This window comes from Nitrosospira multiformis, from assembly GCF_900111585.1.
GTDB classification, from domain to species: Bacteria; Pseudomonadota; Gammaproteobacteria; order Burkholderiales; family Nitrosomonadaceae; genus Nitrosospira; species Nitrosospira multiformis_B.
The window spans coordinates 57,672-107,578 of the sequence record NZ_FOHI01000008.1 but is presented as its reverse complement, the minus strand read 5'-3'; the positions used below and the strand labels follow the sequence as shown (position 1 = coordinate 107,578).

General features: G+C 52.8%; 54 protein-coding genes and 2 tRNA genes (1 of these 56 only partly in view). 40 read left to right on the top strand and 16 right to left on the bottom strand.

The annotated features are described in order from the left end of the window. Window positions 1–218: 218 nt before the first annotated feature. Window positions 219–770, top strand: a complete 552-nt coding sequence (locus tag BMW46_RS12400; RefSeq protein ID WP_074708976.1) for a hypothetical protein — start codon at window positions 219–221, stop codon at window positions 768–770. Window positions 771–932: 162 nt separating this feature from the next. Here the strand turns inward: BMW46_RS12400 and BMW46_RS12395 are convergent, their stop codons facing one another. From BMW46_RS12395 to BMW46_RS15410, 3 genes are all read right to left on the bottom strand, one after another. Next, a complete protein-coding gene (locus BMW46_RS12395; RefSeq protein ID WP_074708975.1) occupies window positions 933–2,198 on the bottom strand; it encodes an MFS transporter in 1,266 nt (421 codons plus the stop codon). A 242-nt stretch (window positions 2,199–2,440) separates the two neighbouring features. Beyond that, window positions 2,441–2,719 (bottom strand): hypothetical protein, encoded by a 279-nt coding sequence (locus tag BMW46_RS12390; RefSeq protein WP_074708974.1) that lies wholly within the window; start codon window positions 2,717–2,719, stop codon window positions 2,441–2,443. A 583-nt stretch (window positions 2,720–3,302) separates the two neighbouring features. Then, the gene (locus BMW46_RS15410; protein ID WP_074708973.1) at window positions 3,303–3,527 is read right to left on the bottom strand and encodes a phage antirepressor KilAC domain-containing protein; all 225 of its coding nucleotides are present in this window, start codon (window positions 3,525–3,527) and stop codon (window positions 3,303–3,305) included. Between the two features lie 582 nt (window positions 3,528–4,109). On the opposite strand from BMW46_RS15410, the gene BMW46_RS12375 reads away from it, so the two are divergent. The 3 genes from BMW46_RS12375 to BMW46_RS12365 all read left to right on the top strand — a co-directional run bounded on the left by BMW46_RS12375 (window position 4,110) and on the right by BMW46_RS12365 (window position 7,052). Further along, window positions 4,110–4,892 carry a serine/threonine-protein kinase gene (locus BMW46_RS12375; RefSeq protein ID WP_074708971.1) on the top strand — a complete coding sequence of 261 codons (783 nt, stop codon included), beginning with the start codon at window positions 4,110–4,112 and terminating at the stop codon, window positions 4,890–4,892. Window positions 4,893–4,912: 20 nt separating this feature from the next. Then, window positions 4,913–5,356 (top strand): hypothetical protein, encoded by a 444-nt coding sequence (locus BMW46_RS12370; protein WP_074708970.1) that lies wholly within the window; start codon window positions 4,913–4,915, stop codon window positions 5,354–5,356. A gap of 625 nt (window positions 5,357–5,981) precedes the next feature. Beyond that, entirely contained in the window at window positions 5,982–7,052 is a 1,071-nt protein-coding gene (locus tag BMW46_RS12365; protein WP_074708969.1) for a DUF4062 domain-containing protein, read from the top strand. A 587-nt stretch (window positions 7,053–7,639) separates the two neighbouring features. Here the strand turns inward: BMW46_RS12365 and BMW46_RS12360 are convergent. After that, window positions 7,640–7,715: transfer RNA gene (locus BMW46_RS12360), tRNA-Thr, on the bottom strand. A gap of 373 nt (window positions 7,716–8,088) precedes the next feature. Here BMW46_RS12360 and aroQ point away from each other — a divergent pair. From aroQ to BMW46_RS12295, 13 genes are all read left to right on the top strand, one after another. Beyond that, entirely contained in the window at window positions 8,089–8,544 is a 456-nt protein-coding gene (aroQ, locus tag BMW46_RS12355) for a type II 3-dehydroquinate dehydratase (RefSeq protein WP_074708968.1), read from the top strand. Between the two features lie 222 nt (window positions 8,545–8,766). Continuing rightward, window positions 8,767–9,228 carry an acetyl-CoA carboxylase biotin carboxyl carrier protein gene (gene accB / locus BMW46_RS12350; protein ID WP_074708967.1) on the top strand — a complete coding sequence of 154 codons (462 nt, stop codon included), beginning with the start codon at window positions 8,767–8,769 and terminating at the stop codon, window positions 9,226–9,228. Window positions 9,229–9,325: 97 nt separating this feature from the next. After that, window positions 9,326–10,684 (top strand): acetyl-CoA carboxylase biotin carboxylase subunit, encoded by a 1,359-nt coding sequence (accC, locus tag BMW46_RS12345; protein ID WP_074708966.1) that lies wholly within the window; start codon window positions 9,326–9,328, stop codon window positions 10,682–10,684. A 130-nt stretch (window positions 10,685–10,814) separates the two neighbouring features. Next, window positions 10,815–11,729, top strand: coding sequence for a 50S ribosomal protein L11 methyltransferase (gene prmA, locus BMW46_RS12340; RefSeq protein WP_074708965.1), 915 nt, complete (start codon window positions 10,815–10,817; stop codon window positions 11,727–11,729). 27 nt (window positions 11,730–11,756) lie between these two features. Beyond that, window positions 11,757–12,626: a DUF3426 domain-containing protein gene (locus BMW46_RS12335; protein WP_074708964.1), complete on the top strand. Its 870-nt coding sequence runs from the start codon at window positions 11,757–11,759 to the stop codon at window positions 12,624–12,626. Window positions 12,627–12,731: 105 nt separating this feature from the next. Next, a complete protein-coding gene (locus tag BMW46_RS12330; RefSeq protein WP_074708963.1) occupies window positions 12,732–13,544 on the top strand; it encodes an ABC transporter ATP-binding protein in 813 nt (270 codons plus the stop codon). Next, complete coding sequence (gene mlaE / locus BMW46_RS12325) at window positions 13,537–14,334, top strand: lipid asymmetry maintenance ABC transporter permease subunit MlaE (protein ID WP_074708962.1); 798 nt, start codon at window positions 13,537–13,539, stop codon at window positions 14,332–14,334. The genes BMW46_RS12330 and mlaE overlap by 8 nt, the downstream gene beginning before the upstream one ends. Further along, the gene (gene mlaD / locus BMW46_RS12320; protein WP_074708961.1) at window positions 14,334–14,819 is read left to right on the top strand and encodes an outer membrane lipid asymmetry maintenance protein MlaD; all 486 of its coding nucleotides are present in this window, start codon (window positions 14,334–14,336) and stop codon (window positions 14,817–14,819) included. The genes mlaE and mlaD overlap by 1 nt, the downstream gene beginning before the upstream one ends. 147 nt (window positions 14,820–14,966) lie before the next feature. After that, window positions 14,967–15,620, top strand: a complete 654-nt coding sequence (locus tag BMW46_RS12315; protein WP_074708960.1) for an MlaC/ttg2D family ABC transporter substrate-binding protein — start codon at window positions 14,967–14,969, stop codon at window positions 15,618–15,620. Window positions 15,621–15,623: 3 nt separating this feature from the next. Then, window positions 15,624–15,917 carry an STAS domain-containing protein gene (locus BMW46_RS12310; RefSeq protein WP_074708959.1) on the top strand — a complete coding sequence of 98 codons (294 nt, stop codon included), beginning with the start codon at window positions 15,624–15,626 and terminating at the stop codon, window positions 15,915–15,917. Between the two features lie 139 nt (window positions 15,918–16,056). Next, on the top strand, window positions 16,057–16,986 hold the full coding sequence (locus BMW46_RS12305) for an ABC transporter ATP-binding protein (protein ID WP_074708958.1): 930 nt from the start codon (window positions 16,057–16,059) through the stop codon (window positions 16,984–16,986). Further along, the gene (locus BMW46_RS12300) at window positions 16,983–17,738 is read left to right on the top strand and encodes an ABC transporter permease (protein ID WP_074708957.1); all 756 of its coding nucleotides are present in this window, start codon (window positions 16,983–16,985) and stop codon (window positions 17,736–17,738) included. The genes BMW46_RS12305 and BMW46_RS12300 overlap by 4 nt, the downstream gene beginning before the upstream one ends. 93 nt (window positions 17,739–17,831) lie before the next feature. After that, window positions 17,832–18,080: a BolA family protein gene (locus BMW46_RS12295; protein WP_074708956.1), complete on the top strand. Its 249-nt coding sequence runs from the start codon at window positions 17,832–17,834 to the stop codon at window positions 18,078–18,080. A gap of 53 nt (window positions 18,081–18,133) precedes the next feature. Here BMW46_RS12295 and rpoH read toward each other — a convergent pair whose 3' ends face one another. From rpoH to ftsY, 4 genes are all read right to left on the bottom strand, one after another. Then, window positions 18,134–18,979 carry an RNA polymerase sigma factor RpoH gene (rpoH, locus tag BMW46_RS12290; RefSeq protein ID WP_074708955.1) on the bottom strand — a complete coding sequence of 282 codons (846 nt, stop codon included), beginning with the start codon at window positions 18,977–18,979 and terminating at the stop codon, window positions 18,134–18,136. 114 nt (window positions 18,980–19,093) lie between these two features. Next, on the bottom strand, window positions 19,094–20,002 hold the full coding sequence (gene ftsX, locus BMW46_RS12285; RefSeq protein ID WP_074708954.1) for a permease-like cell division protein FtsX: 909 nt from the start codon (window positions 20,000–20,002) through the stop codon (window positions 19,094–19,096). Continuing rightward, complete coding sequence (gene ftsE, locus BMW46_RS12280) at window positions 19,999–20,652, bottom strand: cell division ATP-binding protein FtsE (protein WP_074708953.1); 654 nt, start codon at window positions 20,650–20,652, stop codon at window positions 19,999–20,001. Before ftsE ends, ftsX begins: the two co-directional genes overlap by 4 nt. Window positions 20,653–20,715: 63 nt before the next feature. Further along, window positions 20,716–21,702, bottom strand: a complete 987-nt coding sequence (gene ftsY, locus BMW46_RS12275; protein WP_074708952.1) for a signal recognition particle-docking protein FtsY — start codon at window positions 21,700–21,702, stop codon at window positions 20,716–20,718. Between the two features lie 104 nt (window positions 21,703–21,806). On the opposite strand from ftsY, the gene BMW46_RS12270 reads away from it, so the two are divergent. The 5 genes from BMW46_RS12270 to BMW46_RS12250 all read left to right on the top strand — a co-directional run bounded on the left by BMW46_RS12270 (window position 21,807) and on the right by BMW46_RS12250 (window position 25,894). Beyond that, on the top strand, window positions 21,807–23,204 hold the full coding sequence (locus tag BMW46_RS12270) for a M16 family metallopeptidase (protein WP_074708951.1): 1,398 nt from the start codon (window positions 21,807–21,809) through the stop codon (window positions 23,202–23,204). 16 nt (window positions 23,205–23,220) lie between these two features. Then, window positions 23,221–24,531: a M16 family metallopeptidase gene (locus tag BMW46_RS12265; protein ID WP_074708950.1), complete on the top strand. Its 1,311-nt coding sequence runs from the start codon at window positions 23,221–23,223 to the stop codon at window positions 24,529–24,531. 62 nt (window positions 24,532–24,593) lie between these two features. Then, window positions 24,594–25,133, top strand: a complete 540-nt coding sequence (gene rsmD, locus BMW46_RS12260) for a 16S rRNA (guanine(966)-N(2))-methyltransferase RsmD (RefSeq protein WP_074708949.1) — start codon at window positions 24,594–24,596, stop codon at window positions 25,131–25,133. After that, window positions 25,134–25,631, top strand: a complete 498-nt coding sequence (gene coaD, locus BMW46_RS12255; protein ID WP_074708948.1) for a pantetheine-phosphate adenylyltransferase — start codon at window positions 25,134–25,136, stop codon at window positions 25,629–25,631. It abuts the gene before it with no gap. A gap of 2 nt (window positions 25,632–25,633) precedes the next feature. Further along, complete coding sequence (locus BMW46_RS12250) at window positions 25,634–25,894, top strand: YfhL family 4Fe-4S dicluster ferredoxin (protein WP_074708947.1); 261 nt, start codon at window positions 25,634–25,636, stop codon at window positions 25,892–25,894. Between the two features lie 213 nt (window positions 25,895–26,107). On the opposite strand, the gene BMW46_RS12245 is transcribed toward BMW46_RS12250, so the two are convergent. The 3 genes from BMW46_RS12245 to BMW46_RS12235 all read right to left on the bottom strand — a co-directional run bounded on the left by BMW46_RS12245 (window position 26,108) and on the right by BMW46_RS12235 (window position 31,762). Further along, window positions 26,108–26,842: a YggS family pyridoxal phosphate-dependent enzyme gene (locus BMW46_RS12245; protein ID WP_074708946.1), complete on the bottom strand. Its 735-nt coding sequence runs from the start codon at window positions 26,840–26,842 to the stop codon at window positions 26,108–26,110. A gap of 151 nt (window positions 26,843–26,993) precedes the next feature. Then, entirely contained in the window at window positions 26,994–30,518 is a 3,525-nt protein-coding gene (dnaE, locus tag BMW46_RS12240) for a DNA polymerase III subunit alpha (protein WP_074708945.1), read from the bottom strand. A gap of 245 nt (window positions 30,519–30,763) precedes the next feature. After that, window positions 30,764–31,762, bottom strand: coding sequence for a YheT family hydrolase (locus BMW46_RS12235; RefSeq protein WP_177171088.1), 999 nt, complete (start codon window positions 31,760–31,762; stop codon window positions 30,764–30,766). 420 nt (window positions 31,763–32,182) lie between these two features. Between BMW46_RS12235 and BMW46_RS12230 the strand changes: the two genes are divergently transcribed. Beyond that, window positions 32,183–32,512 (top strand): hypothetical protein, encoded by a 330-nt coding sequence (locus BMW46_RS12230; protein WP_011382008.1) that lies wholly within the window; start codon window positions 32,183–32,185, stop codon window positions 32,510–32,512. Window positions 32,513–33,127: 615 nt separating this feature from the next. On the opposite strand, the gene BMW46_RS12225 is transcribed toward BMW46_RS12230, so the two are convergent. The 3 genes from BMW46_RS12225 to BMW46_RS12210 form a co-directional block, all read right to left on the bottom strand. Continuing rightward, complete coding sequence (locus BMW46_RS12225) at window positions 33,128–33,730, bottom strand: SRPBCC family protein (protein WP_256377057.1); 603 nt, start codon at window positions 33,728–33,730, stop codon at window positions 33,128–33,130. A gap of 632 nt (window positions 33,731–34,362) precedes the next feature. Continuing rightward, window positions 34,363–34,533: a recombinase family protein gene (locus BMW46_RS15970; RefSeq protein WP_143121463.1), complete on the bottom strand. Its 171-nt coding sequence runs from the start codon at window positions 34,531–34,533 to the stop codon at window positions 34,363–34,365. 156 nt (window positions 34,534–34,689) lie between these two features. Further along, window positions 34,690–35,313: a PEP-CTERM sorting domain-containing protein gene (locus BMW46_RS12210; RefSeq protein WP_074708943.1), complete on the bottom strand. Its 624-nt coding sequence runs from the start codon at window positions 35,311–35,313 to the stop codon at window positions 34,690–34,692. 213 nt (window positions 35,314–35,526) lie between these two features. On the opposite strand from BMW46_RS12210, the gene BMW46_RS15405 reads away from it, so the two are divergent. Then, a complete protein-coding gene (locus tag BMW46_RS15405) occupies window positions 35,527–35,958 on the top strand; it encodes a hypothetical protein (protein WP_177171086.1) in 432 nt (143 codons plus the stop codon). Window positions 35,959–36,473: 515 nt separating this feature from the next. Here the strand turns inward: BMW46_RS15405 and BMW46_RS12195 are convergent. Beyond that, window positions 36,474–36,549, bottom strand: a tRNA-Lys gene (locus tag BMW46_RS12195). 162 nt (window positions 36,550–36,711) lie between these two features. Between BMW46_RS12195 and thiO the strand changes: the two genes are divergently transcribed. From thiO to BMW46_RS12115, 16 genes are all read left to right on the top strand, one after another. Then, on the top strand, window positions 36,712–37,839 hold the full coding sequence (thiO, locus tag BMW46_RS12190) for a glycine oxidase ThiO (protein WP_081355791.1): 1,128 nt from the start codon (window positions 36,712–36,714) through the stop codon (window positions 37,837–37,839). A gap of 149 nt (window positions 37,840–37,988) precedes the next feature. Then, window positions 37,989–38,711, top strand: a complete 723-nt coding sequence (locus BMW46_RS12185) for a YebC/PmpR family DNA-binding transcriptional regulator (protein WP_074708941.1) — start codon at window positions 37,989–37,991, stop codon at window positions 38,709–38,711. Window positions 38,712–38,750: 39 nt separating this feature from the next. Then, window positions 38,751–39,269, top strand: coding sequence for a crossover junction endodeoxyribonuclease RuvC (gene ruvC, locus BMW46_RS12180; protein ID WP_074708940.1), 519 nt, complete (start codon window positions 38,751–38,753; stop codon window positions 39,267–39,269). Next, entirely contained in the window at window positions 39,266–39,859 is a 594-nt protein-coding gene (gene ruvA / locus BMW46_RS12175; RefSeq protein ID WP_074708939.1) for a Holliday junction branch migration protein RuvA, read from the top strand. The genes ruvC and ruvA overlap by 4 nt, the downstream gene beginning before the upstream one ends. A 128-nt stretch (window positions 39,860–39,987) precedes the next feature. Continuing rightward, window positions 39,988–41,031, top strand: a complete 1,044-nt coding sequence (gene ruvB, locus BMW46_RS12170) for a Holliday junction branch migration DNA helicase RuvB (RefSeq protein ID WP_074708938.1) — start codon at window positions 39,988–39,990, stop codon at window positions 41,029–41,031. An 80-nt stretch (window positions 41,032–41,111) separates the two neighbouring features. Further along, a complete protein-coding gene (ybgC, locus tag BMW46_RS12165; protein ID WP_074708937.1) occupies window positions 41,112–41,534 on the top strand; it encodes a tol-pal system-associated acyl-CoA thioesterase in 423 nt (140 codons plus the stop codon). Further along, window positions 41,531–42,217 (top strand): protein TolQ, encoded by a 687-nt coding sequence (tolQ, locus tag BMW46_RS12160; protein WP_011381996.1) that lies wholly within the window; start codon window positions 41,531–41,533, stop codon window positions 42,215–42,217. Before ybgC ends, tolQ begins: the two co-directional genes overlap by 4 nt. A 65-nt stretch (window positions 42,218–42,282) precedes the next feature. Further along, window positions 42,283–42,669, top strand: a complete 387-nt coding sequence (gene tolR, locus BMW46_RS12155; protein WP_074708936.1) for a protein TolR — start codon at window positions 42,283–42,285, stop codon at window positions 42,667–42,669. A gap of 199 nt (window positions 42,670–42,868) precedes the next feature. Further along, window positions 42,869–43,921, top strand: coding sequence for a cell envelope integrity protein TolA (gene tolA / locus BMW46_RS12150; RefSeq protein ID WP_074708935.1), 1,053 nt, complete (start codon window positions 42,869–42,871; stop codon window positions 43,919–43,921). A gap of 31 nt (window positions 43,922–43,952) precedes the next feature. Further along, entirely contained in the window at window positions 43,953–45,278 is a 1,326-nt protein-coding gene (gene tolB, locus BMW46_RS12145; protein ID WP_081355790.1) for a Tol-Pal system beta propeller repeat protein TolB, read from the top strand. A 38-nt stretch (window positions 45,279–45,316) separates the two neighbouring features. Beyond that, window positions 45,317–45,844, top strand: a complete 528-nt coding sequence (gene pal, locus BMW46_RS12140; protein WP_074708934.1) for a peptidoglycan-associated lipoprotein Pal — start codon at window positions 45,317–45,319, stop codon at window positions 45,842–45,844. A gap of 2 nt (window positions 45,845–45,846) precedes the next feature. Then, window positions 45,847–46,749: a tol-pal system protein YbgF gene (ybgF, locus tag BMW46_RS12135; protein ID WP_074708933.1), complete on the top strand. Its 903-nt coding sequence runs from the start codon at window positions 45,847–45,849 to the stop codon at window positions 46,747–46,749. A gap of 48 nt (window positions 46,750–46,797) precedes the next feature. Beyond that, window positions 46,798–47,502, top strand: coding sequence for a 7-carboxy-7-deazaguanine synthase QueE (queE, locus tag BMW46_RS12130; RefSeq protein ID WP_256377056.1), 705 nt, complete (start codon window positions 46,798–46,800; stop codon window positions 47,500–47,502). Between the two features lie 54 nt (window positions 47,503–47,556). Then, entirely contained in the window at window positions 47,557–48,255 is a 699-nt protein-coding gene (gene queC, locus BMW46_RS12125; protein WP_074708932.1) for a 7-cyano-7-deazaguanine synthase QueC, read from the top strand. A 37-nt stretch (window positions 48,256–48,292) separates the two neighbouring features. Next, complete coding sequence (aat, locus tag BMW46_RS12120) at window positions 48,293–48,991, top strand: leucyl/phenylalanyl-tRNA--protein transferase (RefSeq protein WP_074708931.1); 699 nt, start codon at window positions 48,293–48,295, stop codon at window positions 48,989–48,991. Beyond that, on the top strand, window positions 48,975–49,730 hold the full coding sequence (locus BMW46_RS12115) for an arginyltransferase (protein ID WP_074708930.1): 756 nt from the start codon (window positions 48,975–48,977) through the stop codon (window positions 49,728–49,730). The genes aat and BMW46_RS12115 overlap by 17 nt, the downstream gene beginning before the upstream one ends. Before the next feature lie 25 nt (window positions 49,731–49,755). On the opposite strand, the gene BMW46_RS12110 is transcribed toward BMW46_RS12115, so the two are convergent. Further along, window positions 49,756–49,907, bottom strand: the 3' portion of a protein-coding gene (locus BMW46_RS12110) for a tetratricopeptide repeat protein (RefSeq protein WP_074708929.1). 784 nt of this gene lie beyond the right edge of the window; the window shows 152 of its 936 coding nt (coding positions 785–936); its start codon lies off the right edge, out of view — the gene reads right to left on this strand; its stop codon occupies window positions 49,756–49,758.

Here is a 49,907-nt window from a genome sequence, read left to right as displayed (position 1 = left end):
ACTTCCCTTCGACAGGCATGTACCAGCCCTTCAGGCTCAGGCGCATGGAAAACCGGGGCAATACACCCGGAAAGCAAAAATACGCCGAGGGGGATTCCGGAAAACTTTGAGGAAGAGAAGTAAGAGCAATTCAAGTAAGAGAAGCAAGCAGCAATACGGTTCCCGAGATGGGGCACGCATTACAATTCTTCAATTCGTACCTACAAGGAGTAGAGCAAATGATTAAATCGATGGTCATGGTCTTGACGAGTGCTGTTCTGGCCGTGTCATTGCCCGCCTCGGCGCATACCGACGAATATTTCGAGACTCATGCCGCGCCCCACGGCGGGCAGATGCGTATGGCGGGACCCTATCATCTGGAGCTTGTAACCAAAGATAAAGAATTGACGGTTTATGTAACAGATCATGCAGATGCTCAGATCAACACAGAAGGAGGCGTGGGCAAGGCGGCATTTCAGGTCGGTAAAGCCAAGCCGAAAATTTCCATAAAGCTCGAACCGGCGGGAAATAACATGATGAAAGGAACGGGAGATTTCGTCCTGACCCCGGACACGGTAGTCGTCGTATTTGTCAAATTGCCGGAACAAGAGGCGCAATCCGCCCGGTTCACTCCATTGAAGGCTGCGGCAAAGGATTCGCAGAAAAAGAGCGATAAAAAATCAGAAGAGGGTCATGGCGACCACGCCGGCCACGGAAATCACAGCGGCCATGGGTCGCACGGCCAAAGCGGGAACCAGGGCGGCGATCATAATCACCACATGCATCACTGATTATCCAGCCGCGAGGTCAGCAAGGGATGGAACGACGGATATCTGCGTTTATATAGAATAAACGCAGATAAACCGGCGACAATGGCGCCAGACTCAAAAAAGAGATAACAGGCAGCTGAAATGGAAAGTCTGGCTGCGTGGAGCCTGCAGGGTGATTGCTTATCAGTGATTCCCTGTAAGGCTCTCCCCTGGAGGACTGATGCTCAGTGCGGCTTGCCGTCCCCGCTGTATATCGATGCTCATCAATATCATCAAGCCAATAATAAAATAGCTGCCGGTAATCAACATGGCCAGCCGGTGGTCGCCCCCGGAAATCCAGCTCACGATCCCATACGTGATCGGACCGAGTATCGAGGATAAATTGACTGCAAGTCCCCACAGTCCGAAAAATTCGGCGCGTCTCGCATCCGGACTGAGATAGCCTATCAGTGCGCGCCCTGCCGATTGTGACGCTCCCAGGCAAAGGCCGGCGACATTGGCAGCAAGCCAGAACATGGGGCGTGTCGCAGCCATCCATGCCAGCAACACCATTACAATCCAGCCTCCGAGGGTCAGCGCGATGGTGGGAATATGGCCGATTCTGTCCTGGATATTGCCAAAGGCGAACGCACCGATCGATGCCGTAATGTTGACAACCAGAACCAGAAACATGGTATCGCCGGTATCAAAGCCCATTACCTGCTGCGCATAGATGGCGGCTAAAGTAATCACGGTCTGAATGCCCGCCTGGTAAAACACGATACATGCGAGAAAGCGTACGAGGTCGCGAAAATCGCGCACATGATGGAATGTGACAAGCAAGCGGGCAAATGCTTCGCGGACGACATGGCGTTCCGCTGGATGCGACTGCGGCAGCCCACGTTCCTTGAGAAAGAGAAAAGTCGGTATGCTTGAAATCGCGAAAAGGCCGGCCGTTATAAGCATTGCGCCCGGAACGAACTGCTCTGCAGGCCTGCCCTGGCCTTGTGCCCAAGTCACGTAAGCCAACGACACTCCCAGGCTGATCAGCCCGCCAATATAGCCGAAACTCCAGCCCCACCCGGAAACCTTTCCCAATGCCTCGCCGTGGGCGAGCTCCGGCAGAAAAGCTGAAATCAAATTCGTGCCGCTGCTGAAGAAAAAGTTACTTAGCACGATCAATACCACGGCCAGCATCAGATCGCCCGGACCGACAAAGTAAAGCAATGCGGTAAAAAGCACGCAACCGATTGTGCTCACCAGCAGCAAAGGCTTCTTCATCGCATATGCATCAGCATAAGCGCCTATCACTGGCGCAGTCACCATAATAAGCGCATAAGACACCGCCAACGCTGCTGTCCAGGCAAACGTTCCCCACGCTTCATTATTCGCCACCACCGCCACAAAATAGGCGTTAAAAATGGCGGTAATCACAACGGTGGTGTAGCCTGAATTCGCGAAGTCGAACATTGCCCATGACCAGACTTCACGTCGGCTTACCCCAGGAGCGAGGTATCGGGACTTATCTTGTACCTGCATGAAATCCAATATGGTGTGATACCCTTGCGGGCCTGATTCGCTCTCGTTCAGCCCCCTAATTACCTGGGGATAGATGTGGCTCACATGATACCCGAGTATTCTGGAAATACTCAGCCATAGCAGGGTTCAGCAGCCGCTATTCATGTGAAGTAAGCGCTTACTGAGCACAAACGTCAATGTTTCGCCTGCCCTACCCCACCGCAGACGTTTACCAGCACGCCTATCAGATTCAACATGCCTTCCATTAACACATTCAGGTGTTCCTCGGTACACTCAAATGAGCGCAGCAAGGTTAAGGTATCTATTACTGCTATCTCTCCGTGTTTCACCTGATGGTGAGCAAGGTTTAATGCAAGCAGTCGCGCGCACTCCGCCAATTCCTCTTTGGTCGCCTTCTTGATCAGTATATTCGCGAGATCGTACGCTTGATCGTAAGTTATCAGGTCATTCATCTTCAGCTGCCTATTATTGGTTTATCAAGCAAAGTCTCCTGGGCCAGGGCCTGTTAGTGATAGGAGCAGGTCCAGGTAAAACTCTTCCCTCTTGGCCCGATACAGCCTAATTCCTCACGCCAGCAAGAGTTTCCAGTGCTCCATGATAATCGCATCAGAGCGTTTTACTATTGGACCTTGGTACGGCCTTTCGACACAGATTGCTGAAAGGCAGCAAGAGGAAGCACGATCCCCCGCGCGAAGACTACCGAATAAAATATTGGTGTTGTTGAGAGGCATAAGGCACTCTAACTGTCACTAAAATCCCGCATTGATGCTAGTTCTTGGGGTGGAAGATTAAAGAAAGTACCACACGGGAGCTTCTTTCTCAGAAGTGACTCTCCAGGAATCTCTAGGATAAACGATATTGAGTCTTCCTAGGCAAGGGTATGGGAAAGAGCTGATAATTAACTGTAGGGTATCTAATTGAGTCTCAGGGCATCTTGAAGTTTTTCATCGATCAAAAACCACCCGCCATACCGCTTGGCAAGCCAGATAACTCCCTTAGGTGTCACCCTGATTTGATTGAAGGCGAACCTATGTCTCACCCCGACCCTAACCACGAACCGTCCAGCATCGAGGTGAGCTTGCGTAGGAATCCCCACTCGTCCCGCTTGAAGATGACCCCATCGGAGGCCAGCATCTTGGAGAACGAATGGGGTTTATGGCCGAGTACCTTGGCTACATCCCCAAGGCACTTGGTTGACTCAGCCTCAGCATATTTCTGGACGAACTCCACTGAAGGCTTGGCTGCTTCAAGTTGAACCAATGCGGCTTGTTTTGCTTCTACCTCATCGGCCCACGCTCTAGCTGCTATGACTGGATTGGTGAAGTCCGGGAGGGTATTGTTCTTATTTGGCTTTCCATAGTTTCCTATTAGATCAAAATAAATCCAGAGTAGCTCAAGTCTCTTTAATCAGAGGACTTCCTCCTAGCAGTCAGGCGGGATTTGCGGCATTCTAATCAGGGGGTTGAAAAGGGATTTTTCGCGCGTCTCTTCCTTCGAGACGGAGAGATTCTCCTCGCTATGGCCGCCAAAAATCCAAGCGTTACGCTGGCTGAGCTGAAGGAGGCTGTTGAAGCGATTGAGGCTTACCAGAGAGAGTCAAAACCAAAAGATAACAAGCACAAGTAGTCAAAATCAACAACTTCGGTAAATCGTGCAGGATCACTCAATAGCTTACTAACAACTATCAACATGCCACAGTGTGCGGTAGTCCGAATTTGTCTTTTTCGCATTGGTTTGACGAGCTGATTGCGTTACTAGCAGATGCAGGTCACGTCCAGGCTGCAACCGTCAATGAAAAGAATTTCCAGCAATCGCATTTCTAGATGCGGCAGAGATGAATACATGAAGAAACTAAAACAAGTAAGAACTGCGTTTGCTTCCTATACGGTTAGAGATTGTATCGGTGAAGGAGGCGCGGGCATAGTTTATCGGGCAGAAACAGAGGGAGGGGCGCTAGTAGCAATTAAGGTGCTCGACCCGAGTAAAGCAAACGCAGAAAAACTGAAGCGGTTTAAAAATGAATATACTTTCTGCAGTCGTAATACGCATCCCAACATAATCACCGTAGTGGATCATGGGTTAACTGAGGAAGGTGCACCATTCTTCGTAATGCCGCTTTACAGCGGATCAATTCGCAGGTTAGTAGGAAAATTATCCCCAGCGCGGTCGTTTGAGGTGTTTCAAAAGGTATTGAATGGCCTTGATGCTGCTCACAAACTGGGAATAACACATCGAGACTTAAAACCAGAAAATATACTAACGAATGGGAACGGTGCAGATAACGATGTAGTAATTGCTGACTTTGGAATCGCCGAGTTTGAGGAAGATGAGATTTACACAGCTGTTGAAACAAAAGATGGGACCCGTTTGGCGAATTTTCAATATGCAGCACCTGAGCAAAAAGCTAAAGGGAAAAAAATCGATAAAAGAGCTGATATTTACGCGCTCGGGCTAATACTAAACGAACTATTCACAACCGAGATAGCACACGGTACAGGCTACAAAACGATTAAATCCGTATCGGAAGAATATTCGTACCTCGATCTTATCGTTGAAAAAATGTTGCACCAAGTCCACATTCCCGGTATAGCGATATTGATGAGCTTAAGAAAGAGCTTATTGTAAGGGGAGCTGAGCATGTTTCAATGCAGAAATTAAGCGTGCTAAAAAAGACGGTCATACCTGTAAGTGACATTGATTATCCACTCGCTATTGACCCCATGAAAATTGTAGGTGTCGATTGGGATGGCGGCCATCTTTCTATCCGTTTGAATCACTACCCCAATCCCACGTGGATTTCAGCACTTAGGAATATGGGGAGCTATATATCAGTGGCGGGGAAAGGGCCTGACAGCTTTATATTTTCCGGTGATTTTGGAGGCGGTTATGCAAAGATACCAGCTAATAAAAATGAAGTTCAGCAGGTTATCGATTACTTTAACGTGTGGCTCCCAGTGGCGAACACCTTATATATAAGAAAAATAAAACAAGGTTTGGATGAAGCTGATCGCAAGCAAAGGGAAGAAATACAGCGGAGGATTAAACAAGAGGAAGAAAGAGCTGAAGTTCTTCGAAGTATTAGGTATTAAAGATTCATGTACGAAGGGTCATCAATTACAGCAGCAACGTCTTAAACAATGAAATGTAAGCGTGGGCAAGTTGAAGCTGATCTGCTACCAGGGGAAACCAACTATTTTATGCGTGGGGAATAAAAGTAGAAAGACTTACAACGAGCGATGCTCTAGAACGTTTTGAAAGTGGAATAGAAATACCGAAAGGATACGAAGAAATCCTTACTAAAGATGGGGTGGGTCGTGCCCGACCGTGCGACCGTGCGGAACAATCAATTGGTTGATACAGAACTGCTGGGTATTTTAACTTAAGGCTGCAAACAACCCGGTGGTACTTGAGGGCTAATGTTGATACCTTCACACGGCACGTAAGAGGACTGGAACCTGATTTCTCCAAGGTCAAATAATGGTCAAGCCTAAAGTAAAGCACCGGGACTAACCTGCTGCATGGTTCGCAGAACCTATAAGAAGCTCAGTACTTTTACTACGAGTATCCCCGGGATACTAAAGGTAAACGCAAGCTTCCAAGCCTCGGGTAAGTGCAAGCTTCCGCCTGGGGGGGATTTACTGAAGACGTAGAGGTCGTGGACTCGTGCTGCCGCAGCTTTCGTCGTAGAGTTGGCCTAGTTCAAAGGAAATTGTAGTGGAAAAAAGGTTTCAGGTATTTGTAAGTAGTACATTCAAAGATCTTGAAATCGAGCGCCAAGAGGTTATGCATGCGCTTCTTGAGCTGGATTGCATTCCTGCGGGGATGGAAATTTTTCCTGCTGCGAACGAGAGTCAGTGGAACCTGATAAAAAAGGTAATTGACGATTGTGACTATTACATCTTGATTCTTGCCGGTCGTTACGGGTCAATTAGTCCTGAGGGCATGAGTTACACGGAAATGGAGTATCGCTACGCGTTATCAACAAATAAGCCCATTATCGCCTTCATCCATCGCGACCCTGGAAAAATCATTGCCGATAAGACAGAACCTTCGATGGAAGGTAAAGCCAAACTTGCTAATTTTCAGACGTTGGTTGAAAAGAAATTGTGCAAGTATTGGGATACGCCGCAAGAGCTCGGTTCCGTTGTAAGTCGGAGCTTAGTACAGCTAATAAAAGCAAACCCTGCAGTGGGTTGGGTGCGAGCCACTGAACTTGCCGATCGAGATGCTACGATGGAATTGCTGCGGTTGCGCCGAAAAGTTGATGAGCTCCAATCAGAATTGGCAAAAGCCAGAACATCTGCGCCTAAAGGAGTGGAGAATCTGTCTCAGGGAGATGACCCTCATTCCCTTAGATTCACGTTCGAGACACTCTCTTCCAAGGGATATTTCGCTCATAACGGTAGTTTCACCTTAACGTGGGACGAAATATTTGCCGTAGTAGCTCCGATAATGATTAATGAGGCGTCTGAGTTACAAGTAAAATCTACGCTTGATGCGACAGTCGAAGAAAAAAACATAGAATGGCTGCGTAAGAAAAAAAGATTCGAGCAGTGCAATTTCAGAAATTTTTCTCTCCATGAAGAAGATTTTCAAACTATAAAGATACAGCTTAGGGCTCTCGGGTTAATTGCGAAAAGCGAGAAATCGCGCAGTGTTAAGGACTCCAGAACCTATTGGACGCTAACTCCTTATGGAGATGAGGTTATGACGAGACTGCGTGCGATTCGTTGTAGTCAAATAGAAGGGTTATCTGATAAAGACATTCGAGAACACGAGGAATAGTTCATTTAATATAGCTTAAGCCGTGAAAAATCGTCTGTGGGGATTTAGGATAGTAGAGGCTCTTGCATAAGTGGTGTTTTCCTTGGCTCTCATCACTACATCTTCCTCACCGCTACACGTTCATTAAGAGAGGCTGTGAGAACCCCATCTTGGGCGAAGACGTTTTTGCATATGCCTCTGACTCAAGAGTGGGGGAAGGGAACGTACCATTTTGGCGGAATCGTAATAACTTCCGACCAATTCATCTAAATACCTAAATAAAAATTAATTCAGAATTTTGCGTTTGTTAAGTAGCTAACACGTTTTTCTAAAAATGCCTTTTGCTATGAGCGCAATACTTAAGGAGCACTTCCTCCCCACAAGCCTTGGTCCCATCCCCTCTTCTCAACTACCACAATTCTTGTAGCTACCACCGATTGACCGCACTCTCCTTTGTTGCATTCAAGTGGAGCACTAGGTCAAACATCACCAGTCATTAATGGCTGCGTGATAGTACCAAATCAACCGGCAAATTCCATCAACGTGGCCCCGGTGTGCCCCCAGAGCCCAAAGCCATCGGATAATGCGGGATAACTACTTGAACTTAATGGTGCTGTTGAGAGGAGTCGAACCTCCGACCTACTGATTACGAATCAGTTGCTCTACCAACTGAGCTACAACAGCCTGGGAAGGGATCAGAATAAACCATATCAATTATAGTCTTTTGGAAAACGCCGAGCAAACGTTCCTATTTGAGGACACCGCCATAGATGAAAGAAATAAAAGAAAGCAGGGAAGTCGCTGTGCCAGTGCAATAGGCGCGAGCTCACATAACCCACTCCCTCATAAATCTTTCAACTCAACCTTCTACTCCAGCAAAATTCTGCTTCCACAAAACCTCCAACCAATCCCAGATGGGACTCTGTTTTTCTCCAGAAAGAGCTCATCTGGAACCCTTGAATTCCTCATTGAGATAAAAAAACGTAAATTCCAACATATTCGCCGAATGGCCGAGAATCACTAGACAATTTCCTGCGATTGGGTCAAACTTGCCGCCATGATAAATGGCTCAAACCGCTGCCAAAATATCCTGGTCATCCATGGGCCGAACCTGAATTTGCTAGGAATCAGGGAACCTTCGATTTACGGAACTGTCACATTAGAAGAAATTAACGGAAATTTGGCGAAATTAGCCGAAAAAGAGGGCATTAGTCTTAATTGCTTTCAAAGTAACACCGAGGGAGAGCTGATAGACCGAATCCAGCAGGCGGGCGCTGAAAAAATAGACTTCATTATCATCAATCCTGCCGCTTATACGCATACCAGTATTGCCTTGCGTGATGCACTTGCGGCGACCCGGATACCTTTCATTGAAATTCACCTTTCCAATATTTTTGCTCGCGAATCTTTCCGCCAGAAATCTTTTTTTTCCGATATGGCGGTGGGTGTCATAAGCGGTCTGGGAGCAAAGGGATACGAACTCGCCTTCAATTATGTGCTGGGCCGCAACTGATGAGCGTCAAGGATAGCAACGAAGTGATCGGATACCATTGAGGAGCTGAGAATTCCTTTTGATAAGCCAATGCAGTGTTGGCTCATCTCACCCCTTGGGTGTTTTGAAACAGGGGTATTTTTCAAAAAGACAAAAGCACAAAGTCCGCGTCTTCGAGCGCTGGCAGATGGTTAGAGGTTTTGACAGAACATAACGCAAAAGGAACCGATCGGGAGATCCTATATGGACCTGAGAAAGCTTAAAAAACTGATTGACCTGGTGGAGGAATCCGGCATTGCCGAGTTAGAGATAACGGAGGGCGAAGAAAAGGTTCGCATCAGCAGATCCACGCCTTCGATGCAGATGCCCGCAATCGCAATGCCTCCTCCGCAACCCGCGCCAGCAGCAGCCATCATTCCGCAAGCTGCACCAGTCACCCCCGCAACAGCCGCCGCCGAGATACTGCCGCAAGGTCATATGGTCAAATCGCCTATGGTGGGCACGTTCTATCGTAGTTCCGCCCCCGGCAGCAATCCGTTCGCTGAGGTGGGTCAGACAGTCAAGGAGGGTGACACGCTCTGCATCATAGAGGCAATGAAGCTGCTCAATGAAATCGAGTCGGACAAGAGCGGTGTGATCAAGGCGGTGCTGGTGGAGAACGGTCAACCTGTCGAGTATGGTGAACCGCTATTCGTGATTGAATAATTTCGGCTTTTAGCGCGTTACACGCTAACTTGACGGATACCCGCATCAATAGAAGAGGAAATCACCTCCATCATGAAACGAGATACGAGCGGCAGACATGTTTGAAAAAATACTGATAGCAAACCGCGGCGAGATTGCCTTGCGGATACAACGTGCATGCCGTGAGATGGGTATCAAGACAGTAGCGGTGCACTCCCAGGCCGACGCCGAGGCAAAATATGTAAAACTCGCTGATGAGTCCGTATGCATCGGACCTCCTCCTTCGGCACAAAGCTACCTCAATATTCCCGCCATCATCAGTGCCGCCGAGGTCACTGACGCCGAAGCCATTCATCCGGGTTACGGATTTTTGTCGGAAAATGCCGATTTTGCCGAACGTGTAGAAAAAAGCGGCTTCGTCTTTATCGGCCCGCGGCCTGAGACGATTCGGCTGATGGGCGACAAGGTCAGTGCCAAGAACGCCATGAAAAAGGCTGGTGTGCCTTGTGTCCCGGGCTCGGACGGTGGTCTCCCCGAATCCGTGGACGAAATCAGAGCCATCGCTCGCGCCATCGGCTACCCTATCATTATCAAGGCCGCGGCAGGTGGAGGCGGTCGTGGCATGCGCGTGGTGCACACCGAAGCAGCGTTATCGAACGCGGTTATCATTACGCGCAACGAAGCTCAGGCCGCATTCGGCAACCCGACGGTCTACGCGGAAAAATATCTGGAGAACCCGCGCCACATCGAATTTCAGGTATTGGCGGATGAACATCGCAACGCCATCTATCTTGGGGAACGGGATTGCTCCACGCAGCGCCGCCATCAGAAAATTATCGAGGAAGCACCTGCCTTGGGCATTCCGCCGAGATTGCGCGACAGAATGGGAACCCGCTGCGTCGACGCATGCAAGCGCATCGGCTACCGGGGTGTGGGCACATTCGAGTTTCTGTTCGAAAAAAACGAATTCTATTTCATTGAAATGAATACACGCCTGCAAGTCGAGCATACCATTACCGAGGCCATCACCGGGATCGATCTGGTGCAAGCGCAGATCCGCGTGGCAGCCGGCGAAAAGCTCACTCTGAGGCAGCGCGACGTCGTGTTGAAGGGTCATGCCATCGAATGCCGTATCGCTGCCGAAGACCCGTACAAGCTCACCCCGTCGGCGGGGCGTATCACCCAGTATCATGCTCCTGGCGGTCCTGGCATTCGCGTGGATTCCCATATATATCATAACTATTTCGTGCCGCCCTATTACGATTCCATGATAGGCAAAATAATCGCGTATGGAGACAACCGCGATCAGGCGATAGCACGCATGCGTATCGCACTGTCGGAAATGGTTATCGGCGGCATCAAAACCAATACGCCGCTCCACCTTGACCTGTTGTCCGATGCCGCTTTTCTGAATGGCGGCACGAGCATCCATTATCTCGAGCAAAAGCTCGCCAATTACAATAATAAGTCCGGCTGAAGCTCTATCGGCCTCACTACTGAAACTTCAGTAACGGACGGAGAGTTTTTGAGGTAGGAGTTTTTCGGGAAACGGGCCTGGAACGTTCTGCCCGCCTGCTTAGGCAGCCAAGTGCGAGGTACGTACCATCATGCCCTGGATTTCTGTCATCATAAAAATGGACAGCATGCATGTCGAGGCGCTAAGCGATGCAATGCTGGCTTTGGGTGCGCTGTCAACCGACATCCATGATTCCGCAGCCGGGACCGAGCATGAGCAACCCCTGTTTGGCGAACCAGGGGAGCCCATCGCAGACATCTGGCTTGCACCGGAACTTACCGCGCTATTCAAGGGGGACACCGATATTTCCACCGTAATGCGCGCTGCGGCCGAAGCGGTCGGCCTGCCTGCCCCTCCGATCCATCGGATCGAGTATGTGGAAGAGCAGGATTGGGTACGGGTAACCCAGTCGCAGTTCAATCCGATCCGCATATCCTCGCGCTTGTGGGTCGTGCCGAGCTGGCATGAAACACCCGATCCGAATGCCATCAACCTGATCCTCGATCCCGGACTCGCCTTTGGAACAGGAACTCATCCTTCTACGCAGCTATGCCTTGAATGGCTTGACGAAAATCTCGGAGGAGGCGAAGATGTTCTTGATTACGGTTGTGGTTCAGGCATATTGGCAATTGCCGCGCTCAAGATGGGCGCCCGCCATGTTGTCGGAATCGACATAGATCCGCAAGCGGTGGAAGCAAGCCGCCAGAACGCAAGGCTTAACCAGTGCGCAGAAACCGAAATAGCGTTTCATACGCAGATGGTGGGTCAGGCGGGCATAGAACGGGGAGGCTGGGCGGATGTGATTGTCGCCAATATCCTTGCCAATCCGCTTATCATGCTGGCTCCCATATTAACGCATGCTGCCCGATCGGGAGGACGCATTGTGCTATCCGGTATACTCGCGGAACAGGCAGAAGAGGTGATGCAAGCTTATCGGCAATCACATGATATGCATATTGCACGAAATCGTGAGGGATGGGTCTTGCTGGCAGGTACGAGAAAATGAACAGATTAAACAAAAACCAGAACCGGTATGGCACTTGTAACTCGATGTCCTAACTGCTTAACGGTCTTTCGCGTCACACCCCTGCATTTGCAGGCGCACGGGGGCGAAGTGCGCTGCGGGCAGTGCAACCACATATTTAATGGTTTCGCTGCGCTGCTGACCATGGAGGAGCCGGAAATCATAGAACCGGCGAAGACCGGGGAAGCGGCGAAAGCGTCGGAAAATACTTCACAGCTTTCCCCCGATGTAGCGATGCCTCATGCGGAAGCCCTGCAGGAGGGGGAAGTATCGGAGCCACCAGTTCCGAAACCCATCTCATCAGCACAAAATCCGGCGGGATCGCGCCCAGCAGAGCCGGCCAGCTCAGCACCTGTCAAGCCAGAGGCAGCAGAGGCTCGCGCTCCTGAAACGCCTGCAAGGGGGAAACCTGACGCCAGGGCCGCGAAAAAAGCAGACAAAGCACGGGACAGGCGGGTTGCGAGAGAAAAAATTCCGCAAACGGGTGACGCGATGTGTGCCGGATTGGAAGATGACATGCTGGATAATTATTTGCCGGAGCACTACGTTTCCAGGAGAGGGCAACTGCCGGAGATCACGGCTGCGTGGGCCGTTGCCAATCTTTTTATGCTCATCGTGCTCGTGGCGCAGATCATCTATGCATTTCGCAGTGACCTGGCGGTTCACATGCCGAGCACCAGACCCTTTCTGGAGCAATATTGCAAAGTTTTGCAATGTACTGTTTCTTTGCCGCCATCCACCGGTTCGGAAAATACAGCATCATCCGGGATGAGCGCGAGGCCGTCTATTGGTCTTGCTGCCTCCGCTGACAAGCAGTCATCTGTTTTCGGTCATTATCGCCGCGTCCACTCACCTTCCCCGACAGGGCGAGTTGGCTGACTTCGCCATTCCTCACTACCTGTCTCAGGCTCCTGCCCGCCCTCTGGCTACCCGATTTGGGGTAAAATCGATGTCCCGTTAAATTAGGTATTCCTCTTTTGGAAGATGGCGTCTGAAAGCCTGATCGAAATCGAAGGCCTGAATTTCTCTTATGGACAGCGTCCGATTCTCAAGGGAATCGACATGACGATGGGACGAGGGAAAGTCATTGCCATAATGGGGGGTAGCGGCAGCGGGAAAACAACCTTGTTGCGCCTCATCGGAGGCGCGGTGCGCCCGACTTCCGGCTATGTGAAAGTTGCAGGCCAGGTAGTGCATAAACTGAAGCGGGATGAGCTTTTTCGCATGCGTCGAAAAATGAGCATGCTATTTCAGTTCGGCGCATTGTTTACCGATCTCTCGGTATTCGACAACGTGGCTTTCCAGATGCGGGAACATACGGACTTGCCAGAGTCCATGATACGGGACCTTGTGTTAATGAAACTCCAGGCTGTGGGTTTGCGCGGCGCACACGAGTTGATGCCCAACCAGCTTTCCGGCGGCATGGCGCGCCGCGTCGCACTGGCGCGCTCGATTGCGCTTGATCCTCTGCTTATCATGTACGACGAGCCTTTCACCGGACTCGATCCCATTTCACTCACCGTGATCGGAAACCTGATTCGACGCCTGACCGATGCCTTAGGCATGACCTCCATCGTTGTAACTCACGACGTGCAGGAATCCTTGAAAATTGTCGACTACGTTTATTTCATCGCGGACGGAGTGATTGCAGCCCATGGTACGCCGGACGAGGTGCGCCGATCGGTTGCACCGTTTGTACATCAGTTTGTTCATGGGGAAGAAGACGGTCCCGTCTCGTTTCACTATCCCGCCGGACCCTATGCGCAGGATTTGAAACTGGAGGGCAGTTTTGCCTAGGCGTATCGTAACTGGTATCCAGAGCGTCGGTCATCGCGTCATAGACAGTATCTGGCGCCTGGGCTACGCCAGCCGTTTCTTCCTGCTGACCTTGATCAAGTCTGGCACCAGCCTGCACCGCTTCACCCTGGTGATACGGGAGCTTTATTTTACCGGGGTACAGTCGCTCATCATCATCCTCGTGTCAGGACTTTTTGTCGGCATGGTGCTCGGCTTGCAAGGCTTCGAAACTTTGCAGCGGTATGGGGCAGAATCTGCGGTAGGCACCATGGTGGCCTTGTCATTGTTACGCGAATTGGGACCGGTGGTATCGGCGTTGTTGTTCGCCAGCCGCGCCGGTTCGGCAATCACAGCGGAAATCGGCCTGATGAAAGCGACCGAGCAACTGGCGGCAATGGAAATGATGGCTGTAGATCCGATTGCGCGTGTAGTCGCGCCCCGGTTCTGGGCGGGCGTAATTTCAATGCCGTTGCTGGCGGCGCTGTTTTCAGCCATAGGCATCTATGGCGGCTATCTGGTGGCTGTCGTACTTATCGGAGTGGATGAAGGTTCGTTCTGGTCGCAAATGCAAAGTGCTGTCGATTTCCGCTACGACGTGGTCAACGGCATCATAAAAACCTGTGTTTTCGGCGTCGCGGTGACGGCAATCGCGGTGTTTGAGGGGTATGATGCGGCGCCCACGGCCGAAGGGGTATCCGGTGCGACAACCCGCACCGTGGTGACTTCTTCACTCGCAATTCTTGGACTCGATTTTATCTTGACCTCGTTCATGTTCAGGGGAATGGGCTGATGCAGCGCGCAACAATGGATTTGTGGGTAGGACTGTTCGTCATGGCAGGTATCGGCGCATTGCTTGTGCTGGCGTTGAAAGTCGGCAATCTTGGCACTTATAGCGCGAATGACAGCTATCAGGTGACAGGCAACTTCGAAAACATCGGAGGGTTGAAAGTGCGGGCGCCGGTAAAGAGTGCCGGTGTCGTCGTCGGCCGGGTGACGGACATCCAGTTCAGCACAGAGACATATGACGCTCTGGTGATCATGAATATTGACACCCGTTATAAATTTCCCAAGGATACTTTTGCCAGCATTCTTACCTCCGGTTTGATCGGGGAGCAATATATCGGCCTGGCGGCCGGGGGTGATGAAGCGACGCTCAAGGATGGCGACACCATCATGAAAACCAATTCTGCCCTTGTTCTGGAAGAAATGATCGGGAAATTTTTGTTCAATAAAGCTTCAGAAGGAGGCAGCAATGAAAATTCCGGCAAGAACTAGAAAGGGCAGTAATAAGTCCAACGCCTGCGGCAGCGTCCGAATTTCACGGATAAGGGCCTGCAGGCAGGAAGCAGTTGATGCGGGCGCCGGAAGCGTCAACAGCCTAAGCATTTCGTGTGTTGAGCAGTCTAATCAAGCGAGGAAATCATGAAAAAATATCTTGGTATCTCAGGTCTGCTGGCAGCCTGGCTGGTTGCATTTCCTGCTGCCGCAGAAATCAGTCCTGATACGCTGGTGGATAACACCGCCCAGGAAGTATTGTCGATCGTTCGGCAGGATAAGGAACTGCGTGCGGGCAATATGGCCAAGATTCTTGATCTGGTCGAAGCCAAGGTTCTGCCGCATTTCAACTTCACCCGTATGACCCGGCTTGCCATGGGCAAGAACTGGAATAAGGCAACCCCACAGCAACAGGAGGAATTGGTGAAAGAGTTCCGCACCTTGTTGGTGAGGACTTACTCCAACGCCCTCAGTACCTACAGTGACTACAAGATCAAGGTTGAGCCGGTCAGGAGCAAGGCAGGGGACGTGGATACCACCGTCAAAACGAAAGTCATGCAGGATAGCGGGCAACCCGTGGATATCGACTACAGCATGGAAAAAACAGGGGATGGGTGGAAAGTCTACGATGTGACGGTGGCTGGCGTAAGCCTGGTCACAAATTACCGCAGCACGTTCAACAGCCAAGTGCGCGAAGGTGGTGTGGAAAAATTACTGAAAACCCTCGGGGACAAGAACCGCGCGCTGGCCGCTAACGATAAAAAAGCAGCTGGCGAATTAAAGACGGTAGCCACGCAGTAGCCGATGACAGCCACTGTCGTCCGGCGTGAAGGCGGGAAACTCAGCGTCGAAGGATCAATTACGATCGATAACGTCGTTTCGGTGGTTGCGAACGGCGTTGCTTTGTTTGACGGGGAAGAGGTGATAATCGATCTGGGGCGGGTTACCGAAGCCGATTCCGCTGCCGTCAGCTTGATGCTGGAATGGCGGCGCGAGGCAGCACGCCACCATCGCAAGATACGCTTTCTCAATATATCCCAGAATCTGCAGAGTCTCGTGCAACTGTACGGGGTATCCGAATTGATGAGCGGGGCATAATTCGCAGAAATCAGGCTGCCGCTTGCAGATCAGCTGTCGCCCAGGAATCGCGTAACGGCATGTTCCCTGCTCACCTGCACCCCGGCTTCTGGCGAATGCACTACAGTTTCGTTTTGGTTCCTTCCTACTTTACCTCCACATGACACCCGCCTTAGAAGTCGAGCAGATGCACAAACGTTATGGTGCACTGCGAGTTCTGGCGGGCATCGATCTCAAGATAGAGCCAGGCGAGTTTTTTGCCTTGCTGGGCCCCAACGGCGCGGGCAAGACCACGCTTATCAATATCATGGCAGGGCTCACGCGAGCAACCAGCGGCCGGGCGCGGGTAATGGGATACGATGTGGTTTCCCATTACCGCGAAGCGCGACGCATGTTGGGCGTGGTTCCCCAGGAGCTGGTTTTCGATCCATTTTTTACTGTGCGCGAAACACTGGTCATTCAATCGGGGTATTACGGATTGAAGAACAATGGCGCGTGGATAGAGGAAATCATCCATCACCTCGATCTCTCGGATAAAGCCGACACCAACATGCGAGCGCTGTCCGGGGGAATGAAGCGGCGCGTACTGGTAGCCCAGGCACTGGTGCACAAGCCACCGGTCATCGTGCTGGATGAGCCGACCGCGGGGGTGGATGTCGAGCTGCGCCAGGGACTCTGGCGCTTCATCAAGCAGCTGAATCGGGAAGGCCACACCATCGTATTGACCACTCATTATCTCGAGGAAGCGGAGGCGCTGTGCAGCCGCGTGGCAATGATGAAGCAAGGCAATGTCGTTGCCCTGGACAGCGTCAGAAACCTGATCAGCAGCGTATCGGGATGTTCTGTGCGGCTGCGGCTGTCGCCCGACACGCTGCCTCCGGCGCTACAGTCGCTAATGAGCAGCCGCGAAGAGGGTTGCTACATTCTGACCCTGGCGGAGTATTCCCAGATCGAGCAGGTCATGGCCGCGTTGCGCAAAGCAGCACTACAAGTGCTCGAGATGCAGGTGTTGCAGCCTGATCTGGAAGAGGTATTCATACGGATCATGGGCACACACAAAATCAGGCAGCCCGGAACCCTACCCATATGACCGGATTTCTTACACTACTCTACAAGGAGTTGCTGCGATTCTGGAAAGTCGGATTCCAGACGGTATTCGCGCCCATGGTATCCACCCTGCTATATCTCCTGATTTTTTCGCATGTGCTGGAAGAGCATGTACAGGCGTACCCCGGTGTTGCGTATACTGTTTTTCTCGTGCCTGGCCTGGTGATGATGGCGATGCTGCAAAACGCTTTCGCCAACTCCTCATCGAGCCTGATCCAGTCCAAGATCACCGGTAATCTGATTTTTATCCTGTTGTCGCCGCTTTCGTATCGCGAAATATTTTTCGCCTACGTCACTGCGTCGGTCGTGCGAGGTCTGGCAGTGGGCCTCGGGGTCTACCTGGTTACCCTGGTGTTCTTCGATGTGCCCCTGTCCTCGTTCCTCTGGGTGCTGATGTTTGCCTTGATGGGCAGCGCATTGCTGGGAGCTATCGGCGTCATTGCCGGTATCTGGGCGGAAAAATTCGATCAACTCGCCGCGTTTCAGAATTTTGTCATTCTGCCGCTGACGTTTTTATCCGGCGTGTTCTACACAATTCCCTCATTGCCACCCTTTTGGCAAGGCCTGTCTCACCTGAATCCGTTTTTCTACATGATCGATGGTTTCCGCTACGGTTTTTTCCACGCATCCGATATCTCACCCTATTTCAGTCTTGGCATTGTAGCCGCGTGCTTTGTGGCGGTATCATGGCTGACGCTGCAAATGCTCAAAAGAGGCTACAAGATCAGGCACTGATTGCGGTTTTTAGGTGGAACGGGATACATCCGTGCCCATTCTCGTTTTTATGGCAATTGCCAGCAACGTATATGAAAGTAAGGGAAACTACAGATGGTTACAGCGGACAGCATAAAAACTCATATCGAGACTTCCATGTCTTGCGAACTGGTGCATGTGGAAGGGGATGACGGCTACCATTTCAGCGCCCTCATCGTCAGCCCGGAATTCCGTGGAAAAAATATGGTGCAGCAGCACCAGCTGGTTTACCGGGCACTCGGCGACAGAATGAAACAGGAGATTCACGCACTGTCCATGAAAACCATGACGCCGGAGCAGTGGGCGGAAAGCAACCAGAACTGAGCTTCCCTGAGGCTGCGCAATGTGGATTCGAGAACAGAGACTCCCACCGGGTATCAGGCGGCAGGAGCCATGACCGCACGCAGCTTCTGCATGGCCTTGGCTTCGATCTGGCGAACACGCTCGGCGGATACCCCCAACTCATCGGCGAGCTCATGCAGCGTTGCCGTGTCTTTTTCCCGCAGCCAGCGGGCCTCGATGATGTGGCGGCTGCGAGTATCCAGGCTCTTGAGCGCCTGCTCCAGTCCTTCACCCCGCAGACGCATGGTTTGCTCGTCCTCCAGCACGTGCGAGGGTTCGGAACCATCGGTCAGGTAAGCAATGGGGCTGAAGGTTTCCTCATCGTCGTCTTCCGACAGGGGTTCGAGTGAAATATCGCGGCCGCTGAAGCGGGTTTCCATTTCCACCACTTCTTCGGGTTTCACACCCAGTTGTTCTGCAACCTCCGCAACTTCCTCCTGGCTCATGGTATCGAGAGCCTGTTTCATGCTGCGCAAATTGAAAAAGAGCTTGCGCTGAGCCTTTGTCGTGGCAATTTTAACCAGCCGCCAGTTGCGCAGTATGAATTCGTGGATTTCAGCCTTGATCCAGTGTACTGCAAATGAAACCAGCCGGACGCCGCGCTCAGGGTCAAAGCGCTTAACGGCTTTCATCAATCCGATATTTCCTTCCTGTATCAGGTCAGCCTGAGGCAAGCCATAGCCTTTGTAACCCCGCGCGATGGCGACGACTAGGCGCAGATGCGACAGCACGAGTTGGCGCGCAGCATCTATGCTGCCTTCATCACGCAGCGATCGGGCCAGTTGCAGTTCCTCTTCCTGAGTAAGAATGCGGAACTGATTGACGGACTGAATGTAGCTTTCGAGGCTGTCTGCTGAAGGTACAGTTAAAGCGAAAGTCATTTATCCTCCTTGGTTTCCTGTGAACGTTAACCTTTTTCCGTTAACCGTTAAGAGCGTCAACATTTTTGAAAGTTCCCCCCCGCTATCCATTGCAAAATGCCTTAACCTTATGAATTATCGGGGTTCTATTTTCAGAAGATGACTAACGACAGACAACCAGGCGCCGAGCCAGCCAAGGCCAGCCGAAAACAGAAACATGATCAGGCTATCTCCCATGGAAAGATGATAAAGGCGGAAATCCGTTTCATACAATTGCATGAGATGCTTTACTGGCTCGTCAGTGAGGTGGATCCCCAGAGAGATGATGAGCCATGCCACGATGCCGCCTACCAGTCCCTGTATTGTCCCGAAATATAAAAAAGGGCGACAGATAAAGCCGTTGGTTGCGCCAATCAGCTTTGCCACTTCTATTTCGTCCCGCATGGTCAGGATCTGGAGGCGTATGGTGTTGAATACAACAGCGATGACCAGAAGGCTGAGCAGCACGCTGAGCATCCAGGCCGCAAGCCGCCCCAGTTTGAGCAGCGCATCCAGACGCTGCGTCCAGGCAGAGTCCAGTTGCACATGTTCGACCTGCCGGAGTTCCGACAAGGCCCTGCTCAATGTTTTCAGTGTCTCTGTTGAGACATCCTTGGCGGTAACAACGAACGCATCCGGCAGCGGGTTTCCTTCGAGGCCATCCATCACTCCGGCCAGTCCGGGGCTCTCCTTGAACTGCTCGAGGGCGCTGGCCTTGGGAATGAACCTGAAACTCGCTACGTGCGGATTTTCTTTCAGAAAAGATTCAGTTTTGCCTACCTCACTCTGAGTCGCATTCAGTTTTAAAAAAAGACTCAACTGAGGACCGCTCGAAAACTGGCCGGAAAGTGTCTCGACATTCTCGAGAAACACATAAATTCCTGCTGGCAGACTGAAGGCAATACCAATCACTCCCAGGGTCAGCAGTGTGCTGAACGGGATCAAGGCCAGCCGCTTGAAGGCGAGCGCCAAAGCATGCCAGTGATACGAAAGCCAGATGTTCATCCAGTCAACTCGCCGTGACTGAGAGTGAGAATACGTTGCGGGGTGCCACCGAGCAGTTCAACGTCGTGGGTAGATATAAGTACGGTAACGCCTACCTGATGAAAAGATTTGAAAATAGCCATGATATCCTTTGCATACTCCATATCCAGATTGCTCGTTGGCTCATCGGCGATGAGTATCGAAGGCCTGCTGACAATGGCGCGCGCGATGCACAGCCGCTGCTGTTCTCCACCCGAAAGCGTGATGGGACGCGCTTTCTCCTTATCCAGCAGTCCCACCTTATCGAGCGCGGCGCGCACCCGCCTGACAGCCGCTTTCGACTCGAAACCGCTGATCTGCAGGGGAAGCAGAACATTCTCAAAAACGCTGCGGTCGAACAGCAGCTTCTGATCCTGAAACACCAATCCGAAGTTGCGGCGCAGGAAAGGAACAGCGGCGTCATTGAGTCTGCCGACATCCTGGCCATTGACGATAACGCTGCCGGTGGTGGAACGCTCGATCGCGGCAATGAGCCGCAGCAACGTCGTCTTCCCCGCTCCCGAATGGCCGTGGATCAAGGCCATCTCGCCTGTTTCTACTGTGAAACTGACATTCCGGAGTGCCTCGAAACCGTTGGGGTAGCGCTTGGAAACCTCACTGAAGCTGATCATTTATTGGTACGGCGAGCTGGGCGAGTCAACTTCATCTCAACTCCATCCTTTTCGTATATTCCCTCAATCAAACAACGCCCCGACAAATTCGCGTGCGACGAAAGGCCTCAAATCGTCCAGACCCTCGCCTACACCGATAAACCGGACCGGCAACGGGACCTTTTGCTGGCGTTGGCGCGCGATGGCGGCAAGCACGCCTCCTTTTGCAGTTCCATCCAGCTTGGTGACAATAAGACCTGTCAGACCAAGGGCATCGTCGAATGCCTGTACCTGATTGACTGCATTCTGCCCGGTATTCGCATCCAGAACCAGTAACGTTTCGTGAGGCGCGCCGGGCTCGGTTTTGGCAATGACGCGCTTCACCTTTTTTATTTCCTCCATAAGGTGCAGTTGTGTGGCCAGCCTTCCGGCAGTGTCCGCCAGTACGATGTCGATGCCACGCGCTTTCGCCGCGTTGACGGCATCGAATATGACCGCCGCCGGATCACCTCTTTGTTGACCGTTGCTTTCCTGTGCAATCACCGCGACGCGATTGCGTTCCCCCCACGCCATCAGTTGCTCGCGCGCTGCGGCACGAAAGGTATCGCCCGCGGCGAGCAGCACGGACTTGCCCTGCAGTTGATAATAATGCGCGAGTTTTCCGATGGAAGTGGTTTTTCCAGCACCGTTCACCCCGGTCAGCATGATGATGAAAGGCTGGTGAGCGCTGGTATCGAGGGGTTGCGCAAGCGGCTCCAGCAGATCGACCAGCGCGTCCTGCAACGCATCTTTGAGCTGCGATGCATCCGTCAGACCGTTACGTTTGACTTTTCTGCGCAACTCCTCCAGCAGCCAGGTGGTGGCACTGACACCCGCATCCGCCGTGAGCAATATGGTTTCCATCTCCTCGTAGAGGTCTTCATCGATCGCTCCGCCACCGAAGAGACCCGAAAGGCGCTTGCCGAGATTGTCGCGCGTGCGGGATAGACCTTGCCGAACCCTTACTCCCCAATTCGAATTCGGGGGTTCGCTCGTCGTGGAATCATTTTTGGATTTGAAGAAACTTGCCATTCTGGTAGGCTGTCAGTATTTGAGACCTCGAAGTAAATCTCACGCAAATCTTATTCTGGATTTTATTCTGTTTATCCGGATTCAGGTATTAATTAAAAAAGAAGATGACTTATCCGTGTTTTCGCTTTTTGCCGACTTGCCTATGGGCAGCTCTCGTAATCCCCATCTCGCTGTTCTCCTCCACCGCTCTTGCCAGCACGCATGAATTCACTCTGGGTAACGGCTTGAGGCTCATCGTTAAGGAAGATCATCGTTCCCCCGTCGTCATCTCGCAAATCTGGTACAAGGCCGGGAGCATCGACGAGGTAAACGGCAGGACTGGGGTCGCCCACGTGCTTGAACACATGATGTTCAAGGGCACGAAGAAAGTACCAGGCGGCGAGTTTTCCCGCCTTATCGCAGCGGCGGGGGGACGTGAAAACGCTTTCACGGGACAGGATTATACGGCCTATTTTCAGCAATTGCATAAATCCCGGCTGCCGCTGGCGATGGAACTGGAATCGGACAGGATGCGCAATCTGGTGCTGACAGAAGAGGAGTTTTCCAAGGAAATCAAGGTCGTGATGGAAGAACGGCGGTTACGTACGGATGATCAGGCGCGTGCACTGGTACATGAGACACTTATGGCGACCTCCTATCAGTCGCACCCTTATCGGCATCCGGTGATAGGCTGGATGAACGATCTGCAGAATATGACTGTGGAGGACGCTCGGCAATGGTATGAACGCTGGTATGCGCCCAACAATGCTGTGCTTGTGGTGGTCGGGGATGTAGACCCCCGGCAGACCTTCAATCTGGCGCGAAAATACTATGGACAGATAAAGGCGAAGCCCGTGCTGTCCCTGGATCAACGCAAGCCCCAGATCGAGCCGAAGCAGCTCGGCGTCAAGCGGCTGACGGTAAAAGCGCCGGCGCAGCTGCCCTACGTTGCAATGGCTTATCATGCTCTATCGCTGAGCAAGCCGGAAACGGACTGGGAGCCGTACGCACTCGAAATGCTGGCGGGCGTGCTGGATGGGAACGAATCGGCGCGGCTCAATAAAGTCCTGGTGCGCGAGCAGCGCATCGCCAGCACGGCAGGAGCCAGCTATGATTCCACCACGCGGGGTCCCGCAGTGTTTTATCTCGATGGCACACCGAGCGAAGGCAAAACAGTGGTTGATGTGGAAGCGGCGTTGCGTGCCGAGATCGAAAAGCTCGTACGTGACGGTGTGACAGAGGAGGAGCTTGCGCGCGTGAAGGCACAGGTGGTAGCGGGACACGTTTTTCAGCTCGATTCCATGTTTTTCCAGGCAATGCAGATCGGCCAGCTCGAAAGTATAGGTTTGTCCTATCGCGATGTAGACACCATATTGCGTAAATTGCAGGCTGTTACCGCCGAACAGGTGCGCGAGGTGGCAAAAAAATACTTGAAGGACGATAATCTGACGATTGCAGTCCTTGATCCGCAGCCCCTGGAACAGAAAGCACCCGCGGCAGTACCGGCGGGGTTGCGACATTAAGCGGCGAGGTTGAGAGATGCTCCGTCACCTGTTTTTCCTTTTGCTGGGCTTTTATTCCCAATGGGCGTACGCTACTCTGCCAATCCAGTACTGGCAGGCAGACTCGGGTGCCCGCGTTTACTTCATTGAAAGCCGCGACTTGCCTATTCTTGATGTGAGTGTGGATTTCAGTGCGGGTAGCAGCACCGACACACCCGATAAATCAGGCCGCGCGGCGATGGCCCTGCATCTCGTGAATCTGGGAGCGGGAGGATTGACCGAAGATCAGCTCACCAAGGGGTTCGCTGATGTCGGCGCGCAACTGGGCGCCCATTTCGATCAGGATCGGGCGGGGATTACGCTCAGAACATTGAGCAGCGCGCGCGAGCGTAGCCGTGCACTGGAATTGTTCGGCAAGGTCATCCAGCACCCGGATTTTCCTGAATACGTCCTGGGGCGGGAAAAAGCGCGTGTAATTGCAGGGCTCAAGGAAGCGGATACCAAACCCGGCAATATTGCCGACCGATCGCTGATGAAAATGCTCTACGGTACCCATCCTTATGGACTGAGAGGTTCGGGTGAGATCGAGAGCGTGAGTAAACTGGGGCGTCAGGATATGATCGATTTTCACCGGTTTCGCTATACGGCGGGAGATGCGGTTGTGTCCATAATGGGAGATGTAAGCCGTGACGAAGCCGCAGCGATTGCCGAATCCCTGACCAGGGATCTGCCACGTGAGAGACGAGGACAAAGCATTCCGGAAGTGACGCCACCCGCACCGGGCACCCAGCGGATCGCCCATCCGGCTACCCAGAGTCATATCCAGCTCGCCTATCCCGGGATCAAACGCGATGATCCCGATTATTTTCCTCTCATTGTGGGGAATCACATCCTTGGCGGAGGCGGATTCACCTCACGCCTGATGGAGGAAATCCGCCAGAAACATGGGTTGGCCTACAGTGTTCACAGTTCGTTTACCCCCCTGAAAGAAGAAGGGCCCTTCGAGATCGCATTGCAAACCCAGAAAGAACAGTCTGAAGAAGCGCTTTCCATAACCCGGAAAGTCCTGGCTGATTTTATTGCCGGAGGACCAACGGAAAAAGAACTGATCGAAGCCAAAAAAAATATCATCGGCAGCTTCCCGCTGCGCATCGACAGTAACAAGAAGATACTCGGATACCTTGCCATGATCGGTTTTTACGATCTGCCCCTGACCTATCTGAATGATTACGTAAAGGCGGTATCGAAGGTAACCATTCCCCAGGTAACCCAGGCTTTCCAGCGACGCATCAATCCATCCGGCATGGTAACGGTGGTGGTGGGCCTTCCGGACACGAGTGGAAAGTAAAAAACTTTTTGCAAGCCGCTACCTCCTGACAGAAGTTTTTCTCTTTTTTCATTGCGCGCACGATGAAAAATAGAGTTCGAATCATAGGAGGTGAGTGGCGCAGCCGCATCCTGACTTTCCCGAATGATATGGACCTGCGTCCCACCCCTGACCGGGTTCGCGAGACGGTCTTCAATTGGTTAGGGCAGGATATGAGCCACAAGCGCTGCCTCGATCTGTTCGCAGGTAGCGGGGCAATGGGTTTCGAAGCAGCTTCGCGCGGAGCCGCGGAAGTCGTGATGGTGGAATCCAGCCCTGTGGTATTGAAAGCGCTTCAAGCCACAGCACAGAAACTGGGAGCAACGCGCATTGAGCTGGCGGGAGTCGATGCCCTGAATTTTATTGATTCCGATCTACGCCGCTTCGATGTGATATTTCTCGATCCACCCTATCGTCTCGATTTGTTGCCCAGGCTACTGCCCAAATTGCACGCGCATCTTGCCGCCGGAGGACTGGTCTATCTGGAAGACGATTGCCCTGCGGAGTTTGAGGGATGGGCGGTGTGGCGCAGGGGACATGCGGGAAAGGTGTGCTATCACTTGTTAAGCTCCACAATAAATTAAATGGATAAAGCGATATACCCCGGTACTTTCGATCCCATTACCCGGGGCCATGAAGATCTGGTAAGACGTGCCTCCGGTTTGTTCAGGGAGGTGGTGGTAGCGGTCGCTGCAAGCAGCGGAAAAAAACCATTCTTTACGCAGGATGAGCGGGTGGCGATGGTGCGCCAGGTGCTGATGGATTATCCCAACGTTAAAGTCATGCCGTTTTCAGGCTTGCTGATGGAGTTCGCGCAACAACAGCATGCCAGGGTAATCGTGCGCGGTTTGCGTGCTGTCTCGGATTTCGAATATGAATTCCAGATGGCAGGAATGAATCGTACGCTTTATCCGGACGTCGAGACTTTGTTTCTTACGCCCTCCGAGCAATACATGTTTATATCCGCCACTATCGTGCGCGAAATCGCTTTATTCGGCGGCAATATAGAAAAGTTCGTACATCCCCTTATTTCGACGCAACTTAGAATGAAGATCGAGTCGAAGGATAAATCATCGAGGTAGCCATGGCTTTAATGATCACCGATGAATGCATCAATTGCGACGTGTGCCAGCCGGAGTGCCCGAACAGTGCCATTTCGCCCGGCGAGGAGTACTATGAAATAAACCCTGATCTATGCACGGAATGCGTAGGACACCACGAAGAATCGCAATGCGTGGAAGTATGTCCTGTAGACTGCATCGTTCTCAACCCGGACATCGCTGAAACCCGAGAGCAGCTATACAAAAAATACCTTGATCTTACCGGGCAAGCGATTCAGGGGTAGCCGATAGCGAGCGAGAGAAGTAAAAGAGGGCGTGCCGTTCCCCCTTATCCTTCTTCCCTTCGCCCTGGACTTGTCAAAGGGTTGAATGGACGTAGTGCGGTAGGTGGATTGGGGGGAAGAATAGCCAGCAACCGGTTATTTCCGTGATGGAAATCCCTATTTCAAAACTGCTGGATTCCCTCTTTCGAGGGAATGACGAATGAGAAAGGTTGTTCAGGGCTGTGCTTGCCGGACAAGCTCCTCCGGAATAGGATAGCGCCTCGGTCCAAAAATGGCTGTACCGACCCGCACCATCGTTGCTCCTTCCTGAATGGCGAGTTCGAGGTCTTCCGACATCCCCATCGAGATGGTGTCCACATCATATCCGCTCTGCTTGAGCTGGTCGTAGGCTTCTTTCAGCATTTGAAACTGGCTGCGCTGCAAAGCGGTGAATTTGGTAAGCTCCGGGATTGCCATTACTCCCCGCAACCTTAATCGCGGCAATTCGGCAACATGCGCTGCCAGATCGGCTACCTCTTCCGGTGCCACACCGCTTTTGCTGTCTTCCCCGCTTACATTGACTTGCAAGCATATCTGAAGCGGTGGAAGCGCTTCGGGCCTGTCCTTCGACAAACGCTCGGCAATTTTTTTGCGGTCTACACTGTGCACCCACGCAAAGTTTTCTGCGATGCGTCGGGTCTTGTTGCTCTGTATAGGACCGATGAAATGCCACTCGATCGGTAAATCGTTAAGAGCCTCGATTTTAACCAGCGCTTCCTGCAAATAGTTTTCGCCGAAAATGGTTTGTCCTGCGACAAACGCTTCCCGCAAACGCTCTGCGGGATTGGTTTTGCTCGCGGCCAAAAGTGTGATTTCCCCAGCTTGCCGGCCTGCCTTCCCTGCGATCTCTGTGATATGGGCTCTTACTTTTTTCAATCCAGCCGCGACGGTTGATGTATTCGGTTCCAATTTTCTGCCTTTTACCAGCCGCTCCGGACAACTTGGTCCGTACGGGTGGAACGATAGTTGAGGGTGTGCGTGAGCATAGTAGAACTACTCATCCCTGGGGTCAAGAACGCTTCCCATTCGAATCTTCTCCAGGAATAGTCTGGCATGCTCATCAGTATACGATTCTGACATTTTCCATCTTGAAATGCGCGGTCAGAGATTGCAGCGCCGGCTCATGCAGGCGGATACGCCATGCATCGCCCAGTTCGAGCTCACAGGCGGCATTCTGGTTTCGGTAGACGATGCGCACAGGACAAACTTCGGCATTGACGCCGCTCGAATGACCGGCAGATCCTTTTTTTGTGCCGGCGCTACCGGCATCGAGCCGATAGGGCGCAAGCAGTTCTTTCAATCTGGTAGCGCTGGAGGATCCATTGCAATGTACCTCCACTCGCTTGGCGAAACGGGAGCGGGCGCTATCCAGATCATACAGCACATCGGCGGTTATCCGCAGTCCGTTTCCATACTCATCATCGCCCATCCTGTTACTGACTCTTGCTTCCGCGATCACAACCTGATCTTCCTTCAACCAGTTGCGGGCAGACTCGAACAGCTCGCTGTATGCAACCAGTTCCACCTGATGACTTCCGTCATCCAGCACGATCACGCCCATTCTGCCCCTCCGGGTTACCTGCGTGCGTATTGCATATACGATGCCTGCGAGGAGCTGTGGTTCCCGCTGAGGAACCAGCCGATTCAGTCGGGTGCGCACAAAATGATTCAATTCCTCCCTGTAGGCATTGAAGGGATGACCGCTCAAATAGAGCCCGAGGGCCAGTTTTTCATTTTTCAGCGTTTCCTTTTCCGGCCATACGGGCACCTTGACTAGGGCCGGACGCTCGATGACGCCCATTTCCTCCCCAAACAAGCTTACCTGGTTAACCGAGCGTTCCGCCTGCTCCGCCGATTCGAGGGCGATTCCAACCGATGCCAGCAAGGCTGCACGATGGTTGTCGATGGCATCGAATGCGCCCGCGCGTATAAGCGATTCCACCACGCGCCGATTAACAATACGTTTGTCTACCCGATGACAGAAATCGAACAAGTCGCTGAACGGCCCTTCCTGCTCACGAGCCTGAACGATAGCAGCTATTGCCGATTCTCCTGTTCCTTTTATTGCCCCCAGGCCATACCGTATGGTCTTCTCGTCTACCGGGACAAAGCGATAACTGGACAGGTTGATATCGGGAGGCAGGATAACCAGCCCATTGGCAATGCTGTCCTCAAAAAATATGTGTACCTTGTCTGTATCATCCATATCGGCGGACAAGGTAGCCGACATGAATTCAGATGGATAATGCGCTTTCAGGTAGGCGGTCTGGAAGGCTATCAGTGCATAAGCGGCTGCATGGGATTTATTGAATCCATAGCCGGCGAATTTTTCCATCAGGTCGAACAATTCAGCCGCGTCGCCCTCTGTCAGCCCATTCTTCACTGCTCCTGACACAAAGATATCGCGCTGCAAAGCCATTTCCTCGGGCTTTTTCTTGCCCATCGCCCGGCGCAGCAGATCGGCGCTGCCGAGACTGTACCCGCCTATCACCTGTGCGATCTGCATTACCTGTTCCTGATAAACCATGATCCCGTAGGTGGGCTCGAGTATCGGTTTCAGGCGAGGGTCGAGATATTCCACTACCCGCTTGCCATGCTTGCGTTCGATAAACTCCGGGATCAGCGACATCGGTCCGGGACGGTACAGGGCTACCAGGGCGATGATGTCTTCGAACCGGTCCGGCCTAGCTTTCTGCAAAAGGTCCTTCATGCCGCGTGATTCGAACTGGAAGATTCCCACCGCGTTGCCTTGTCGCATCAGTGCGTAGGTATCGGGGTCATCCAGCGGGAGGCTCTCAAGCGAGAACGATTGAGTTTCGGAACCGTTCTCTGTCTTGCCCGACTCGCGCTGCCTGATATACCGTACGCTCCAGTCGAGTATGGTTAAAGTCCTCAATCCTAGAAAATCGAACTTCACCAGGCCAATTTTCTCCACATCATCTTTATCAAGCTGGCTTACGACCGATTCTCCCCCGTCCGCGCAATATACGGGACAAAAATCGGTAATCTTTCCCGCGGCAATCAGCACGCCTCCCGCGTGCATGCCCACATTGCGCGTCAGTCCCTCCAGCCGTTCGGCCAACTCGAGCAGATTGCGAACCTCCTCCTCCGCTTCTGCCCGTTGATTCAATTGCGGCTCTTCCTCCCGCGCTTTTTTCAGGGTCATGCCCAGTTCGAAAGGAACCAGCTTTGCCAGTTGATCGACAAAGTTATAAGGCAGGTCCAGCACCCGACCCACATCCCTTACCACCGCCTTGGCCGCCATGGTGCCGAAAGTGGCGATCTGCGAAACGCTCTCGGCCCCGTATTTCTGTTTCACGTATTCGATGACATGTTCGCGCCCGTCCTGGCAGAAGTCGATATCGAAGTCGGGCATGGAGACGCGTTCGGGATTGAGAAAGCGCTCGAACAACAGATCATAGCGGAGCGGGTCCAGATCGGTAATGCCGAGGGAATAAGCAACCAGCGAACCCGCTCCGGAACCCCGTCCCGGTCCGACCGGCACATCGTTCTGCTTAGCCCAGTTGATAAAATCAGCCACGATCAGAAAATATCCGGCAAAACCCATTTGCACGATAGTATCGGCTTCGAAATCCAGGCGGGCGCGATACTTCGGCATCTCCGCAGCGCGTCGATCGGGATCAGGAAAAAGTGCTCGCATGCGTTTTTCCAGACCTGCGCCGGCCTGATTGCGCAAGTACAAATCCAGGCTTTCGTTATTCGGCGTCGGAAACTGGGGAAGGCGATTGGTTCCCAATTCCAGGGCAAGATTGCATCGCCTGGCAACTTCCACGGTATTGGCAAGTGCCGAAGGTATGTCGGCAAATAAAGCGCCCATTTCCGCCTGGGTTTTGAAATATTGCTCCTCGGTGCAATGCTTTGCCCGGCGGCGATCGCCCAGCACGTAGCCCTGCGAAATGCAGACCCGGGCCTCGTGGGCGCGGTAGTCTTCCGGATTCAGGTATTGCACCGGGTGCGTTGCCACCACGGGGATGCGCAAGGACGCCGCCAAAGCAAGGGAACGTTGCACCAGCGCTTCAGTGTTGGCGTGCCCTGCCCGTTGCACTTCGATATAAAAGCGACCGGAGAAGAGGTCCGCCCACTCTTGTGCAAGGGTACGGGCCTGATCCAGGTCGTTGTGTATAAGCGCCAGACCTATGTCGCCCAGATTGGCGCCTGACAGAGCAATCAGGCCTTCCGTTCCGAGGTCGCTGTCGCTTAACCAGGATTTCCTGATTTCCGCCCGCCCCCGATACTGATTTTCCCGGTAGGCGCGCGATAGCAGGCGGCACAGCGCGAGATAGCCGGGATAGGATTGACACAGCAGCAGTATTCGAGAGGATTTGTCCCGATCGATGTCGTTACTGATCCACACATCGCAGCCGACAATCGGCTTTAGTCCTTTATTGCGCGCCTCCTGGTAAAACTTGATGAGGCCGAACAGGTTCGAGAGATCGGTCAGAGCCAGGGCCGGCATTCCCTCGGCAACGGCTTTGGCCACTGCCTCGTCTATGCGGACGATGCCGTCTACTACGGAATACTCACTGTGCAACCGTAGATGAATAAACGTTGTCGGAGCAGACACTGGAGGACTGATGCGGTGAAAGGTTAGGGACTGTGGCAGTAAGCCGACTGGCGGGAAGCCGGCTAAATTTCATGGAGTATTTTACACCAGTTAACCCGCATTAAGGTCCCCGCCGAGGACAACAGTTTCTGATCGGGTGCCATTTCGGATTCCGAGCCGGGTACCAGCACGGCAGTATTTCTGAAGGGGGAAGTCTGGAAGGTGCGACGAAAAACTGCGACGAAAATCTGCGACGAAAATCGTGGTCAGGAAATCTGGGTTGCCGGCATTGCTTCGCCCGTTTGCAGGACGACCCGACTCCCTTGCTCGCCAAAAAAGCTGACGATTCTTTCCGGCAACCAGGTCAGCCTGCCGGGAAACGGAGAATCGAGGAAGCCTACATGTCCCCCCTCGTCCGGATATTCCAGGACGACCATGGAAGAAACATCTGCACCCGTGGGCAAGGCATGCGGCGGCATGAACGGGTCGTTGATCGCATTTACAATGAGGGTAGGCACCTCAATGTACTTGAGCCATGGTTTGCTGCTCGATTGATTCCAATAGTCCTCCGCATTACGAAAACCATGGAGCGGTGCGGTTACGAGATTATCGAACTCATACAGCGTAGTGCAGGCGCCGACTGCGGCCGGATCGAACAAATCCGGAAAGAGGTCAAGTTTTCCAACCGCCTTGCGCTTGAGCGTATCAAGAAAATGGCGGGTGTAGAGCAGATTGAAGCCGGAAGCGAGAGCATTTCCCGCCGCAGCAAGATCGAGGGGCACGGAAACGGCCACGACTCCATCGATCAACCGGCACGCCTGCCTGCCCTGCTCACCCAGCCATTTCAGCAGCGCGTTGCCTCCCAGCGACACCCCGACCGCATAAACCGAAGAGTGTTGCCTGCCGGACTGCCTTTCTCTGATGTTGATGCGTTCCAATATCCATTGGATCTCTGCCGAATCGCCCGCATGATAGGCACGTGGCAGCCGATTCGGTGAACCGGAGCAGCCCCGAAAATGTACCACTGCCGCGCGCCAGCCTATCTCGCGAAACAGGGTCATGGTGCTTACGACATAGTGGCTGTTCGAGCTTCCTTCGAGACCATGAAACAGCACTATCAGAGGCGCGTCCATCGCGCCCTCCAGCCAGTCGATGTCGATGAAATCCCCATCGTCCAGTTCCCAGCGCTCGCGCCGGTAGGGAATCGAAGGGCGGGCAAGAAAATAGGGATAGATGGTTTGGGCGTGTCCGCCCCGCAGCCACATCGGGGCGACATAAGGTCTTGCTGGTTGAATGGATATGGAGGAAAGGAATGTTTTCACATCAGGTCTTATGATTCTTGCCATCTCGGAATGACGGAACTGCCACGCTCGACACGTTTTAAATATAGCAATAAAAAAAGCCGGTGGTCCAGCTGAAGATTTCCTTGTGCTCCTGATCGTTGCTGCATCCCATTACAGACAAGAGTCCAGCTCCATGATCGACTGAAGGCGGGACGATCTGTATCGCACAGCGGGACAGCAGTACTATAATAGATGTACCTCCGCACTTCCATTTTGCAGTTGCCTATTTTGAAGTTGCCGGGACGCCGGGAAGAGAAACAATATTTCGTCCATCTCGGTTGATCTTCGTCCCTCAAGCCCCGCTGAACGACAAATCACGGATCTGAATCTTTAAGGAGCAGCATGAAAAACCTGTTTTTGTTATTGTTTTTGGCGGTTTTTTCCAGCACCGTTACCGCTAACGAAGAGGATTACAAGCTGTGTACGATAGGGGGTTATTTTTCAGGCACAAACGACAAATTCCTGAGCGGATTAGCCGCACATATTGCCGAAAAGAAGCACGTTTTTGGTGATCCCATTTGCGACGCGGCGTGGGCGAACGGTTACAGAGTCGGCGAAAAGCTAACGAAGACGGGAAAGATCAAGGACCCATCCGAGCGGGAGATTATCCAGCAGGCGACCGCATTCAGTTCAAAGATATACGAGACAATCAGTTCCCGCATAAAATTTTAGTGGCATCCGGTCCAGTTTCCATTTCCGCTATTCCTGTAAAAATCCGGACATAAGTAGGACTGCGCGGACATTCCCGCAACAAATTCAAGCTCAGCGCAAGATTTTTGTTTGCGCAAGGAATTTTTTCAATGACTCGCGCACTAAGACTGTGCGAGCGAAGTTTTTCGCACGCGTTTGCTGTCCCTGATAAAGCAGTACAGAGTCAGCAAGCAGGTTATATTCTTGACATCTAATCCGTACAGGAGGTAATCATGGAAATGGCAATTCTTGTAGCCGGTATAGGTGCGGTCGCTCTTTGGTTTTTTCTCAGCAAAGACGGACGGAAAGAATAAAAACCGGTTTTCCGTTTTCCTAGAATCTGAGCAGAGCTCTGGGAGTATGTATTTCCAACTGCATGGAACTCAGAGCAAGTGACTCAACGGCCGGTGTGCTTGTAACTCGCCCTCTGCGTGGGCATCAGGTGCGCCGGCTTCTTCATTTAGCGATGGCCTAGGTTACTGCCTTACTTGATCCGCCGCTCGCTATTATCCTCATTCCCGCAATTCTTCCACTTCGCCTCCCCATAAGTGCAGACTTACTTCGGCCCCTACACGCAATCACATTCACCAGTTGCGTTCATTGAGCATCGTTCACCGTGTTTCTCTCTGCCCTTTCCTCAAGGACCGTCCTCTTCCTCCTGATTATTTCATTTCTCATTTCATTGAATTGCTCGCGCATTTCATGCTCGATGAAAATCTTTCCCACTGCCGCAGGAATCCAGACTTTCGGAATGGCCTCAGTATGATGGATTACGCGAGTCTGCCCGCCGTCGTGAATCAGATAAGTAGTACCTTCCAATTTGCGCATGTTGCCACTGATGAGGTGCGTCAGTATTTTATGGTAAGGAAGCAATCTTACTTCCCGTGTTGACTCGAACGGATAGCGGATGGGGCCGTAAGTGGCAGTGCCGCTTTGGAAAATAGTAAATTTGTCTTCAAAAACACTGACAACCTTGCTTTCCTTCAAATTGGAGACAAAATCAGCCATACCGTCGAAGTCGGTGAGCACGTCCCAGACTTCCTGCTGGGTTGCTGACACAGCAAAACTAAGATCAATAATAATGCTTTCCCCGGCCATATTAACCTGAACTTCAATGTCCCTACCCGTGAGCGAATCTGCTGATGATCCTGCCATAAATGGCATTGACCACAGAAATAGCAAGAAGGAAGCGTTTCTCATGGGGTATTACAAGAGAAGAGACCGTTACCGTTTTGGGACGTGTTCGCCTGGATCGGAAAGTGGTTTAGCAAGTTTATTCTAGGCGGGTAAGTAAATGTTGCCGTATCGCGCTTATTGTCTGGCATCCTTAAAATTCGGAAAAATATCGGCAATAGAAACTCATTCCAGAGCACAAGGGAGTTGGCCGAGGTGATCAATATGCCCAGCTTAAAGAGTCCTGGCTGCTAGCGATGAACTGATATTGAAATACTGCCAAGGTTGGAAAGGGGTGCTGCCAACAACAAAAGCGCAAAGGCCGAATTGGCTTGAGGACTCAGCCGCGTCCAATTCGCGGCAGCCTCAAGTCAAAGCGGCCCTTGACTGGGCAATTGTAGATACCACGGCTCATCTTCGCAATCCCGAACCTTCGGGCGAGCTGGATGCCGGATGCAGGAGGTTGGAATAACCCTAGCGTCAATATAGAGAAGAGACAGGGAGTTATGTAAGGCCTTTACCTTATTGCAAGGCGTAACTATGAGAGCAGGTGAAATCATCAACCCTTAACCCTTGATACGTAAAGTCGAGAGCAGCTACATTCAGCCGACGAGCGACGGCGGCAACTGTGATATTTGAATCTTTCAGCATCGCTCTGGCTACTTGAAGGTCCTTGGCTGAAAGCCTGGCGGTCTCCCGCCCACACGTCCGCGTTTCCAGGCGGCTCTTAACCCTGCCATGATTCGCTCCTGGATAACGCCGCATTCGAATTCGGCCAAGGCTGCGAAAATATGAAAGACAAGTTTACCGCTGGGTGAACTGGTACCAATCGGGTCCTAGAGGGACTTAAATCCTATGTCTTGTTCCTGAAACGATTCGATGGTTTCAATAAGCTGCTTCATGGAACGGGCGGGGCGGCCAATCTTTCAAACCACCACGTGTCCCCCTTGTGCTGGCAGAAAGGAGTTTCCGCTTCTGTGCATGGATCAGGCTCTGCTCGTCACCTGCTTACGGCGCACGATAAAACCGACGAGTCCGAGGCCAACCATCAGCATAGTGTAGGTCTCTGGCTCGGGGATTACAGGGATCTCCGGTCCAGTAGCACCGGTAAACTCTGAAAAGTTTCTAATAGCCGTCTGGGAGTCATTTTCCCAGGAATGCCACCAACCATTCGTGCTGTTGGTAATGGATACCGGCAAAGATGTGAAACTAAATGAACCGGACTCTCCTGGCATGATTCCAAGCCCCGCACTATTCCGAATGTCGTACTCGACGGCATCCCCAGAACAGCAATTAAAATCCCACCCTGCGTTTGGTGCTTTCATGTCAGCCAGACCCAGACCCTCCCCACTTTGTATGCCGAGTTCGAAACCGGAGAATCCGTTGCTGGTACCTGGGTTAGGATCGTATGTGTGATTCGTTACATCATATTTCCAGAAGTATTTACTAAAGTCACCCAGGTAATTATCCTCCACAGTTACATTGATAGTGATAAGACCACCATAATTGTGCGAATTGGAAAGTACCGTTGCCGCTGATACAGTGCCAGACGCAATAAACGTCGCTACTACCGCACCCCCGATCTGCTTCGCTATACTCGATTTATACATGTTTCGACCCTCCCCAGAAAATAAGCAATGCCTTAGTACTATAGAACAAGGAGTGCGTAAAACAATGGATCTCTCGGACTATCCAATAGATCTCTAGGACTATTAGAGGGGTGGCTATGGACGAATTTCTCGCCTACTTCGCATTGGGAATGCAAAAGTGCGGGAAGATGGTATGAGTGGACAGTACTGTTGGAACTGGAGGGTGGAAGTCACGTGAATATTTACCTGATACGACAAGAAGAGAATGTGAGTGACGGCTCATTCGATAGCGCTGTTGTCATTGCAGACTCCGAGGAAGAGGCTCGGCTCATAGATCCGACCAGTGGAAGTGAATGGTACAAGAATGCATGGTGCGATCCCAAATTTGTAACAGTAGAGTTGTTAGGGAAGGCCGAAGGTTGGGTTGCAGGTGTAGTAACCGCCAGTTTCAATGGCCTGAGCAATGGCCAACTAGTGCGCAACGCACAGGCGCAGATCGCTCGAATTCTAATTCAACTGGAAAAGGACACGGGCTTCTTTGTTAATTCGATAGAAGTTAGAACAGAGAATATACCGAGGTCCGATGGCAGGCAAAATGAATACTGGAAGTCGGTAAGCATTGACGTGCGCCCCAGTCCTGGGACTGATTGGGAAGAAAAATGCTAGTTTCCCCCCTTTTGGAGACGCGCGATTTTCTGCTGGACGACGTAATTATTCACCTCGCCCTGTGCCAGTGCAAACCCCCTTATTCGAGTCAGTCTCCTTACACTTTTCATTGCAGTTTCCAAAGTACCTCATTTCCGCGAAAAAATTGGATATAAGTCCGAGACGTACTTCTCTACCGCGTCTCGGACCACGCAGGCCACGGATACTTTCTTCTCTATTGCTATACGCTCGAGTTCAGCATAAAGGTCCGCCAGAAACGTAATTGACGCACTTGACACACGAGTGGGAGAGGGAGTCGCGTTGCGACTGATGTACCAGATTACACCAACCCAGTGCAAATGGAAATAACGTCCAGATCCTGCACCCTACGTGCCCAAGGGGTTAAAGTGCGGTGAAAAAGACACTGGCTCACAAATTGCCTACCTAAAGGCATACCCTCCTAACGGATAAAGTAGCAATATGGTAGCAACGAAACAAGAGGAACGACTAGATCTTGAATTAAGTCTTTGAATGATTGGTAGGCCGTGGCAGATTCGAACTGCCGACCAACGGATTAAAAGTCCGCTGCTCTACCGGCTGAGCTAACGGCCCACAGGTGCGAGGGGACGTGCATTATACCGACTCCCTCTCCCGATATAAAGTTTTTTGACCGCCTTGTAGAGCAATCGGTCTTGTAAACAGCTGCTCGAATTGCGTTTCATCACAGAACCGCTTTTGTTATTCTGTGCGGAGGCTTGTTGAAGGAAATAATTTTTGAGCAGCGATGTGATCGTGATGGGTGGCGGAATTGCCGGACTTGCCACCGCGTGGGAATTATTGCGTTCGGGCGCGACAGTTACCGTACTTGAGCGCAATCTTTGCGGTCAGGAAGCATCCTGGGCGGGTGCCGGCATACTCTCGCCGTTGTTGCCATGGGACTATCCGGAAGCGGTTACACAGCTTACACAGTTTAGTGCTCACCTGTTTCCCCGATTTGTTGAAGCGTTGCAGGTGGAAACGGGTGTCAATCCGGAATATCAGGCCAGCGGCATGCTGGTGCTGCCCGATTCTTCCTCCCAAGCCTATGTCGAAGCGGGGACGTTTGATAAGTACAGCCGGCTGCTTCTGGCCAAGCGCTGGTGCGCTCGTCACGCCATACCCGTGCAGGAGGTTCAATCCCGGCAAATAGCCCCTTCGCTCATACGCGACACGGCTGCGCTCTGGCTGCCCGAAGTATGCCAGGTAAGAAATCCACGTTTGCTGCAGGCGTTGATAAAGGCGGTGAAGGTGCTTGGCGGTAAAGTCGTCGAGCATGCCGAAGCTGCCGGCTGGAAGATCGAGCGCGGATACGTCCAATCCATCAGTACCGTGGCAGGCGAGCGTCATTCCGCAGGGCAGTATGTGGTTGCCGCGGGAGCATGGAGCAGGCGGCTTCTGGCCGAGCATGCGGCAGCGCTGGAAGCTTGGCCGGTCCGCGGCCAGATTCTGTTGTTCAAGGCTCAGCCAGGATTGCTCGAGCCGATGGTGCTCGACGAGCGGGACAATTTTTATCTCATTCCCCGCCGGGACGGACACATACTTGCAGGCAGCACCCTGGAGGAAGCCGGTTTCGACAAAAGTACGACGCCCCAAGCGCGGGAAACATTACTTGCAAGGGCGCAAGCCCTGGTTCCTGTTCTTGCTGAAGAGAGGATCGTCGCGCATTGGGCAGGTCTGCGGCCAGCTTCACCTCATAACATACCTGTGATTTCCGTGCATCCAGCGATCTCCAACCTGTATCTCAACAGCGGTCATTATCGCTATGGTGTCACCATGGCGCCCGGCAGCGCGCAGCTTATCGCGAACATGATTCTGGGCAAACTCCAGCCGCTCGATGTGGCGTCCTATCGGTGGCCGATTTGAACCCAGTAAGCTTGAATCCAATAAGTCCGATTATCGACCAGGGAAGCCGCTGCGGAACTCATTCTTGTCGGCTTTATGCTGGAGACGGGGGGTGATAACATTGCACCACTTCAGTAAAGGACTTAACAAAGAACTCAGGGCATAGAATTATGGCTGGTCACAGCAAGTGGGCTAATATCAAGCACAAGAAAGCCGCGCAGGATGCGAAGCGTGGCAAGATTTTCACCCGTCTCATCAAGGAAATTACCGTTGCCGCGAGACTCGGCGGCGGAGATCCGAACAGCAATCCTCGATTGCGACTGGCTGTCGATAAGGCTTATGAACAGAACATGCCCAAGGAAAACATCGAGCGTGCGATCAAGCGCGGCAGTGGCGATCTGGAGGGGGTGAATTACGAAGAAATACGTTACGAAGGTTACGGCATTGCCGGTGCGGCTGTGCTGGTCGATTGCATGACTGACAATCGCGTGCGTACCGTGGCAGACGTGCGTCACGCTTTTACCAAATACGGCGGTAATCTCGGCACGGATGGTTCGGTAGGTTTTCTTTTCAAGCACTGTGGCCAGTTGCTGTTTGCCCCGGGCACGGACGAAGACAAGCTGATGGAAGTAGCCCTGGAAGCCGGGGCCGAGGACATTATCGCCAATGATGATGGCAGCATCGAAGTCATCACCGCGCCGTATGAATTTGTTGCGGTGAAGGAAGCGTTGGAAAAAGCAGGGTTCAAGGCAGAACTCGCCGAAGTGACCATGAAGCCCGTCAATGAAACCGAATTGACCGGGGACGATTCGGTAAAAATGCAAAAGCTGCTCGATGCTTTGGAAAGCATCGACGATGTACAGGAAGTCTATACAACCGCGGTGATCGACTGAGCAGGCTTTTTTTTGCCAGGAAAATAAAAAGGCAATAAAATCCGTATATTAGGCATAGACCCAGGCCTGCGGCTAACCGGTTTTGGAATCATCGACAAGACCGGTGGCAAACTGGTCTACGTCAGCAGTGGCCGCATCAGGACAGTTGAGGGTGAATTGCCGGTGCGCCTCAAATCCATCATGGATCACCTCAACGAAGTCATCGCAGAGCACAAGCCTGACCATGTCGCGATCGAGCAGGTGTTTGTCAATGTCAATCCCAAATCTACCTTGATGCTCGGGCAGGCGCGCGGAGCGGCGATATGCACGGCAGTGCTGAATAACCTGTCCGTTGCAGAGTATACGGCGCTACAGATCAAGCAGGCGGTGGTCGGCGAAGGCCATGCCCGGAAAGAACAGGTGCAGGAAATGGTAAGACGGCTATTGCGCCTCACCGGCCAGCCTGCGACGGATGCCGCCGACGCCCTTGCCTGTGCTATTTGCCATGCCCATGGGGGGCTGGGACTGGGTACCCTGTCGACCGCCGGTTACCGGGTAAAACGGGGGCGCCTCATATGATCGGCAGAATAAGCGGACTCCTGCTGGAAAAATTTCCCCCGCTGGTGCTGGTTGACGTCCAGGGGGTGGGCTATGAGATCGACGTACCCATGAGCACGTTCTACAACCTGCCGGCCGTCGGGACGCAAATCACGCTCCACACTCATTTCGTCGTGCGCGAAGACGTGCATTTGCTTTTCGGTTTCGCTACGGAAGGAGAGCGGCAGGCTTTTCGCCAGCTCGTAAAAATTTCCGGTGTTGGGGCGAGAACCGCGCTTGCTTTGCTATCCGGTTTGAGCGTGGCTGACTTGCATCAGGCTGTGTCCGATCAGGATCCTGCCCGTCTGATCAGGATTCCCGGCATTGGCAAGAAGACAGCCGAGCGTTTGCTACTGGAATTGCGCGACAAACTTGACCTGGCCGTGTCCGCGATTCCGGGCGCAGCGGGAGCCCGGCGGCCCTCAACGATGGGAAGCGATGTGCTGAATGCCCTGTTGTCTCTAGGGTATAATGATCGTGAGGCCAATTGGGCGGTCAGTCAGCTATCCGTGGATCTTTCCGTTTCGGACGGCATAAGACAGGCATTGAAGCTCTTGTCAAAAGAGAAATAACGTCTTTGTCGGCAGTGGAGAAATCCCATCCTTATTACCGCTCCGGTCGCCGATTTCCTGATATGAATTTGCCCTTTCAATACGATCAGCAGAAAACCTGGCGGAGATAGCCGCTTTTTGAATTGGGAATGATAGAAACAGACCGCTTGATCACCCCCGCGCCTCTCTCCTTCAAAGAAGAGGATCTGGAGCGGGCGCTGCGGCCGAAGCATCTGGCCGAATACATAGGCCAGGAAAAAATTCGCGGACAGTTGCAGATATTCATCGAGGCGGCCAGGCGGCGCAGGGAAGCGCTCGATCATGTACTGCTGTTTGGTCCGCCCGGTCTTGGTAAAACCACCCTTGCGCACATCATTGCCAAGGAGATGGGCGTGGGGCTGCGCCAGACCTCCGGCCCGGTGTTGGAACGTCCAGGCGATCTTGCCGCTCTGCTGACCAATCTCGAACCCAACGATGTTTTGTTCATAGATGAAATCCATCGTCTCTCTGCGGTCGTGGAGGAAATTCTCTATCCGGCCCTGGAGGATTACCAGCTAGACATCATGATCGGCGAAGGCCCTGCGGCCCGTTCGGTCAAGCTTGATTTGCCCCCTTTTACCCTGGTCGGCGCGACGACCCGCGCTGGCATGTTGACAAATCCGCTGCGTGATCGTTTTGGCATCATCTCGCGCCTCGAATTTTACTCTGTCGAAGAACTCACCCAGATCGTTATGCGCTCCGCTGCCTTGTTGGGAGCAGACATCTCTTCCGATGGCGCCACTGAAATTGCGCGCCGTTCGCGTGGAACGCCTCGCGTTGTCAATCGTCTTCTACGACGTGTGCGTGACTTCGCAGAAGTCAAGGCGGAGGGCCGTATCAACCGGCAGGTGGCCGACGCTGCCCTGCTCATGCTGGACGTGGATGCAATCGGACTCGATGTGATGGATAGAAAGCTGCTCCTCACCGTAATGGAAAAATTCGGCGGCGGTCCGGTCGGTGTCGATAACCTCGCCGCCGCCATCAGCGAAGAGCGCGGAACCATAGAAGACGTACTCGAGCCTTACCTGATCCAGCAAGGGTATATGAAGCGTACGCCGCGCGGACGGATGGCGACGTCCATCGCGTATCAGCATTTTGGTCTGGCCCTGCCAAGGAATGGACTCAGCGGGGATTTGTGGGATGAGAATCAGTAGTAAATTTCCCGTGATGCAATCGTGGCAGCCGGCAAACTGGTCGCAATGTCGGCATTGATTTCTCAATTGATCAGATAGAGATGGCTTACTCAGGTCCCGAGATTCCCTTTTCTTTACCCGTCCGCGTCTATTATCAGGATACCGACGCAGGTGGTGTGGTTTATCATTCAACTTATCTCGATTTCATGGAGCGTGCCCGCTACGAGTGGTTACGCGAATTGGGGTTCAATATTCATTCATTAAGTCAGATTCATAAGGTGATTTTCATGGTACGTTCGCTTGGCATTGAATACTTTAAGCCGGCCCTGCTGGATGACCTGCTGCACATTACGACGCACGCAGCGGAATTGGGCAGAAGCCGCATCACGATCGGGCAACGGGTCTTGCGGGGCGATGTTACGCTAGCTGCCGCTACCGTGCAGGCGGTGTGCGTAGGAGTGGATAGTCTGAAACCGGTGAGCGTCCCTGCTGCCTTGCGCCTCAAGCTTGGAAAATTATCATGAGTCCGACTGTTAGCCAGGATATGTCCCTTTTTCAGCTCGTCGGCAGCGCGAGCTTGCCGGTGCAGCTGGTGATGCTGTTGCTGGTGATCGCTTCACTGATGTCATGGTGGTACATCTTTCGCAAACTGTTTGTCATCCGCGAGGCGGAGAGACAGTGCGATGAATTCGAGAATGTTTTCTGGAAAGGAACCGATCTCAACGCGCTTTTCCAGAGCGCTGCTGCTTCCCGTCATACCGCAGGCAGCATGGAACGGATCTTCGAGGCGGGTTTCCGGGAATTCATGAAGCACAGGCGTCAGCCGGGAATGGATACCGGCACGGCCATGGACAGTACCCGTCGTGCCATGCGCGCGACCTATCAGCGCGAAATGGATCGTCTTGAATCGCATCTCTCGTTCCTTGCGACGGTCGGCTCCGTGAGCCCGTATGTGGGATTGTTCGGTACCGTCTGGGGCATCATGAATTCATTTCGCGGTTTGTCCAATGTCGCTCAAGCCACCATCGCCCATGTTGCGCCGGGGATTGCCGAGGCGCTGATTGCCACCGCCATGGGCCTGTTTGCCGCGATCCCCGCGGTTATCGCTTATAACCGCTACGCCAGCAGTATGGACAGGCTGGCCACGCGGTTCGAGAGCTTCATGGAAGAAATGTCGAATGTTCTGCAGCGCCAGGCCGGCGGTTAGGAACGTGAATAGGATAATTTTGGAGAGCGGAGACTGTGACTGAGCGGCGCGCCAGAAGGCGCCTGATGAATGAGATAAACGTAGTACCCTACATTGACGTGATGCTGGTGCTGCTCGTCATTTTCATGATCACGGCGCCCCTTATCACTCCGGGCGAGATTGAGCTGCCGCAGGTTGGCAAGTCGCTGTCCCCGCCGGTTGCCCCGCTCGAGGTGATTGTCAAGGCCAACGGTGTTCTGGCACTGAATGATCGCTCTGCCAGAGAGGGCGAGAAGCAGGTCAGTCGTAAGGAGCTTGTTGAGGTGATCAAACAGAAACAGGCGGCAAATGCCGAGCAGCCGGTGGTGATTGCCGGCGACAAAAATGTGCGCTACGAGGAAGTGATGAACGTAATGGATATTCTGCAGCAGCAGCAGGTGAAGAAGGTGGGACTGCTGGCCAGGTCGAAATGAGCACACCTCTGAAAATTCGAATTTGTAGTTATCTTTGCAGTCGCCCGTTGCAAGCTTTCGTTGCTCGCAAAAGACGTGTTTCTGGACGTGCTTCTGCTCATTCAGCGTATTTCGACGCTGGAACTTGTGTTTCCCCCCAGATTGCTGAATGAGCGCGCTTGTAAGTTTGAGTTAGACGCCCACAACGAATACGAATGCCATGGCGTTGAGAAAATTCGTTCGACCTGAACCAGGGCGAGTGCCGGCGGCAGTGCTGGCAGTGCTGGTTCACCTCGTTTTTTTCGCTTTCCTGATTTTCGGCCTCAATTGGAAAACCGAGTCACCGGAAGGGATGATGGTAGATTTATGGAGCAGCCTTCCACCTGCACCGGCAAAGACAGCGCCTCCCCCGCCGCCCAAGCCGATTGAGCCGGCTCCGGAGGTAAAGCCACCTGAAACAAAACCGCTGCCCCAACCGGAACCCCTGCCAAAGCCGGAAACACCGCCTCCCTCTAAACCTGATATCGCCATAAAGGAAAAAACCGAGAAACCCAAGCCGGAAAAAAAACCGTTAGAAAACAAGCAGCAACTGGAGAAAGAGCGTAAGGAAAAAGAACTGCAGGAGAAAAAGGAACAGGAGCAGAGGGAAAAAGAACGGAAGGAAAAAGCCGAGAAGGAGCAGAAAGAAAAGGAGCGCAAGGAAGAAGAACAAAGAGAAAAGGAGCGGAAAGAGAAGGAACAGAAGGAGAAGGAACGGAAGGAAAAAGCTGAGAAGGAACGGAAAGAGAAGGAGCGCAAGGAAGAAGAACAAAGAGAAAAGGAACGGAAAGAGAAGGAGCAGAAGGAGAAAGAACGAAAGGAAAAAGCCGAGAAGGAACGGAAGGAGAAAGAACAGCAGGCGCGGGTTGCAGCAGAAGTGGAGCAACTTCGGCGCGAACAGGAAGAACGCGACAGGCTTCAGGCTGAGGCGGCAGCGCAAGCGCGACTGGCGAAGGAGATTGACGAATATAAAGCGAGAATCCTGGCCAAGATAAGAAGGAATATCGTAATGCCGCAGGATCTGCCTGGAAATCCGGTTGTCGAGTTCGATGTTACTGTGCTTCCGGGGGGTGATATCCTCGATGTCAGGCTGCGCAAGAGCAGTGGATTCACCGCTTTCGATAGTGCGGTAGAGCGGGCTATTGCTTTGTCCAAGCCGCTGCCGCTGCCGCCCGATCCCGCGCTTTTTCCGAAGTTCCGCAACTTGAGTGTCAAGGTGCATTACCTTGAATGACTGGTATAATCTATTGTTTCGAAATTAACTTATGGTCATTGCTATGCTGCCCATGCCGTCCTGCTCGCATAAACTTTCCGGCTATGCTGCCGTTTTGTTCTTTTTGTGGCTGGTCTGCTCGCCAGTGCAGGCCGCTCTCAACATCGAAATTTTCGGTGGAGGCGCCAACCAGATTCCTGTCGCGATAGTTCCCCTTTCGGGAGAGGAGAGACTGGGTGCGCAAAGCCTTACACCCGTCATTTCGGCGGATCTGCAACGTACAGGATTATTTAAGCTGGTCGATACCGGGGGACTGCGACCGCATGAACCGGTCGAGGTTTCGTTCCCGGATTGGATCAATCGGGGTGCAAGCGCGCTCGCCATTGGTACCGCGATACCCGTCTCCGGAGGACAGATATCGATCCGCGTGCGGTTGCTGGATGTGGCAAGGCAGGCAGAATTGGGAAGTTATGTCGAGACAGTGCCACCGGAGCAGCTGCGCGCTGCCGCCCACCGCATTGCCGACATGATCTACGAAAAGCTGACCGGTGACGTCGGCGTGTTCAGCACTCGCATTGCCTACGTGATCAAACAGGGAAAGAAATACTCCCTCCAGGTGGCAGATGCGGACGGGTTCAATGCCCAGCCAGTCATCGAATATACGGAGCCGATCATATCGCCGTCCTGGTCCCCGGACGGCACCCGGCTTGCATATGTATCTTTCGAGAACAAGAAGCCGGTGGTTTACGTTCAGACCCTTGCGACCCGGACACGCAAGGCGGTCGCAAATTTCAGGGGAAGCAATAGTGCGCCGGCATGGTCCCCCGATGGTAAGAAGCTTGCGGTTGTGCTATCTGTAATGGGTGGGTCGCAAATCTTTCTGATCAACTCCGATGGCGGAGGACTCCAGCGCCTTACTCAAAGTTCCGGCATCGATACCGAGCCAAGTTTTTCGCCGGACGGCCGTTATATCATTTTCACCTCTGACCGTGGAGGCAGCCCTCAAATTTATCGGATGCCTGTCACAGGAGGCGTATCCAAGGTTGCGGAACGTCTTACTTTCGAAGGAAGCTACAACGTGAGCCCGCGTTACAGTCCTGATGGAAAAGGTTTTACTTTTATCCATCGCGGCGGCGATAGATTCAACGTCGCGATTCAGGACTTTACGACCGGCCAGGTGCGGTTGCTCACGGATTCGAAATTCGACGAATCGCCAAGCTTTGCCCCTAACGGCAGAATGGTTCTTTATGCAACTGAAATACGAGGTCATGGTATATTATCCGCGGTTTCGAGTGACGGGAGAACGCGACAACAGCTTTCAACGCAGACGGGTGATATAAGAGAACCGGCGTGGGGTCCGCTAAGGCGTCTGCAGTAATTCCAGTGTATTTTTGGCTAACCTAAAAGGGAATAGAAATGAAAAAAGTTTTGGGCGTGTTATTGATCAGCCTGTTGACGGCATGCGCCAGCCAGACAAAGCAACCCGGCGACGCGGATATGGAAGATAGGGATCGATCCAGGGATGCTGCTGCCACGCAAAGGGAGGGCATGCAGGCTGAGGATTACACATCCCCAACCCTCAATCCGCTTACCGATCCGAATAGCATTCTTTCCAAGCGCAGCATTTATTTCGATTTCGACAGCTATGTAGTAAAGGATGAATTCAGATCTCTGGTCGCGGCACATGCGAAGTATCTGCGTGAGCATCCCAATGCCAGGGTGTTGCTGCAGGGACACACGGACGAGCGCGGGAGCCGCGAGTATAACCTGGCGTTGGGTCAGCGCCGCGCGGACGCGGTCAAGTATGCAATGACGCTATCAGGTGCCCAGGAGGGGCAGATTGAAGCCGTGAGCCTCGGCGAGGAAAAACCCCATGCAATGGGCCATGACGAGGCTGCATGGGCTGAAAATCGCCGCGTGGATATCCGTTATCAGGGTGAATAACCATGCTCCAGCGCACTTTCCTGCTGTCGGTTCTGATTGTCTGTGGTTCGGTTCATGCGAGAACCTTCGATGATGACAGGGCGCCGCGCCGCATGGTCGCACAGCAGGCGATGGGCGAACTGAGGAATCAGGGACAAACGTTGGAATCTCGTGTTAGCAGGCTCGAAGAAGATCTCGGTAGCCGGCCATTACTGGAACTTCACAACCAGATAGAAAGCCTGCGGCTCGATATGAACAGATTACAGGGCCAGATAGAAGTGCTGGTCAATGAAAATGAACTGGCGCAGAAGCGGCAGCGGGATTTCTACGTTGATCTCGATAACCGGCTCAGGCGGTTGGAGCAGGCGGAAGGAGCCGATGGGATGACCGCGCCCAGGTCGGGAGTATCCTCCCCCGCTGCATCCAGCTCCGCCATTGATTCCAACGCAGCTCCGAATTCCAGTCAGGGAGTGAAAGCAACTGCGTCCGCTGCTGCCCCTGCCGTTTCGTCCGAATACGGTACGCCTGCCAACAGGAATCCTGTCGCCGATGGCTCCGATGGCCGCGCCTATGAGAGCGGATACGATCTGTTCAAGACAGGCAAGTACAAGGAAGCCATATCCAGTTTCAACAGTTTTCTCAGGTCTTATCCCGAATCAAGTTTTGCTGCCAGCGCCCACTACTGGATCGGAAATTCCTTTTATGCATTGCGCGAGTTCAAGAATGCTGTTGCCGCACAGGAAACGCTGATCAAAATCTACCCGGACAGTTCCAAAGTACCGGATGCGATGCTCAACATAGCCAGCAGCCAGTTGGAGTTGAATAAAAAAGATGCCGCCCGGACAACTCTGGAAAGCGTCATCGTCAAATATCCCGGCAGCGACGCAGCAGACAAAGCCAAACGGCGGTTAACCAGTATCAAATAGCGGTGTGTGCCGGCAGGACATTTTCCTGCCGACTTCCGTCCTGTATATATGGTTCAGACCCTGTCTCCGGATTTCCCACATCTGTCCAGGAAGATTCCATCTTCCGCGGAAGCGGCAAGCCTGCGGGTCAACGAGATTTTTCTATCCCTGCAGGGAGAAACCAGTCGTGTAGGACTGCCGACTGTTTTCGTCCGGCTCACCGGTTGTCCCCTGCGTTGCGGCTACTGTGATACTGCTTATGCATTCCATGAGGGCGAGCGCATCTCCCTTGCCACTATTCTGTTGGAGGTGGCAAGGCACGGGGCGCATCATGTTACCGTAACAGGGGGCGAGCCTCTGGCTCAAAAAGAGTGCTTGACTTTGCTTCGGTTGCTGTGTGATGCGGGTTATTCGGTATCGCTGGAAACCAGTGGTGCCCTGGATATATCCAAAGTGGATGAGCGCGTGTCCAGAATCCTGGACCTCAAAACACCCGGTTCCGGAGAGGCGGAAAAAAATCTCTGGAGCAACATTCAGTACCTTACAAGCCATGACGAGGTAAAGTTTGTGCTCTGTGACGAAGGCGATTACCGGTGGGCGGTCGAGATGATGGGTAAGCATCGGTTGGACCGTACTTATCCTGTATTGTTTTCTCCCGTCCATGGCGAACTGGACCCGATTGTCCTTGCGGAATGGATCTTACGGGATCGGTTGCCCGTACGCATGCAGGTTCAGTTGCACAAATTGCTGTGGGGGGAAGGGCCGGGACGATAACAGGTACTAAACGGGGTAAAATAGACTGCGTCGTGACTCGTTTTTTACAACTTTATGGTTAAGGGAGTCGTGCTGCTGTCAGGGGGTCTGGACTCGGCCACCGTCCTTGCTATCGCTCGCCAGCAAGGATATGAGTGTTATGCCTTGAGTGTGAGCTACGGCCAACGCCACGGCGCGGAGCTCGCAGCGGCAAAAAATCTTGCCCACTCCTTGGGTGCCGCCGCCCATAAAGTCATTCAATTGGATCTTTCCACATTTGGGGGCTCCGCGCTTATCGACAAAGAGCGTGAAATTCCAACGGGTGGGGTTACGCCCGGCATCCCCAGCACTTACGTACCCGCGCGTAATACCATCATGCTTTCCCTTGCCCTGGCCTGGGCCGAAGTGCTGGGGAGCGGGGATATTTTCATCGGGGTTAACGCAATTGACTATTCTGGCTACCCCGATTGCCGCCCTGAATATATCGAAGCCTTTGAGACGATGGCGAACATCGCGACAAAAGCCGGGACTGAAGGGGCGCGCTTCACTATTCACGCGCCTCTCATGAACTTATCGAAGGCGGAGATCATAAAGAGGGGATGCTTGCTGGACGTTGACTACAGTATGACCGTCTCCTGCTATCAGGCGGACGATGCCGGACTGGCTTGCGGCGTATGTGATTCCTGCCGGTTGCGACGGGCGGGCTTTGAATCGGCGAATGTCCCTGACGTAACGCGTTATCATGCAGGTTTCCAGCGGGCGACTGCTCCCTGATACTCAAACAGAAGGTATTCAACACCTTGCTTGTTTCATGATTCCCTGGCTCTCGTCTGATTCACCTTTCCCTCCCCTGCACACCGCGCTCATTCAGCCCAATGGCCTGCTGGCAGTAGGAGGCGATCTCTCGCCGCGTCGGCTTATCGAGGCATACAGCCAGGGAATTTTTCCATGGTTCAACGATGGCGATCCCCTTCTGTGGTGGAGTCCCGATCCGCGGATGGTGCTGTTTCCGGGGGAGCTTAAAGTATCTCGTTCGCTGCAAAAATCGCTGCGAAAGGGTAATTATGAAATCCGTACCGACAGGAATTTCACCCAGGTCATGCAGGCCTGTGCTGCACCGCGGCGAGACGGTTGCGGAACCTGGATACAGGATGAAATGATTTTCGCCTATAGCGTGTTGCATGAAATGGGCTTCGCCCATTCCGTGGAAACCTGGATGGACGGCAAATTGGTAGGAGGACTATATGGAGTTGCGCTGGGACGAGTATTCTTCGGTGAGTCCATGTTCTCACGCGTTTCCGATGCTTCCAAAATTGCATTTGTGCATCTGGTGCGGCAACTGGAGCGATGGGGATTTGAAATGATCGATTGCCAGATGAAAACCGCCCATCTTGCGTCCCTCGGCGCGCGTGAAGTCCCTCGCAAGGAATTTAGTCAAAGATTGAAAGAATTGGTAAACTATATGGAACGAGGCGAAAAATGGTGTTTCGATCATGAGCAAGTTGAATGATCTTCCTGCATCCACGCTGCAGTTCTACACTACCGCGTCTTATCCATGCAGCTATCTTCCTGAGCAGCTGGCGCGCTCGCAGGTAGCAACTCCCAGTCATCTGATTGACACCATTGTTTATGGCGGCCTCGTGCAAGCTGGTTTTCGTCGCAGCGGGGCTTTTACTTATCGTCCTTTTTGCGACAATTGCCGCGCCTGCCTTCCGGTGCGTGTGGTAGTTGACAGCTTGGCGCTCCGCCGAAGCCAGCGCCGTTCCTGGGATCGACATCGGCATCTGGTTGCGACTCAGCATGATTTATATTATCACCCCGATCACTATGCATTGTATCTCCGTTATCAGGCTCAACGCCACTCGGGGGGCGGCATGGATCGGGATAGTCGTGAGCAGTACCGGCATTTTCTGCTGCCCAGCAACGTCGATTCGAAACTAGTGGAATTCCGGGAAAACGGCGTTTTACGGATGGTCAGCATCATCGATGAGCTGCCTGACGGAATATCGTCGGTCTATACATTTTTCGACCCGGATGTGCCGGGCGCGAGTTTTGGTACCTATAATATTTTGTGGCAGGCGCGCCAGTGCCGTGAATTGAAGCTCCCTTATCTTTACCTCGGCTACTGGATCAAGGATAGTCGAAAAATGGCGTACAAAGCGGCATTCAGGCCATTGCAAGCGTTAATCAATGGCCAATGGGAGCCTCTGGAAAATATCTCCGATTACCCTGCCTGCACTTTCCCCTGAAACACCGCTTTATTCACCGCTTAATTTACCGCGTTGCCGCCCGGATAGCCGCTGCCCGTTTAGCCAGCGGCTCAGCCTTATGGGGATAACCAATTTCCCTATACAGCTGCGCCAGGTTTTCCAGGCTCGTCGCCACGTGCGGGTGATCCGGGCCGAGCGTTTCTTCCGAGATGAGTA

Coding starts and splice junctions, on each gene's coding strand:
- BMW46_RS12400 (WP_074708976.1), top strand. CDS start 219: ATGATTAAATCGATGGTCATGGTCTTGACGAGTGCTGTTCTGGCCGTG.
- BMW46_RS12395 (WP_074708975.1), bottom strand. CDS start 2,198: ATGTTCGACTTCGCGAATTCAGGCTACACCACCGTTGTGATTACCGCC.
- BMW46_RS12390 (WP_074708974.1), bottom strand. CDS start 2,719: ATGAATGACCTGATAACTTACGATCAAGCGTACGATCTCGCGAATATA.
- BMW46_RS12375 (WP_074708971.1), top strand. CDS start 4,110: ATGAAGAAACTAAAACAAGTAAGAACTGCGTTTGCTTCCTATACGGTT.
- BMW46_RS12370 (WP_074708970.1), top strand. CDS start 4,913: ATGCAGAAATTAAGCGTGCTAAAAAAGACGGTCATACCTGTAAGTGAC.
- aroQ (WP_074708968.1), top strand. CDS start 8,089: ATGATAAATGGCTCAAACCGCTGCCAAAATATCCTGGTCATCCATGGG.
- accB (WP_074708967.1), top strand. CDS start 8,767: ATGGACCTGAGAAAGCTTAAAAAACTGATTGACCTGGTGGAGGAATCC.
- accC (WP_074708966.1), top strand. CDS start 9,326: ATGTTTGAAAAAATACTGATAGCAAACCGCGGCGAGATTGCCTTGCGG.
- prmA (WP_074708965.1), top strand. CDS start 10,815: ATGCCCTGGATTTCTGTCATCATAAAAATGGACAGCATGCATGTCGAG.
- BMW46_RS12335 (WP_074708964.1), top strand. CDS start 11,757: ATGGCACTTGTAACTCGATGTCCTAACTGCTTAACGGTCTTTCGCGTC.
- BMW46_RS12330 (WP_074708963.1), top strand. CDS start 12,732: ATGGCGTCTGAAAGCCTGATCGAAATCGAAGGCCTGAATTTCTCTTAT.
- mlaD (WP_074708961.1), top strand. CDS start 14,334: ATGCAGCGCGCAACAATGGATTTGTGGGTAGGACTGTTCGTCATGGCA.
- BMW46_RS12315 (WP_074708960.1), top strand. CDS start 14,967: ATGAAAAAATATCTTGGTATCTCAGGTCTGCTGGCAGCCTGGCTGGTT.
- BMW46_RS12310 (WP_074708959.1), top strand. CDS start 15,624: ATGACAGCCACTGTCGTCCGGCGTGAAGGCGGGAAACTCAGCGTCGAA.
- BMW46_RS12305 (WP_074708958.1), top strand. CDS start 16,057: ATGACACCCGCCTTAGAAGTCGAGCAGATGCACAAACGTTATGGTGCA.
- BMW46_RS12300 (WP_074708957.1), top strand. CDS start 16,983: ATGACCGGATTTCTTACACTACTCTACAAGGAGTTGCTGCGATTCTGG.
- BMW46_RS12295 (WP_074708956.1), top strand. CDS start 17,832: ATGGTTACAGCGGACAGCATAAAAACTCATATCGAGACTTCCATGTCT.
- rpoH (WP_074708955.1), bottom strand. CDS start 18,979: ATGACTTTCGCTTTAACTGTACCTTCAGCAGACAGCCTCGAAAGCTAC.
- ftsX (WP_074708954.1), bottom strand. CDS start 20,002: ATGAACATCTGGCTTTCGTATCACTGGCATGCTTTGGCGCTCGCCTTC.
- ftsE (WP_074708953.1), bottom strand. CDS start 20,652: ATGATCAGCTTCAGTGAGGTTTCCAAGCGCTACCCCAACGGTTTCGAG.
- ftsY (WP_074708952.1), bottom strand. CDS start 21,702: ATGGCAAGTTTCTTCAAATCCAAAAATGATTCCACGACGAGCGAACCC.
- BMW46_RS12270 (WP_074708951.1), top strand. CDS start 21,807: ATGACTTATCCGTGTTTTCGCTTTTTGCCGACTTGCCTATGGGCAGCT.
- BMW46_RS12265 (WP_074708950.1), top strand. CDS start 23,221: ATGCTCCGTCACCTGTTTTTCCTTTTGCTGGGCTTTTATTCCCAATGG.
- rsmD (WP_074708949.1), top strand. CDS start 24,594: ATGAAAAATAGAGTTCGAATCATAGGAGGTGAGTGGCGCAGCCGCATC.
- coaD (WP_074708948.1), top strand. CDS start 25,134: ATGGATAAAGCGATATACCCCGGTACTTTCGATCCCATTACCCGGGGC.
- BMW46_RS12250 (WP_074708947.1), top strand. CDS start 25,634: ATGGCTTTAATGATCACCGATGAATGCATCAATTGCGACGTGTGCCAG.
- BMW46_RS12235 (WP_177171088.1), bottom strand. CDS start 31,762: ATGTGGCTGCGGGGCGGACACGCCCAAACCATCTATCCCTATTTTCTT.
- BMW46_RS12230 (WP_011382008.1), top strand. CDS start 32,183: ATGAAAAACCTGTTTTTGTTATTGTTTTTGGCGGTTTTTTCCAGCACC.
- BMW46_RS12225 (WP_256377057.1), bottom strand. CDS start 33,730: ATGAGAAACGCTTCCTTCTTGCTATTTCTGTGGTCAATGCCATTTATG.
- BMW46_RS12210 (WP_074708943.1), bottom strand. CDS start 35,313: ATGTATAAATCGAGTATAGCGAAGCAGATCGGGGGTGCGGTAGTAGCG.
- BMW46_RS12185 (WP_074708941.1), top strand. CDS start 37,989: ATGGCTGGTCACAGCAAGTGGGCTAATATCAAGCACAAGAAAGCCGCG.
- ruvA (WP_074708939.1), top strand. CDS start 39,266: ATGATCGGCAGAATAAGCGGACTCCTGCTGGAAAAATTTCCCCCGCTG.
- ruvB (WP_074708938.1), top strand. CDS start 39,988: ATGATAGAAACAGACCGCTTGATCACCCCCGCGCCTCTCTCCTTCAAA.
- ybgC (WP_074708937.1), top strand. CDS start 41,112: ATGGCTTACTCAGGTCCCGAGATTCCCTTTTCTTTACCCGTCCGCGTC.
- tolQ (WP_011381996.1), top strand. CDS start 41,531: ATGAGTCCGACTGTTAGCCAGGATATGTCCCTTTTTCAGCTCGTCGGC.
- tolR (WP_074708936.1), top strand. CDS start 42,283: ATGAATGAGATAAACGTAGTACCCTACATTGACGTGATGCTGGTGCTG.
- tolA (WP_074708935.1), top strand. CDS start 42,869: ATGGCGTTGAGAAAATTCGTTCGACCTGAACCAGGGCGAGTGCCGGCG.
- tolB (WP_081355790.1), top strand. CDS start 43,953: ATGGTCATTGCTATGCTGCCCATGCCGTCCTGCTCGCATAAACTTTCC.
- pal (WP_074708934.1), top strand. CDS start 45,317: ATGAAAAAAGTTTTGGGCGTGTTATTGATCAGCCTGTTGACGGCATGC.
- ybgF (WP_074708933.1), top strand. CDS start 45,847: ATGCTCCAGCGCACTTTCCTGCTGTCGGTTCTGATTGTCTGTGGTTCG.
- queE (WP_256377056.1), top strand. CDS start 46,798: ATGGTTCAGACCCTGTCTCCGGATTTCCCACATCTGTCCAGGAAGATT.
- queC (WP_074708932.1), top strand. CDS start 47,557: ATGGTTAAGGGAGTCGTGCTGCTGTCAGGGGGTCTGGACTCGGCCACC.
- aat (WP_074708931.1), top strand. CDS start 48,293: ATGATTCCCTGGCTCTCGTCTGATTCACCTTTCCCTCCCCTGCACACC.
- BMW46_RS12115 (WP_074708930.1), top strand. CDS start 48,975: ATGAGCAAGTTGAATGATCTTCCTGCATCCACGCTGCAGTTCTACACT.